Origin of the sequence: Nocardia sp. NPDC050799, from assembly GCF_040654015.1 — a bacterium.
Lineage (GTDB): Bacteria > Actinomycetota > Actinomycetes > Mycobacteriales > Mycobacteriaceae > Nocardia.
In genome coordinates this window covers 55,501-111,862 of record NZ_JBFAHF010000014.1, presented here as the reverse complement: position 1 = coordinate 111,862, position 56,362 = coordinate 55,501, and the positions used below count along the sequence as shown (strand labels likewise).

At 67.5% G+C, this 56,362-nt stretch carries 59 protein-coding genes and 3 pseudogenes (1 of these 62 cut by a window edge); 45 read left to right on the top strand and 17 right to left on the bottom strand.

Translation table 11 applies throughout. The annotated features are described in order from the left end of the window. The 3 genes from AB0H42_RS16770 to AB0H42_RS16760 form a co-directional block, all read left to right on the top strand. Positions 1–283 carry the 3' portion of an MCE family protein gene (locus AB0H42_RS16770; RefSeq protein WP_357056334.1) on the top strand. It extends 962 nt beyond the left edge of the window, so the window shows 283 of its 1,245 coding nt (coding positions 963–1,245); its start codon lies off the left edge, out of view; its stop codon occupies positions 281–283. Positions 284–344: 61 nt separating this feature from the next. Further along, entirely contained in the window at positions 345–1,562 is a 1,218-nt protein-coding gene (locus AB0H42_RS16765; RefSeq protein ID WP_357056331.1) for an MCE family protein, read from the top strand. Between the two features lie 2 nt (positions 1,563–1,564). After that, the gene (locus tag AB0H42_RS16760) at positions 1,565–3,013 is read left to right on the top strand and encodes an MlaD family protein (RefSeq protein WP_357056509.1); all 1,449 of its coding nucleotides are present in this window, start codon (positions 1,565–1,567) and stop codon (positions 3,011–3,013) included. 53 nt (positions 3,014–3,066) lie between these two features. On the opposite strand, the gene AB0H42_RS16755 is transcribed toward AB0H42_RS16760, so the two are convergent. Continuing rightward, positions 3,067–4,242: an acyl-CoA dehydrogenase family protein gene (locus AB0H42_RS16755; RefSeq protein ID WP_357056328.1), complete on the bottom strand. Its 1,176-nt coding sequence runs from the start codon at positions 4,240–4,242 to the stop codon at positions 3,067–3,069. 133 nt (positions 4,243–4,375) lie between these two features. Between AB0H42_RS16755 and AB0H42_RS16750 the strand changes: the two genes are divergently transcribed. The 6 genes and pseudogenes from AB0H42_RS16750 (at position 4,376) to AB0H42_RS16725 (ending at position 8,825) form a co-directional block, all read left to right on the top strand. Beyond that, on the top strand, positions 4,376–5,050 hold the full coding sequence (locus AB0H42_RS16750) for a TetR/AcrR family transcriptional regulator (protein ID WP_357056325.1): 675 nt from the start codon (positions 4,376–4,378) through the stop codon (positions 5,048–5,050). Positions 5,051–5,182: 132 nt separating this feature from the next. Next, a complete protein-coding gene (locus AB0H42_RS16745) occupies positions 5,183–6,685 on the top strand; it encodes a fatty acid--CoA ligase family protein (RefSeq protein ID WP_357056322.1) in 1,503 nt (500 codons plus the stop codon). Positions 6,686–6,711: 26 nt separating this feature from the next. Beyond that, complete coding sequence (locus tag AB0H42_RS16740; protein WP_265807087.1) at positions 6,712–7,017, top strand: hypothetical protein; 306 nt, start codon at positions 6,712–6,714, stop codon at positions 7,015–7,017. Between the two features lie 88 nt (positions 7,018–7,105). Further along, the gene (locus tag AB0H42_RS16735; RefSeq protein ID WP_357056319.1) at positions 7,106–8,104 is read left to right on the top strand and encodes a hypothetical protein; all 999 of its coding nucleotides are present in this window, start codon (positions 7,106–7,108) and stop codon (positions 8,102–8,104) included. Positions 8,105–8,259: 155 nt separating this feature from the next. Further along, a pseudogene (locus AB0H42_RS16730) lies at positions 8,260–8,610 on the top strand (twin-arginine translocation pathway signal); the annotation flags it as partial. Continuing rightward, on the top strand, positions 8,580–8,825 hold the full coding sequence (locus tag AB0H42_RS16725; RefSeq protein ID WP_357056316.1) for a hypothetical protein: 246 nt from the start codon (positions 8,580–8,582) through the stop codon (positions 8,823–8,825). The pseudogene AB0H42_RS16730 and the gene AB0H42_RS16725, both read left to right, overlap by 31 nt. A 64-nt stretch (positions 8,826–8,889) precedes the next feature. On the opposite strand, the gene AB0H42_RS16720 is transcribed toward AB0H42_RS16725, so the two are convergent. Together AB0H42_RS16720 and AB0H42_RS16715 are read right to left on the bottom strand one after the other, a co-directional pair. Next, positions 8,890–9,147 (bottom strand): ferredoxin, encoded by a 258-nt coding sequence (locus AB0H42_RS16720; RefSeq protein WP_357056313.1) that lies wholly within the window; start codon positions 9,145–9,147, stop codon positions 8,890–8,892. Beyond that, positions 9,144–10,472, bottom strand: a complete 1,329-nt coding sequence (locus AB0H42_RS16715; protein WP_357056310.1) for an NADH-ubiquinone oxidoreductase-F iron-sulfur binding region domain-containing protein — start codon at positions 10,470–10,472, stop codon at positions 9,144–9,146. Before AB0H42_RS16715 ends, AB0H42_RS16720 begins: the two co-directional genes overlap by 4 nt. A gap of 103 nt (positions 10,473–10,575) precedes the next feature. Between AB0H42_RS16715 and AB0H42_RS16710 the strand changes: the two genes are divergently transcribed. Continuing rightward, complete coding sequence (locus AB0H42_RS16710; RefSeq protein WP_357056307.1) at positions 10,576–11,049, top strand: hypothetical protein; 474 nt, start codon at positions 10,576–10,578, stop codon at positions 11,047–11,049. Positions 11,050–11,066: 17 nt separating this feature from the next. Here AB0H42_RS16710 and AB0H42_RS16705 read toward each other — a convergent pair whose 3' ends face one another. The 6 genes from AB0H42_RS16705 to AB0H42_RS16680 form a co-directional block, all read right to left on the bottom strand. Beyond that, a complete protein-coding gene (locus tag AB0H42_RS16705) occupies positions 11,067–11,936 on the bottom strand; it encodes an alpha/beta hydrolase (protein ID WP_357056304.1) in 870 nt (289 codons plus the stop codon). Positions 11,937–12,038: 102 nt separating this feature from the next. Then, positions 12,039–12,383, bottom strand: coding sequence for a Rieske 2Fe-2S domain-containing protein (locus AB0H42_RS16700; RefSeq protein WP_357056507.1), 345 nt, complete (start codon positions 12,381–12,383; stop codon positions 12,039–12,041). A gap of 179 nt (positions 12,384–12,562) precedes the next feature. Beyond that, positions 12,563–13,708, bottom strand: a complete 1,146-nt coding sequence (locus AB0H42_RS16695) for an amidohydrolase family protein (protein WP_357056301.1) — start codon at positions 13,706–13,708, stop codon at positions 12,563–12,565. A gap of 49 nt (positions 13,709–13,757) precedes the next feature. Further along, positions 13,758–14,849 carry an amidohydrolase family protein gene (locus tag AB0H42_RS16690; protein WP_357056298.1) on the bottom strand — a complete coding sequence of 364 codons (1,092 nt, stop codon included), beginning with the start codon at positions 14,847–14,849 and terminating at the stop codon, positions 13,758–13,760. Positions 14,850–14,912: 63 nt separating this feature from the next. After that, positions 14,913–16,277, bottom strand: a complete 1,365-nt coding sequence (locus tag AB0H42_RS16685; protein ID WP_357056295.1) for a cytochrome P450 — start codon at positions 16,275–16,277, stop codon at positions 14,913–14,915. A gap of 163 nt (positions 16,278–16,440) precedes the next feature. After that, positions 16,441–17,301 carry a mycofactocin-coupled SDR family oxidoreductase gene (locus AB0H42_RS16680; RefSeq protein WP_357056293.1) on the bottom strand — a complete coding sequence of 287 codons (861 nt, stop codon included), beginning with the start codon at positions 17,299–17,301 and terminating at the stop codon, positions 16,441–16,443. A 493-nt stretch (positions 17,302–17,794) separates the two neighbouring features. Here AB0H42_RS16680 and AB0H42_RS16675 point away from each other — a divergent pair, with 493 nt between their 5' ends. The 17 genes from AB0H42_RS16675 (at position 17,795) to AB0H42_RS16595 (ending at position 36,502) form a co-directional block, all read left to right on the top strand. Beyond that, positions 17,795–19,342, top strand: coding sequence for an AMP-binding protein (locus AB0H42_RS16675; RefSeq protein ID WP_357056290.1), 1,548 nt, complete (start codon positions 17,795–17,797; stop codon positions 19,340–19,342). A 187-nt stretch (positions 19,343–19,529) separates the two neighbouring features. Beyond that, a complete protein-coding gene (locus AB0H42_RS16670; protein ID WP_357056504.1) occupies positions 19,530–21,107 on the top strand; it encodes an FAD-dependent oxidoreductase in 1,578 nt (525 codons plus the stop codon). A gap of 67 nt (positions 21,108–21,174) precedes the next feature. Further along, positions 21,175–22,038, top strand: coding sequence for an alpha/beta hydrolase (locus AB0H42_RS16665; RefSeq protein ID WP_357056287.1), 864 nt, complete (start codon positions 21,175–21,177; stop codon positions 22,036–22,038). Between the two features lies 1 nt (position 22,039). After that, entirely contained in the window at positions 22,040–23,710 is a 1,671-nt protein-coding gene (locus tag AB0H42_RS16660) for a bifunctional 3-(3-hydroxy-phenyl)propionate/3-hydroxycinnamic acid hydroxylase (protein WP_357056284.1), read from the top strand. Then, positions 23,667–24,632 (top strand): 3-carboxyethylcatechol 2,3-dioxygenase, encoded by a 966-nt coding sequence (locus AB0H42_RS16655; RefSeq protein WP_357056281.1) that lies wholly within the window; start codon positions 23,667–23,669, stop codon positions 24,630–24,632. The genes AB0H42_RS16660 and AB0H42_RS16655 overlap by 44 nt, the downstream gene beginning before the upstream one ends. Next, positions 24,633–26,408: an FAD-binding protein gene (locus AB0H42_RS16650; protein ID WP_357056278.1), complete on the top strand. Its 1,776-nt coding sequence runs from the start codon at positions 24,633–24,635 to the stop codon at positions 26,406–26,408. It begins immediately after the preceding gene. A gap of 71 nt (positions 26,409–26,479) precedes the next feature. Then, positions 26,480–26,887, top strand: a complete 408-nt coding sequence (locus AB0H42_RS16645; RefSeq protein ID WP_357056275.1) for a transposase — start codon at positions 26,480–26,482, stop codon at positions 26,885–26,887. A 9-nt stretch (positions 26,888–26,896) separates the two neighbouring features. Further along, positions 26,897–27,628 (top strand): transposase, encoded by a 732-nt coding sequence (locus AB0H42_RS16640; RefSeq protein WP_357056501.1) that lies wholly within the window; start codon positions 26,897–26,899, stop codon positions 27,626–27,628. A gap of 114 nt (positions 27,629–27,742) precedes the next feature. Further along, the gene (locus AB0H42_RS16635) at positions 27,743–29,050 is read left to right on the top strand and encodes an LLM class flavin-dependent oxidoreductase (protein ID WP_357056272.1); all 1,308 of its coding nucleotides are present in this window, start codon (positions 27,743–27,745) and stop codon (positions 29,048–29,050) included. Between the two features lie 42 nt (positions 29,051–29,092). Continuing rightward, complete coding sequence (locus AB0H42_RS16630; protein WP_357056269.1) at positions 29,093–29,923, top strand: coniferyl-alcohol dehydrogenase; 831 nt, start codon at positions 29,093–29,095, stop codon at positions 29,921–29,923. A gap of 42 nt (positions 29,924–29,965) precedes the next feature. Further along, on the top strand, positions 29,966–30,955 hold the full coding sequence (locus AB0H42_RS16625; protein ID WP_357056266.1) for a cyclase family protein: 990 nt from the start codon (positions 29,966–29,968) through the stop codon (positions 30,953–30,955). Between the two features lie 10 nt (positions 30,956–30,965). Further along, on the top strand, positions 30,966–31,580 hold the full coding sequence (locus AB0H42_RS16620; RefSeq protein WP_357056263.1) for an NADPH-dependent FMN reductase: 615 nt from the start codon (positions 30,966–30,968) through the stop codon (positions 31,578–31,580). A gap of 440 nt (positions 31,581–32,020) precedes the next feature. Continuing rightward, positions 32,021–32,860 (top strand): alpha/beta hydrolase, encoded by an 840-nt coding sequence (locus AB0H42_RS16615; protein ID WP_357056498.1) that lies wholly within the window; start codon positions 32,021–32,023, stop codon positions 32,858–32,860. 62 nt (positions 32,861–32,922) lie between these two features. Continuing rightward, positions 32,923–33,774, top strand: coding sequence for an SDR family oxidoreductase (locus tag AB0H42_RS16610; RefSeq protein WP_357056495.1), 852 nt, complete (start codon positions 32,923–32,925; stop codon positions 33,772–33,774). Positions 33,775–33,814: 40 nt separating this feature from the next. Beyond that, entirely contained in the window at positions 33,815–34,012 is a 198-nt protein-coding gene (locus tag AB0H42_RS16605) for a ferredoxin (RefSeq protein WP_030521171.1), read from the top strand. A 2-nt stretch (positions 34,013–34,014) separates the two neighbouring features. Beyond that, on the top strand, positions 34,015–35,268 hold the full coding sequence (locus AB0H42_RS16600) for a cytochrome P450 (RefSeq protein WP_357056260.1): 1,254 nt from the start codon (positions 34,015–34,017) through the stop codon (positions 35,266–35,268). Between the two features lie 34 nt (positions 35,269–35,302). Continuing rightward, entirely contained in the window at positions 35,303–36,502 is a 1,200-nt protein-coding gene (locus tag AB0H42_RS16595; RefSeq protein ID WP_357056257.1) for a cytochrome P450, read from the top strand. 92 nt (positions 36,503–36,594) lie between these two features. Here AB0H42_RS16595 and AB0H42_RS16590 read toward each other — a convergent pair whose 3' ends face one another. After that, positions 36,595–37,173: a TetR family transcriptional regulator C-terminal domain-containing protein gene (locus AB0H42_RS16590; protein ID WP_357056254.1), complete on the bottom strand. Its 579-nt coding sequence runs from the start codon at positions 37,171–37,173 to the stop codon at positions 36,595–36,597. Between the two features lie 90 nt (positions 37,174–37,263). Here AB0H42_RS16590 and AB0H42_RS16585 point away from each other — a divergent pair, with 90 nt between their 5' ends. Continuing rightward, positions 37,264–38,097, top strand: a complete 834-nt coding sequence (locus AB0H42_RS16585; RefSeq protein ID WP_357056492.1) for a class I SAM-dependent methyltransferase — start codon at positions 37,264–37,266, stop codon at positions 38,095–38,097. Between the two features lie 108 nt (positions 38,098–38,205). Here AB0H42_RS16585 and AB0H42_RS16580 read toward each other — a convergent pair. Next, a pseudogene (locus AB0H42_RS16580) lies at positions 38,206–38,763 on the bottom strand (sterol desaturase family protein); the annotation flags it as partial. Between AB0H42_RS16580 and AB0H42_RS16575 the strand changes: the two are divergent. Both AB0H42_RS16575 and AB0H42_RS16570 read left to right on the top strand, forming a co-directional pair. Beyond that, positions 38,756–38,866, top strand: a pseudogene (locus AB0H42_RS16575) (3-oxoacyl-ACP reductase); the annotation flags it as partial. The pseudogenes AB0H42_RS16580 and AB0H42_RS16575 sit on opposite strands and share 8 nt — an antisense overlap. A gap of 158 nt (positions 38,867–39,024) precedes the next feature. After that, complete coding sequence (locus tag AB0H42_RS16570; RefSeq protein ID WP_030521162.1) at positions 39,025–39,228, top strand: zinc-ribbon domain-containing protein; 204 nt, start codon at positions 39,025–39,027, stop codon at positions 39,226–39,228. A gap of 69 nt (positions 39,229–39,297) precedes the next feature. On the opposite strand, the gene AB0H42_RS16565 is transcribed toward AB0H42_RS16570, so the two are convergent. Further along, positions 39,298–40,128: an NAD(P)-dependent oxidoreductase gene (locus AB0H42_RS16565; RefSeq protein ID WP_357056251.1), complete on the bottom strand. Its 831-nt coding sequence runs from the start codon at positions 40,126–40,128 to the stop codon at positions 39,298–39,300. 75 nt (positions 40,129–40,203) lie between these two features. On the opposite strand from AB0H42_RS16565, the gene AB0H42_RS16560 reads away from it, so the two are divergent. From AB0H42_RS16560 to AB0H42_RS16545, 4 genes are all read left to right on the top strand, one after another. Beyond that, positions 40,204–41,781, top strand: coding sequence for a methylmalonyl-CoA mutase family protein (locus AB0H42_RS16560; RefSeq protein ID WP_357056248.1), 1,578 nt, complete (start codon positions 40,204–40,206; stop codon positions 41,779–41,781). After that, complete coding sequence (locus AB0H42_RS16555; RefSeq protein WP_357056246.1) at positions 41,781–42,188, top strand: cobalamin-dependent protein; 408 nt, start codon at positions 41,781–41,783, stop codon at positions 42,186–42,188. The genes AB0H42_RS16560 and AB0H42_RS16555 overlap by 1 nt, the downstream gene beginning before the upstream one ends. Before the next feature lie 86 nt (positions 42,189–42,274). Next, complete coding sequence (locus AB0H42_RS16550) at positions 42,275–43,231, top strand: LLM class F420-dependent oxidoreductase (RefSeq protein WP_357056243.1); 957 nt, start codon at positions 42,275–42,277, stop codon at positions 43,229–43,231. A gap of 200 nt (positions 43,232–43,431) precedes the next feature. Next, the gene (locus tag AB0H42_RS16545) at positions 43,432–44,481 is read left to right on the top strand and encodes a CoA transferase (RefSeq protein ID WP_357056240.1); all 1,050 of its coding nucleotides are present in this window, start codon (positions 43,432–43,434) and stop codon (positions 44,479–44,481) included. A 61-nt stretch (positions 44,482–44,542) separates the two neighbouring features. Here AB0H42_RS16545 and AB0H42_RS16540 read toward each other — a convergent pair whose 3' ends face one another. From AB0H42_RS16540 to AB0H42_RS16525, 4 genes are all read right to left on the bottom strand, one after another. Then, complete coding sequence (locus tag AB0H42_RS16540; RefSeq protein WP_357056237.1) at positions 44,543–44,935, bottom strand: type II toxin-antitoxin system VapC family toxin; 393 nt, start codon at positions 44,933–44,935, stop codon at positions 44,543–44,545. Beyond that, positions 44,935–45,234 (bottom strand): hypothetical protein, encoded by a 300-nt coding sequence (locus tag AB0H42_RS16535; protein WP_357056234.1) that lies wholly within the window; start codon positions 45,232–45,234, stop codon positions 44,935–44,937. The genes AB0H42_RS16540 and AB0H42_RS16535 overlap by 1 nt, the downstream gene beginning before the upstream one ends. A 168-nt stretch (positions 45,235–45,402) precedes the next feature. Continuing rightward, positions 45,403–45,534, bottom strand: coding sequence for a hypothetical protein (locus AB0H42_RS16530; protein WP_357056231.1), 132 nt, complete (start codon positions 45,532–45,534; stop codon positions 45,403–45,405). A 78-nt stretch (positions 45,535–45,612) separates the two neighbouring features. Further along, a complete protein-coding gene (locus AB0H42_RS16525) occupies positions 45,613–46,266 on the bottom strand; it encodes a Uma2 family endonuclease (protein ID WP_357056228.1) in 654 nt (217 codons plus the stop codon). A gap of 295 nt (positions 46,267–46,561) precedes the next feature. Here AB0H42_RS16525 and AB0H42_RS16520 point away from each other — a divergent pair, with 295 nt between their 5' ends. The 8 genes from AB0H42_RS16520 to AB0H42_RS16485 all read left to right on the top strand — a co-directional run bounded on the left by AB0H42_RS16520 (position 46,562) and on the right by AB0H42_RS16485 (position 52,997). Then, on the top strand, positions 46,562–47,371 hold the full coding sequence (locus tag AB0H42_RS16520) for a hypothetical protein (protein WP_357056225.1): 810 nt from the start codon (positions 46,562–46,564) through the stop codon (positions 47,369–47,371). A gap of 19 nt (positions 47,372–47,390) precedes the next feature. Further along, the gene (locus AB0H42_RS16515; RefSeq protein ID WP_357056222.1) at positions 47,391–48,632 is read left to right on the top strand and encodes a hypothetical protein; all 1,242 of its coding nucleotides are present in this window, start codon (positions 47,391–47,393) and stop codon (positions 48,630–48,632) included. Between the two features lie 42 nt (positions 48,633–48,674). Beyond that, complete coding sequence (locus AB0H42_RS16510) at positions 48,675–49,124, top strand: hypothetical protein (protein WP_357056219.1); 450 nt, start codon at positions 48,675–48,677, stop codon at positions 49,122–49,124. Positions 49,125–49,135: 11 nt separating this feature from the next. After that, positions 49,136–49,651, top strand: a complete 516-nt coding sequence (locus AB0H42_RS16505; protein ID WP_357056216.1) for a DUF3558 family protein — start codon at positions 49,136–49,138, stop codon at positions 49,649–49,651. A 163-nt stretch (positions 49,652–49,814) separates the two neighbouring features. After that, positions 49,815–50,384, top strand: coding sequence for a DUF3558 domain-containing protein (locus tag AB0H42_RS16500; RefSeq protein WP_357056213.1), 570 nt, complete (start codon positions 49,815–49,817; stop codon positions 50,382–50,384). Between the two features lie 300 nt (positions 50,385–50,684). Continuing rightward, on the top strand, positions 50,685–50,924 hold the full coding sequence (locus tag AB0H42_RS16495; protein ID WP_357056210.1) for a hypothetical protein: 240 nt from the start codon (positions 50,685–50,687) through the stop codon (positions 50,922–50,924). Positions 50,925–50,978: 54 nt separating this feature from the next. Continuing rightward, on the top strand, positions 50,979–52,151 hold the full coding sequence (locus tag AB0H42_RS16490) for a hypothetical protein (RefSeq protein ID WP_357056207.1): 1,173 nt from the start codon (positions 50,979–50,981) through the stop codon (positions 52,149–52,151). 84 nt (positions 52,152–52,235) lie between these two features. Next, entirely contained in the window at positions 52,236–52,997 is a 762-nt protein-coding gene (locus AB0H42_RS16485; RefSeq protein WP_357056204.1) for an ESX secretion-associated protein EspG, read from the top strand. A gap of 449 nt (positions 52,998–53,446) precedes the next feature. Here the strand turns inward: AB0H42_RS16485 and AB0H42_RS16480 are convergent, their stop codons facing one another. Beyond that, positions 53,447–53,635 carry a hypothetical protein gene (locus AB0H42_RS16480; protein WP_357056201.1) on the bottom strand — a complete coding sequence of 63 codons (189 nt, stop codon included), beginning with the start codon at positions 53,633–53,635 and terminating at the stop codon, positions 53,447–53,449. A 291-nt stretch (positions 53,636–53,926) separates the two neighbouring features. Here AB0H42_RS16480 and AB0H42_RS16475 point away from each other — a divergent pair, with 291 nt between their 5' ends. The 3 genes from AB0H42_RS16475 (at position 53,927) to AB0H42_RS16465 (ending at position 56,096) form a co-directional block, all read left to right on the top strand. Beyond that, the gene (locus tag AB0H42_RS16475) at positions 53,927–54,823 is read left to right on the top strand and encodes a helix-turn-helix transcriptional regulator (RefSeq protein WP_357056198.1); all 897 of its coding nucleotides are present in this window, start codon (positions 53,927–53,929) and stop codon (positions 54,821–54,823) included. Continuing rightward, a complete protein-coding gene (locus tag AB0H42_RS16470) occupies positions 54,820–55,020 on the top strand; it encodes a DUF397 domain-containing protein (protein ID WP_357056196.1) in 201 nt (66 codons plus the stop codon). The genes AB0H42_RS16475 and AB0H42_RS16470 overlap by 4 nt, the downstream gene beginning before the upstream one ends. A 566-nt stretch (positions 55,021–55,586) precedes the next feature. Beyond that, positions 55,587–56,096 carry an anthrone oxygenase family protein gene (locus tag AB0H42_RS16465; RefSeq protein ID WP_357056193.1) on the top strand — a complete coding sequence of 170 codons (510 nt, stop codon included), beginning with the start codon at positions 55,587–55,589 and terminating at the stop codon, positions 56,094–56,096. Positions 56,097–56,362 lie beyond the last annotated feature (266 nt).

Below are 56,362 nucleotides of genomic sequence, written 5' to 3'. Positions count from 1 at the left end.
TCCGATCGAGTTCGTCTGCGGCGGTATCGCCAGCGTGGAGAACATCGGCGCCGAAGAGGCCGCGCGCAAATGCCGCGACTACCTCGGGCCGGTGCTCGGGCTGATGAACTTCAACTATCTTCCGGTGCCGGTGAACCCCGGGCTCGGGCCCTCGCCCGCGCCGGACAACATCATCTACAGCGAACCCGATCTGGTTCCGGCGGCCGCGGCCGTGGACCCGGCGGCTCCACCACCTCCACCGGCGCCCACTCTCGCCGAGATCCTCTTCCCCGGTGGGCGGTGATCCCATGGCGAGACAGGGACGTGCGCGTAGGGTGCGCAGGGCTGTCATAGGGTGCGCGTGTGTGATCGCCACCGCCTCCGGATGCGCCTGGGACGGGGTGAACTCGCTGCCGCTACCCGGAGCCACGGGCCGCGGCCCCGACGCCACCACGCTCTACGTCGAAATGGCCGATGTCGGCACCCTGACCCCCAACTCACCGGTGCTGATCGACGATGTGGTGGTCGGCAGTATCGGCGATATCCGGGTCGAGAACTGGCACGCGCTGGTGGAGGTGTCCATCCAGCCGGGCGAGGTGGTCCCGGCGAACGCGCAGGCGCGGGTCGGGCAGACCAGTCTGCTCGGATCGATGCATCTGGCCCTGGACCCACCGCCCGGGCAAGCGCCGCAGGGCCGGCTGGATTCCGGCGCCCGGATCACCCTCGACGACACCGCCACCTACCCGTCGACCGAGCAGACCCTGGCCTCGCTGTCGGTGGTGGTCAACGGCGGCGGTCTGGGCCAGGTGGGCGATATCGTCAGCAGTCTGGGGGCGGCGTTCGAGGGGCGCGAGACGAATATCCGCGCACTGCTGGACCGGCTGGATGTCTTCCTGGGCGCGCTCGACGCCCAGCGCGCCGATATCGTCGCCACCATCGACGGGCTCAACCGGCTCGGCGGAACCTTCGCGGCCCAGCGCGACGTCCTCACCGAGGCCCTGCGCCGGATCCCCCCGGCCCTGGACATCCTGATCCGGGAGCGGCCGGACCTGGTGACCGCACTCGACCGTCTGCGCACCTTCAGCGATACGACCAACGGTGTGCTGACCGCGGTGCACGACGATCTGCTCACCAACCTGCGCAATCTGGAACCCACCCTGAAGGCGCTGGCCGATGTGGGCCCGGATATCAACAAGGCCATCGCGTTCGCGACCGTGTTTCCCTACGGGCAGTACCTCGTCGACAACGGGGTGCGCGGCGATTTCATCAACCTGTTCGCCACGGTCGACCTCACCATCCCGCGCCTGCGCCGGGAGCTGCTGCTGGGTACGCCGTGGGGCGACCCCACCGCCGTCATCCAGGCGGCGGTGGGCGATCCGGGTTACGCGGAGCAGACGAAGAATCCGCTCGGTTTCGGAGTGACCGCGCCCGCACCCGCACCCGCGCCGGCCCCCGCACCCGCACCGGAGCAGCCCCCGGCGCCGGAACCCGCGCCGGTCGCCCCCGCGCCCGCGCTGCCGTTCCCGCTACCGCAGCTACCGCTACCGCAGATACCCCTGCCGCCCGGGATCGGAGGCCGCTGATGCTGCTGTCCCGCTTGGTCCGTGCCCAGCTGATCATCTTCGGTATCGTCTCGGTGATCGGTCTGGTCGTGATGTCGGTGATCTATATGAAACTGCCGAGCCTGGCCGGGGTCGGCACCATCGAGGTGACGGTGAATCTGCCGGAGGCCGGTGGGCTCTACCGGTTCGGCAATGTGACGTACCGGGGTATCCCCGTGGGCAAGGTGACGCGGGTCGACCTGTCCGGTGACGGGGTGCGGGCCACGCTCGCGATCGACGGCTCACATCGCATCCCGGCCGATCTGATCGCCGAGGTGCGCAGCGTCTCGGCGGTGGGTGAACAGTACGTGGATCTGCTGCCGCGCACCGATTCTCCGCCGTTTCTGTACGACGGCGCCACCATCGCCCGCCGCGACACCGAGATCCCGCAACCCGTCGGCCCGATGCTGGACCGGCTCAGCGCGCTGGTCGGGACGATCCCGAAGGATGATCTGCGCCGGCTGCTCGACGAGATGTTCGCCGGTGTCAACGGCGCGAGCGAGGATCTCGACTCCCTGCTGGGTTCGGCCGAGAAACTGACCGCGACGATGAACGGTGTCGGCGACAACACCCGTACCCTGGTGGAAGACGCCGTACCGCTGCTGGATTCGCAGGTGCGGTCGGCGGACGCGATCCGCATCTGGACCCGCGCCACCGCCGATGTCACCGGGCAGTTGGTGGCGAACGATCCGCAGCTGCGTACCCTGCTGCACTCCGGGCCCGGTTTCGCCGACGAGGTGTCCGAACTGCTGGATTCGCTCCAGCTCACCCTGCCGGTGCTGCTGTCCAACCTGACCACGGTGGGGCAGCTGGCGGTCACCTACAACGCCGGTCTGGAACAGCTGCTGGTGCTGCTCCCGCCGGCGGTGTCCCTGGTCCAGGCGGTGCAGCCGACCAAGAACGCCTCCGGGCTCGGCATCGGCGATTTCCGGATCAGTGGTGTCTCCGATCCGCCGGCGTGTACGGTCGGGTTCCTCCCGCCGTCGGAGTGGCGGTCGCCCCAGGACGTCACCACCATCGACACCCCCGACAACCTCTACTGCAAACTGCCGCAGGATCATCCGATCGCGGTACGCGGCGCGCGCAATATCCCGTGTGCCGGCGATCCCGCGAAACGGGCCCCGACCGCGGCCATCTGCAACAGCGACCAGGATTTCCTCCCGGTCGCTCCGGAGCAGCCGGTGGTAGGGCCGTACCCGCGCGATCCGGAGCTGGAAGAACAGGGCATCCCACCGGATTCGCGATTCTCTCCGCCGCCGGGTAACGCACCGGCCGCGGAGACGACCGCACCGGGCGCCGCCGCGCCGGCCGTAGCGTTCGCCCAGTACGACCCGAATACGGGTGAATACCTGGGACCCGACGGGCAGCTCTACCGGCAGACCGATCTGGTGGCCGACAGCCACAGCAGCTGGGAGGAGATGCTCCCCCACTGAATATTTGGGGGGCGGGAGCAGCGATTCCGCTCCCGCCCGGGCTTTCCGCTCTGTCAGCTGCGGGGTAGCCCGAGTACGCGCTGCGCGATGATATTGCGCTGGATCTCGGAGGTGCCGCCCGCGATGGTGCCGGAGAAGCTGCGCAGATAGCGTTCGAACCAGCTCGGCGCGTGATCCTCGAGGTTCAGCAGATTGTGCCGGGAGGTGACCGAGGGGTGGGTCAGGCCGTCGGCGCCGGCCGCGTCGAGTGCGGCCTCCAGACCGTTCTGCACGGCCTCCGAACCCAGCAGTTTCAGTACCGACAGCGCCGCCACATCGGTTTCGCCGCGCGATTCCCGGGCCAGAGCCGCCGAGCCCAGCAGTTCCAGCGCCTGCAGATCCATCACCGAGGTCGCGAACCGGTCGGTGTCCAGTTCGGTGCGTGGCGTGAAATCCGCGACCAGCATCCGCAACCGCTGGGCGAAACTCATCCACAGCAGGGTGCGTTCGTGCCCGAGTGAGCCGTTGGCCACGGTCCAGCCCTTGTTCAGCTCACCCACCAGGTTCTCCGCCGGAACGCGGGCGTCCTCGAAGAAGACCTCGTTGAAATCGAGGTCGTCGGCGGCGCACGCCGAGGCGAACGGCCGGCGCCGCACCCCCGGGGTATCGGTGGGGATCAGCAGTACCGAGATACCGCGATGTTTGGGGGCCGCCGGATCGGTGCGGACGAAGGTCAGGATCACATCGGAATCGTGCGCGCCGGAGGTCCACACCTTCTGGCCGTTGACGACGAAATGGTCGCCGTCGCGTACCGCCCGGGTCCGCAACCCGGCCAGGTCCGAACCCGCTCCGGGTTCGCTCATGCCGAGCGCGGCCGGCATCTCGCCGCGCAGGATGGGCACGGCCCATTTCCGCTGCTGTTCGCGAGTGCCGAAGGTGATGAGGGAGGCGGCGATGATGCCCTGGCCCTGCGGATTGCAGCTCTCGTAGATCTTGCGCGCGGCCAGTTCCGCGCGGTGCACGTACTGCTGCAGGACGGTGGCATTGCGACCGCCGAACTCGGGCGGATAGCCCGGCACCAGCCAGCCGTGATCGAATTGGACCGACTGCCATTCGCGGGCCCACGACGGCACATGCGAGCTCGACCGCGGTCGTTCGACCGCGGTGGCCTCGGGCGGCAGGTACTCGTCGAGGAACGCGATGAACTCGGCGCGGAACCGTTCCACGTCCTCGTCGAAAGTCAGCTGCACGATGGACCTCCTTTTGCGAATTATGAGAATATCATTCTCTTGTAGGGATATTCTAGTTTCCAAAGATGGGGCGACCGGCCGGGACGACGGGTTCACTCCGGTGCGAGTCGCCGCGGTGACGGGAGGTACGGCCATGCGGAGTGCCGGCAGTGGGCTGACCCTGCAGCAGCGGATCGACGCGCGGTCGGTGCGCACCACCGAATTGTTCGGCAGCGCCGCGGTCCAGCGCTTCCTGGACGCCGCGCGGGCGCTGATCACCGAACGCGGCAGTACCGATTTCACCATGCACGAGGTGGTGGACAACGCGGGTCAGTCGCTGCGCAGTTTCTACCTGCTCTTCGACGGCAAACACGAACTGCTGCTGGCACTCTACGAAGAGGCGATCGCGAAAGTGGCCGGTCAGATCCGGGAGGCCACCGGTAACGACGACGATCCGCTGGACAAATTGCGGCTGGCGGTGGAGCTGCTGTTCGAGTTCTGCCGGCCGGACCCGGGCGCGCATCGTCCGCTGTTCACCGAGTACGCGCCGCAACTGCTGATGTCGGACCCCATCGAGATGCAGGTCGCGCACGCCTCGCTGTTCGAGTTGCTGGCCGATCTCATGCGCGACGCGGCCGCCGCGGGCCATCTCCGGCCGGATACGCGGCCGCGTCGGCTGGCCGCGATGACCCTGCAAACGGTGATGTTCGTGGCCCAGGGGGCTCGCACCGACGACGGGTCGAATGCGATCACCGCGGCCGAGGTGTGGAACCTCTGCGCCTTCGGGGTGCTCGGGGACGCGGAAGGTGCCGGTGAAAACCGCCGGTGAGCCGGCGTGAGTAGACCGCGCGGTCGGCGAATCGACGGCACAGTGCAGCGGATATGGTATTCTCGATTTTCGAGAATACCGATATCACCACGGACTGGGCGCGGGGACGCTCGGCGTTCAGGGAGTAGTCGTATGAGTATTTCGCTACTGCTGGATATGGCGGCCTCGACCGACCCGGATCGAGTGGCCGTCGTCTCCGGTGAATCGCGCTGGACGGGCGCGGAGCTGGACGCACTGGCACACGGCGGTGCGGGCGCGATCGCGGCTTCCGGGGCGCGCAGCGTGGCGTATGTGGGTACCGGGGGTGCGCTGCTGCCGCTACTGATCTTCGCCTCGGCCCGGGCCGGGGTGCCGTTCACCCCGTTGAACTATCGGCTCAGCGGCGACAAACTCGCCGAACTCGTGCGGCGCCTCGACGCGCCACTGGTCGTCCACGACGACGCCTACGCGCACGCGGTCACCGGTTCGGCCGACCTGCTGTGGACCTCGGCGGAATTTCTGGAGCGCGCCCGGACCGCGGACCCGGCCGGCGCCGAGCCCGAGCCCGATTCCGCGGCGGTCGTGCTGTTCACCTCCGGGACCACCTCGCAGCCGAAAGCCGTCGAGCTCTCGCACAACAATCTGGTCAGCTACATCACCGGCACGGTGGAGTTCGCCTCCGCCGCGCCCGACGACGTCTCGCTGATCTGCGTACCGCCCTACCATGTGGCCGGAGTCGGTGCGGCGCTGTCGAATCTGTACGCGGGCCGGAAGATGGTGTACCTGCGCAATTTCGCACCGCAGGAATGGATCCGGCTGGTGGAATCCGAACGGGTCACCACGGCGACCGTCGTACCGACCATGCTGGACCGGATCATCAGTGGCCTGAAAACGAGCGGTGCCCACCTGCCCACCCTGCGGACCCTGGCCTACGGTGGGTCCAAAGTCGGTCTGCCCCTGATACGGACCGCGCTCGAACTGCTGCCCGAGGTCGGCTTCGTCAACGCCTACGGGCTCACGGAGACCAGTTCCACCATCGCGGTCCTCGGCCCGGATGATCACCGGGCCGCCCTGGCCGCCACCGACGCGGCGGTCGCCGCCCGGCTCGGCTCGGTCGGGCAGCCGGTACCGGGGATCGAAGTACAAATCCGCGACGAGGGCGGCGCGGTCGTGCCCGCCGGTACGGTCGGCGAGCTGTTCGTCCGCGGGCCGCAGGTCTCCGGCCGGTACACCGGGATCGGCTCGGTACTCGACCCCGAAGGCTGGTTCCCGACCAGAGATCTCGCGGTACTGGACGCGGGCGGGTATCTGTTCATCCACGGTCGCAGCGACGACACCATCATCCGGGGCGGCGAGAACATCGCCCCGGCCGAGATCGAGGACTTCCTGGTCGAGCATCCGGCCGTGCACGAGGTCGCGGTGGTCGGCGTCGAGGATGCCGAATGGGGACAGATCATCGTCGCGGTAGTGGTGCCCGCGGATCCCGGCAGCATCCTCGATCCGGAGGAACTGCGCACCTACGCGCGGTCCGGATTGCGCGGCTCCCGGACCCCGGACCGCGTGGTGTTCCGAGCCGAACTCCCCGCCACCCCTACCGGGAAGATCCTGCGCCGCGAACTCGTCGCCGATCTCACCCGCGAGACCGCCGGCGCGTAGCGCAGCCGGAGAAAGGAACAACGCTCATGGTCAAAACCGGTACCCGGCTACGGAGCCAGGTGTGCAGTACCGAGGTCATCATCGTCCGGGCCGCCGACAGCCTCGACGATCTGCGGGCCGGCGGGGTGCCGATGGTGCCCATCGACGGTGGCGCGGCGGACTCGGCCGGAAGTCCGCAGGAAGGTTTCGCGGACGGCAATCTCATCGGCAAACGCTATGTCGACGACGGCGGCGCCGAAGTTCTCGTGACCAAGGCCGGCGCCGGGACGCTCAGTGTCGGCACCACGCCGCTGGCCATCAAGGAAGCGAAGCCGCTGCCCGCGAGCGACTAGACGTACCTCCGCATTCGCTCCGGCCGTGCGTGGGCCGCGGGCAGGGTGCAGCGATAGTGCCCTTCAGACGAGTGATCGAGGTGGGAACATGACACAGGCCACCACCGACCCGCTGATCTTGGCGGCGGAGGAAGCCGACGCCGAAGCGGCGGCCGCGGAAGCCGAAGCGGTCGCCGCGCAGGCGTCCGCGACGGCGGCTCGGGCCCGGGCCCGAGCGGCGCGGCTACGCCGGGAGGCCGGGACATCGGGCGAACCGCCCGGTTCCGGTGCCGGAGCGGAGAAACCGGGCGCTGCGGTGCCGGTGGCCGGAACCTCGACGGAGTTCGCGGACGATACTGCACCCGCCGCCGAACCGGACGAGGACGCGGCGCCGGTGGTGGCGGCCGGTACGGATTCGGAACGGGCCGGGTCCGGCGCCGAACCGGAGCACACGGAGTCCGGTGCCGATCCGGGCCGTCCCGCGGCCGACACCGAGCCCGAAACCTCCGGGGCGCATTCCGGCGATTCGGAAGACGCCGTACCCGTCGGGGAGAGGCCCGCGAAGCCGGACGAGACCCGGCGCGCCCGGGTGTTCCGGCGGTGGCCACGACCGGTGTTCCGCCTGCCGCCGGGCCGCGCGCTGGGCCGGGCCCTCGCCGGCATGGTGGTGGTGGCGGCGCTGGTGGTCAGTGGTTTCTCGATCTGGAACCACCATCGGATCGGCGTCGAGCAGGCCCGCGCCGACGAGTACCTCGCGGCCGCGCGGCAGGGCGTCCTGGCGCTCACCAGCATGGATTCCGGGCGGGCCGCCGACGACGTGCGGCGAGTGCTCGACAATTCCACCGGCGCCTTCCGCACCGATTTTCAGACCCGCTCGGAGGATTTCACCAAGGTCGTCGAACAGTCGAAGGTCGCCACGCAGGGCGAGATCACCGCCTCGGCGGTCGAATCCATGACCGACGAGTCGGCGGTGGTGCTCGTCTCCGCGGTGTCCCGGATCACCAATTCCGCGGGAGCGCAGCAGGAGCCGCGGGTGTGGCGGTTGAGTGTCACCGTAACCCGGGACGGCCCGGACCTGAAGATGTCGAAAGTGGAGTTCGTGCCGTGAGAATCCCCCGCTTCCTCCGTACCGTGCGCCGTTCCCCGGAACCGCTGCTGCTCACCCTGGTGTCCGTGGCCGCGGTGGTCGTGGCCGCGTCCCTGCTGGTCTTCCAGTACCGTCCGGACGATCACGGCGACGCCGTGCGCAACGAGGTCCTCACCGCGGCGACCGAGGGCACCGTCGCGCTGCTCTCGTATTCCCCCGAGTCGCTGGACACCGATTTCGCGGCGGCGAAATCCCGGATGACCGGCGATTTCCTGACCTACTACAACCAGTTCACCGAGAAGGTCATCGCACCCGCCGCCAAGGAGAAGTCGGTGCAGACGACGGCGACGATCGTGCGGTCGGCGGTGGCCGAACTCCACGCCGATTCGGCGGTCGCGCTGCTGTTCATCAACCAGACGACCACCAGCGCCGAGAAACCCGATCCCGCGCTGGCGGCCAGCAGCGTCCGCGTGACCCTGTCGAAGGTAGCGGACTCATGGCTGATCTCATCGTTCGATCCCGTCTGAACGCCACCTCCGGCGCGGCGCTGCCGCCGGGGATGCGTCCGGAAGAACCGGTCCTGGTCACGGTGTATCCGGTATTGGACTATTTCTCCACCTGTCCGCGGTGCGGGTACCCGGCCGAGGCGTCCACGACCGTACGCACCTACGCCGACGGCGGTACCACCAGCGAAACGCATACCACCTGCGGTATGCCCTGCGGCTGGGACGATTCCCGCTAGTACCCCGGCGATACCCGGACGCCGGCCGTGCCGATGCTCAGCTCGAGCACCGGCACGGTCGCGCTCATGCCGGTCGCGGTTTCGGAGCGCCGATGTCCGGGGTGGGTTCGCCGTTCACCCGGTTCGAGTCGGGCAGCATCGTGATGGCGTGCACCGGGCAGTCGAGCAGGGCGCGGGTCACCGCGGCCTCGTCGGCGGGCGCGATGGACGGGCCGCCGGCCAGCACGGCATAACCCCACTCGTCGAGAGGGAAATGGTCGGGGGCATGTTTGGCGCAGAGGCCGAATCCGTCGCACCGGGTGCGGTCCAGTTTGATCTTCACAGCACTACCTCCGTGGCCACCCGGTAGGGGGCGTGGTCGAGCGCGGGGCCCGCCGCGCAGTCCGGGCACCGGCCGTCGAGATGGGCGGCGACCTCCCGGGGGAATCGTTCCAGCAGGCTCGCCGCGGTATTGCAGGCGGCGTCGAGGGTGCCGCAGGCCCCGCGCCCGCGCAGCACGGTCGTCCAGCGGCGCAACCGGTGCAGATCCTCGGCGCCGGCCCGGCCCTCGGCCAGCGCGGTGGTCGCCGCGGCCATGGCCGCGGTGCCGTTGAAACAGGATCCGCACTGGCCGGCGTTCTCCCGGTCGAAATAGTTCAGGACTCCGGCGGCCACCGCCACCGGGCATTCCGCGGTGATCAGGGCGATCGCCCCGCAGCCCAGCCCGGCACCGGCGCGGCGCAGGGTTTCGTGATCCAGGGTGAGGTCCGCGACGGTGCGGTCCAGCAGGCCGGTGAAGTATCCGCCGATCAAGGCGCCGCGCAGCTCGGATTCCGCGACCCCGTGCAGGGCGAGCAGATCGGTGAACGGAAGGCCGTGCGGCAGTTCGTAGAGTGTGGGCGGGCATCCGGCGGCGGTGACCGTCGCCAGGAAGGTGCCAGGGGACAGCGCGGTGCCGGCGGCCCGATACGTATCGGCGCCCCAGCGGTCCAGGAACGGCAGATTGGCCAGCGTCTCCACATTGCTGACCAGCGTCGGAAGTCCGGCGACACCGGCCTCGAAGGGGCGCGGAGGTTTATCGGCGGGTTTGGCGGGGCCGCCGTCGATCGCCTGTACCGCCGCGGTCTCCTCCCCGGCGACGTACCCGGGATCGACCTGCACCACAGCGATATCCGGTCCGTCGGGCAGCGCGCCGCCGAGTTCCTCCAGGGCCGCGCCGACCGACCGCGCGGCTTCCGGGTCGGAGAGGTAGACATAACCCCGTCGCGAACCGACCAGCGCCGCCGCCAACCGTAGACCGTCCAACACCAGGTGCGGCCGATGGCGCAGCAGCCAGCGGTCCTTGAACGACGCGGGCTCGCCCTCTTCGCCGTTGGCCACGACCACCGTATCGGTCCAGCCGGTGGGTGCGCCCGCGCCCACCCGGCTGCCGCCGCGCACACCGGCGACCTTCACCGCGAACGGGAATCCCGCACCGCCCCGGCCACGCAATCCGCTGCGCTCGACCTCGTCGGCCAGGGCCGCGACCGACCCGACCGGGCGGTAGCCGCCCCGGTCCCGGTATTCGTAGGCGGTTTCGGTCCCGCCGCCGGTGCGGAGCAGGCGTGGGTCGCTACCGGGGTAGGGGACCACGGTGAGGCCCCCGGCCGACGAGAAGATGTGCTGCATCGTCCCTCCTGAGTGGGCGCGGCGTCCGGCCGCGGGTATCGGGCGCGGCTGCGCGTGCGCTGTGGAAGGGCCGAAGCCGGCCGCGCCCGTTAGGCTGGAACGCATGCGAACTGCGGTGTTGCGGGTGAACGTGGACCCGGCCGGTGAACTCCCCGCCGACTCGCTGGTCCGGGGTGCGGCCGAGCTGGCCGCGGGTCTGGCCGGGTCCGGCGCCCGGCTGCTGGACCGGGACCTGGCCGCGGCGCCGCGCGGTCGCCGGGAACTGCAGGTGCTGCTGGACACCGATGACGCCGCGGCCGATACCGAGCGAGTGGTCGCGGAATGCGCGCGGGTGTTCGGGACGGCGGCGGCGGCGGGCGTGATCACCTATGTGAGTCGCGGTACCGATGCGGACGCGTACGGGGTCCTGGCGGGATTCGGGCTCACCGGGGAGATCGTCCGGGTGCCGGGCACCGAAGGCTACGACATCTTGCAGGTGCTGCTGCGCGAATCCGATCTGGAGCGGGTCCCGGAGAGCCGGATCCACACCGCGCTGGAGGCCTCCACCAACTGCGAGGTGCGGATCCGGACGGTCTGAGGGCGCGGGCGGCCCGGTCATCGCTCGCCCAGGAACTTCAGGATCTGCGGTGCCGCCAGCACCCAGGTGTCGAACATGTTGTACTGCTGCACCCGGCCCCGGGCCCGATCCTCCATCGCCCGCTCCCAGGCGTCCTCGGGCCACGGCGGATCGATCAGGGTGGACCCCTCGATCAGGCAGCCGACCTCGAGTGAGGTTCGTTTGGGATGGTCCAGATCGTGCGCCCCGCCCCGGATGATGAGGGTGGGCACCCGAATCCGTTCGAACATCTCGTCGTCCACGCCCGGGATCGTTTGTCCCGGCTTCGGGACATAGGCGTTGAGCCAGCGCAGCGACAGCTTCACGAACTCTCCCGGGTCCAGCGACCGCAGCCGCTGCTCGTTGTCCGGGTTCTCCGCGATGCGTTCCCGCCACTCCCGCATCCGCAGCAGTCCCTCGATGCCCAGCCCTCGCACCGCCTGCAGGCCGGGCAGCACGTAGTAGGCACCGAGATTGAAGGTGCCGTAGACGCCGCCGACGATATTCCACAGCACGAGATCGGTGACCAGTTCCGGATACAGCATGGTGGTGAGCATCGAATCGCGGGCGCCGCCGGAACCGCCGGCCAGGATCGCCGGACCGGTGTCGAGTTCGGCGAGCAACCCGGCCAGGGTTTCGGCGCGCATATGCGATTCGGTCTGCCCGAAGAACTGGATATCGGAGGCGCCGCAGTTGGGCCGGTCCCACAGCAGTACCCGGTACCCGCCGGCGACCAGTGCCTCGGCCAGCGGCCGGAGCCCGGGAATATCCTTGCTGTAGCGGCCGCCGGGGGTGAGCACGAGGAGATCCCCGGTCACGCCGAGTATCTCGTAGACGACCTTGCCGCCGTTCACCGTTACCGCGGGCATCGCACACTCCTGGAGGGGTTCGGGGAGTAGACCGTGGCGGGCACTCCCGCGGCCGGCCGAATGGGCCGGCCGGGTCGTCGTAGGTTTTCCGGCGGTGCCGGATCAGGCGGTGACCAGCACGTCGTCGCCGACCACCCGCACCGGATAGGTGCGGATACTCCATTCGGGTTTCACCGCGGTGGTGCCGGTGGCCAGTTCGAAGCCCCACTGGTGCCACGGGCAGTAGATGAATTCGTTGTCGCGCACCATCACCGAATCGCCGGGGACCGATTCGTCGACCACCGTGCGCCCGCGGGCCCGGCCCGCGCACAGCGGGCCGCCCTCGTGCGGACAGTAGTTCGCGATGGCGTAGAAGGTGCCGTCGACGTTGTAGACACCGACCCCGTGCCGGCCGATCGGCACCACCTTGGAGTATCCGGGCGGGATCTCGTCCACGGTGGCCACCACGTGTTCGCGGCCCTGGGCGAGCCGGACCCGTTCGCCTTCGGCCGCCCCGGTGCCCGTCGGCTGTGCGCCTGCGGGCGCCCCGGGCTGTCCCGTGCTCGCCGACTGTGCACCTTCGCCACTCATCGTGGCCTGCTCGCCCGGTACGGGAGCCGCACCGGGCGTCTCGATCTCGTCCGCCATCAATGCACCCGCATCTGTCCGGGCAGCGCCGGTACGGTCTCCGGCAGATGGTAGGTCTCGATACCGTTGCGGAACATGACGTTCTCCCGGGCCGCGCGCGGCAGGTGTTTCACCAGCCAGCGCGGGTCGTCGAAGGTCCAGTGCGGATAGTCCGAGGAGTACAGCAGGATCTTGTCCGCTTCCATCCATTCGAAGGCCCGGGTGAGCTCGGTCTTGTCCTCCGGGTAGTCCAGCGGCTGGGTGGTGAACCTGATGTGTTCCTTCACGTATTCGGAGGGCTTCCGCGTGATCGACATGAACGATCCGCGCGCCGCGTAGATCGCGTCCATCCGCCACATGAGCGGCAGGATCCAGGTGAACGCGTGCTCCACGAAGACGACGCGCAGCGTCGGGAACCGATCGAAGACCCCGTCGAAGATCAGGCTCATGACCTGGTTCGCCGCCAGCAGCGAGTAGGTGACCATGAAATCGTGGTTGTAGCTGGGGAAACCGACCGGCGGCATGGGCATGGTCTCGTAGGCGCCGCGACTGAGATGGCAGCTCACCGGAATATCGTGTTTCACCGCGGTCGCCCAGATCGGGTCGTAGCGGGTGTCGCCCCACGACGGGCGGGGTTCGGCCTTGATGAGGATCTGCGCCATGTATTCGTGCCCGGCCCAGTGCTCGATCTCGGCGACCGCGGCCCGCGGATCGTCGATGGCCACACAGATCGAACCGCGCCAGCGCCGATGCCAGTTGTTGTGCGCGTCCAGCCATTGCGCGTCCAGCCACCGGTTCACGGCGGTGGCCATCGCGGCCGTCGCCTCGGGCAACCGGGTCGCCTTCACCGTCGGTTCGAGGATGACGATATCCGAGCCGGCCTCCATGATGAGCTGGCGGAACGCCATATCGGGGTCGCTACCGGGGAACTCACCGTTCGCGGGAAAGGTGTCCACCCGCATGGCCTTGGAATGGGCGTAGTCGGGCGCGTCGTAGATGATGGTGTCGCCGACGCGGTGACTGAGGAAGAACGAGGTGCGCCACGGTTCCGGAATGTGGTCCACCAGGTCACCCCGCCGGGGGACCGGATGGACATCGGAATCGACGACGCGTACCGGAACCAACTCCGTAGCGGGGACCCGCGTCAGGTTCTGTGCGGTGGTCATAGCACCTCCTCGGGCACTGTCGCGGAATCGGCCGCCCGCAGTAGCAGCATCAGCCGACCGCGGTGACCGCGTCGATATCGATGCTGTACAAGGCGGCGGCATTGCGCCAGTACAGTTTTTCGCGCTGCCGCGGGGTCAGCGCGGCGGGCAGGGTGTCGGTATCGCCGCTGTGCCAGTGCGGGTAACTGGACCCGAACATCACCATGTCGTCCTTACCGGTGAAGTCCAGCCATTCGGCAGCGTAGGGGGCATCGCCGGGGCCGTCGATCGTGGCGTGCACGAAGTACACGTGGCCGGGCAGATAGTCGCTGGGCATCCGCGGCGCCCAGGGGGTCTGTTCGAGGTGGGGCCGGCCGAAGGTGTCCATCCGCCAGGTGAACGGGGTCAGCAGATCGGCGCCGCCGTCGGCCCAGACGAATTTCAGGCCCGGATACCGTTCGAACACGCCCTCCGCGATCATGTTCATGAGGTGGTAGAGGTAGTTCAGCCCCATGAACCCGTAGTACTGCTCGTAGGTGCGCGCATGCCCGGAGGGGGTCGGTGGCAGACCGATACTCTCCCCGGTCTCGATATGCGCGGCGACCGGCAGGTTCGCCGCTGCCGCCGCCTCCCACAGCGGCCAGAACTGCGGTTTCCCGTACACTTCCCGCGATTGCAGGGGGACCCCGAGCTGAACGATCTGTGGATGGTCGCCGAGGCGATCGATCTCGCGCAGCGCTCCGCCGATATCGTCGGGATTCACCCGCAGGGTGCCGCGGAAGCGATCACGGTAGGTGCCGCTGTCGAGCCAGCGCGACACCATCATGTCGTTGTGGGCGGACAAGACCGCGGTGGTGAGATGGCGGTCGGGCAGGCTGCCGCGGGTCATCGGATGCAGCACGGCCACATCCACGCCCCGTTCTTCGAAGAGGTGCTGTCCGACGAATTCCGGGTCGGAACCCGGATACCCCCTGTGGGGCCCGCGGGCACCCTTGACGTACTCGCCACCCGGTGCGCCGTACCAGTCCATTTCCGCGTCCGGGATACCGCGGCTCTTGAACGGTTCGTTCAGGTAGGAGCGCATATCGTCGTTGGAGCGGAAGAAGATGTGCACGCTGGTATCGATCACCGGAGTGCGGGTGCCGTCGGGCAGGTCCTGCATCGCGATCACCTCGTCGGAGAGAGATACCGGCCGAACCCCGCGGTATCGGCCGGTACCGTGCGGTCAGTAGTCGAAGTCGATCACCGCGGCGTCGGGGCGTTCGGTTACCGGTGCGGCCAGGCCCTGCTCGTCGCAGATACGCTGCAGATGCGCCAGAGTTTCGTCCAGACCGGGACCCAGCCGTTTGCCCGGGGTGAAGGTGGCCGGCAGATGGCGCATGCCCTGGATGACGCCGATGGTGTCGTAGTGGACCGTGCCCTCGGGGTCGCACCGGTAGTCCGGCATCCGATCGAGCACCGCCAGCAACATCGACTTGAACACGGTGCGGGCCACATTGGACCCGATGCACCGATGCACGCCGAGCCCGAAACTGAAGTGCCGGTTGCCCTTGCGGTCGAGCACGATATCGTCGGGGTCCGGGAAGATGGATTCGTCGCGGTTGGCCATCGCCCAGGACAACCACAGCCGGTCGCCCTCGCGGAACTCGGTGTTCTGGTAGGTGCAGTCGTCGGCGATGGTGCGGCCGTCACCGGGCGCGGGAGTGAAGTAGCGCAGGAATTCCTCGGTGGCCGAGTCGAGCAGTTCGTCGCGGTCCCGGCTGAGCTCCTCGCGCTGAGCCGGGTTCTCCGACAGCCATTCCAGTGAATGCGCGGTGAGCGCGGTGGTGGTGTCGAAACCGCCGCCGATGAGCAGTCCCATCATGCCCAGAAGTTCCATATCGGGCGCGGGCTCACCGTCGATGCGCAGTTCGGTGAGTGCTTTGATCAGACCCGGCCGGGGGGCCGTTTTCGCCTCATGAAGGCTGGTGAGGATGTCGATACCCATCGTCCGATGCATTTCGGCGACTCGCGGGGCATCGGGCGAATCCTCCGGTGTGTACACCGAGGCGTGCACCGGATCGCTGTACACCGACCATTTCACGAGCGGAATGCCCAGCATGGCCAGAGTCAGGACCGCCGGAACGATATTGGCCAGATCGTCCACGAAATCGATGCGGCCGGTCTCGATCTTCTCGTCCAGGCCGGCCCGCACGATTTCGTCGATGAAAGGCTGCCAGCGTTTGACGGCGGCGGGGGACAGATACGGATTGAGCACGGAGCGGTAGGTGCGGTGTTCCGGGTCGTCCATCTCCAGCATGCCACCGCGGACCAGCGCGGCCCGCTGCGCCTTGGGAATGGAAATACCCTGGTATCCACGACGTTCGTTGTGCACATCGTGATCAACCGAGACCTCGGGGCAGCGCGCCAGCTCGAAGACCGCGTTACCGCCGGCGGCGACCCAGTGCCCGTCGTAGGTGTCGGTCCACGCCACCGGGCATTTCGCGTGCATCTCGTGGGTGATCTCGGTGAACTGCTCGCGGTATTCGGGGGTGTGCCGATCGAAGTGGTACCGGTTCTGTTTGCGCTGGTCGTTATCCGTAGAAGTCACGGTCTGTAGTCCCTCTGCTGATCACTGGGTGCGGCGAACCTTCGCCGGGGCCCGGAACTCTGCGCCGCTCCGGGAGTCGGGTGCCGACTCGCCACCGGTGTGGCGGCGCGCGCAACGATCGCCTGCGTGCGCGCGCCGCCGGCACCGGCGTGGCCGGGCGGGGTCAGAGTTTGTGGTCGTACCACTTCAGGTAGCCGCCGGCGTCGACACGCAACTGCATACCGGTGACAAAGCGGGCTTCGTCGGAGACGAGGAACAGGATGGCGTTGGAGATGTCGACCGGTTCGATCCACGGTGTCTTCATGGCCTGCTGGACATAGAAGGCCGGTTCCGCGTCGGCGCGGGTCGGGTTCTCCAGGTCCGGCCGGAACGAGCGGTACATGGGCTCGCTCTGCAACATATCGGTATTGCAGTTGGTGGGGTGGACCACGTTGGCGCGGATACCGCGGGTGGACAGGTGCCGGGCGATATCGAAGACGTAGTACGACAGGGCGCGCTTGGAATGCACATAGGCCATACCGCCGAGATCCGAGCCGGGATTGTCGACCTTGCTGGTGTCCACCATCGCCGCGGTGGAGCCGGTGGCCACGATGGAGGCGCCCTCGCCGAGATGGGGGAGCGCGGCCTGGATGGCATTGATGGTGCCGACCAGGTTCGTGTTGATGACATCGGTCCACGCCTGGATATCCGGTTTGCCCTTCATGCCCGCGACCCCCGCCTGGGCGATCACGATATCGAGCTTGCCCAATTCCGCGACGCCTGCGTCCAGCGCCGCTTTCAGGGCGACGGCGTCCCGGACATCGGTCTGGGACGCGATGATTCGGCGGCCGGTCTTCTCGACCAAGCGCACGGTTTCCTCGAGATCCTCGGGCGAGGCCAGCGGGTAACCGATGGTCGACATGTTCTGGCAGAGGTCGACCGCGATGATGTCGGCGCCTTCCTCGGCCAGTCGTACGGCGTGGCTACGGCCCTGACCGCGCGCGGCGCCCGTGATGAATGCGACTTTGCCCTCAACACGTCCCACAGCATTCCCTTTCGATCTGTTTTCGGGAGTCACCTGCCCGGTGTGCCGGACCGCCGTAAACGGCAGCGGGCACGGGGCAGGGTGCGCGGCGAGCGCCGCGCGTCGATCCGGCCGCGGCCCCGATGCGGTGTCGACCCAGCACCGCCGGGTTGCGGACATACGGCTGTTCTCGTATGCGAAAAGAACTTCGTTTTCGCATACGAGAACGGTACTCTACCTGTGGGCTCGGCGGCAAGGTTTCGCAAGAAGCCTGGTCGATGGACCGATTCCGGCCGGCGCGGCAATTCGGCTGCGGAGAGTCGGTAATGGTCGCGGCCCGCTGGAGGCCTGAGGCGATTTTATCGTTTGCCTCGATAGAGAATTCCATTTTCACCAGTCGGCGGATACGACTCCGACGCGCTCGCGCGGGTGCCTCGTACGGGGCGCTGAGCATCCCGCCGGCGCGGAAGGGGTGAGCCGTTATGTCCGGACGGAATATACGAGGTGGGGTCCGGTGACCCGGGTGGTGGCCGACGAGCTACGCGCCCGGTATATCGCCGAGGGCTGGTGGACCGGCGACACCATGGGCGATCTGCTGAGCCGCGGCCTGGCCGTCGCGCCGGAGACCGAATTCCGGGTGCATTCCGAGGTGCGGCCCTGGCGGGGAACGTTCGCCGAGGTCGAACGGGTGGCCCGGCGGCTGGCCGCGGGTCTGCGGGCCCGGGGTGTCGGCCCCGGCGATGTCCTGGCGTTCCAGCTGCCGAACTGGATGGAAGCCGCGGCGACCTTCTGGGCGGCGTCGTTCCTGGGTGCCGCGGTGGTGCCGATCGTGCACTTCTACGGGCGCAGCGAACTGGGCCATATCCTGCGGGTCGCCCGGCCGAAGGTTTTCATCACCATGGCCGAGTTCGGTCGTACCGTGCACGATCCGGAGGTCTGTGCCGAGGTGCCCGTCGTGGGTGTGGTGGGGCGCGATTTCGACGATCTGCTCGCCGACGACCCCATGCCGGGCGTGCTGCCCGCAGACCCGGCCGGCCCGGCGCTCATCGCCTTCACCTCCGGGACGACGAGCGCGCCCAAGGGCGTCGTGCACAGCCATCAGACCCTCGGCTGTGAATCGGTGCAGCTCGCCGAAAGGAACAAGGAGGACCGTGGCGACCAGCTGACCGCCACCCCGGTGGGTCACTTCATCGGAATGGTGGGCGCCTGTCTGCTTCCGGTGCTGCACGGCCGGCCGGTGAACCTGCTCGACGTCTGGGATCCGGGCCGGGCGCTGGCGCTCATGCGATCCGACGGGCTCGTGGTGGGCGGTGGCCCACCGTATTTCGTCACCAGTATGGTCGAGCACCCCGACTACACCCCGGAGCATCTCGCGCATATGCGCTATGTGGGGCTGGGTGGTTCGGCTGTGCCGGCCGCCGTGACGCGGACGCTCACCGATCTGGGCGTGATCGCCTTCCGCGCCTACGGCAGTACCGAGCATCCGTCCATCACCGCCTCCGCGCTCGACGCCCCCGCGCGCGAGCGGCTCACCACCGACGGCCGGCCCATGCCGGGTGTGGAGATCAGGATCGCCGCGGACGGCGAGATCCTCAGTCGCGGACCGGATCTGTGCCTCGGCTACACCGATCCGGAGCTGACCGCGCGGGCGTTCGACGCCGACGGCTGGTATCACACCGGCGATATCGGGGTGCTGGATGCCGACGGCTGCCTGACCATCACCGATCGCAAAGCCGATGTGGTGATCCGCGGCGGCGAGAACGTGGGGGCGCGGGAGGTCGAGGATGTGCTCGACGCCATGCCGCAGGTCGCGGAGTCGGTGGTGATCGCCCTGCCCGACGAACGGTTCGGGGAGGTGGTGGGGGCGGTGCTGCGGCTGCAGCCGGGATACGAGCTCCCGTCCCGGGCGGAGGTACGGGCCTTCTTCGAGCGTACGGGAGTGGCACGGCAGAAGTTTCCGGAGCGGTTGTTCGAGGCCACGGACTTCCCCCGCACCCCCAGCGGCAAGATCCAGAAACATTTGATCCGAGAGGGTATTGCGGCATCCATCCAGCGAGAATAGTATTCTCGCAAAGGGAGATTATCGTTTTACTCACGCCGCGGCCCGGCCCGTGCTCCGCACGGCAGCCCGCCGGGCCGGCGCCTCTCCGCCTGCTCGCCGAAAGGACAGCGCAGTGCCATCGCATCAGCCATCGGCTGCCGGATCTGATCCGTCGAACACCTGGGACGAGGAGGCCGACGTAGTCGTTCTGGGCAGCGGAGCTGCCGGGCTCACCGCGGCGCTCGCCGCGGCCGTCGAAGGTGCGTCGGTGGCACTGTTCGAGAAGGCGGCCACGGTCGGCGGAACGAGCGCGGTATCCGGCGGACTGGCCTGGATTCCCGCGCACGCCCGGGCGGCCCGGGAACTCACCGTCGCCGACGCACTGGCCTATCTGAACGCGCAGTCCCTGGATTCCATGGACGACGAACTGGTCGAGGTGTTCGTCCGCACGGGTGCGCGCATGCTCGACTTCGTCGAAGAACACAGCGCCGTGAAATTCGAGGTGGCCGACGGATTTCCGGACTACAAGCCGGAGCTGCCCGGCGGTCAGCCCGCGGGCGGCCGGTCACTGGGCCCCGCGGCCTACGATCTGGCCCGCCTCGGCGAGTGGCGGGACCGGATCACGACCTTCCCGCTCGACTGGAGCAATGTCGGCTTCGACGCCGAGACCCGGGCCCGGTTGCGGGCCGTACTCGGTGACGCCTCGGCCGATGTCTGTGTGGCGGGACAGGCGCTGGTCGCCGGGCTGCTCGACGGCGTACTCGCCGCCGGGATCACCCCGCGCACCGGAGCCCGGGCGGTGGAGCTGCTCGCCGCGGACGGCGCGGTCACCGGGGTCCGGGTCGAGATCGGGGGCAGCCGGCACACGGTTCGGGCCCGCCGCGGCGTGGTCCTGGCCACCGGCGGGTTCGAATGGGATCCCGGCCTGGTCAAAGCCTTTCTCCGGGGACCGATGACCGGTCCGGTGTCACCGCCGAACAACACCGGTGACGGACTGCGGATGGCCATGGCGCACGGCGCCGACCTCGGGAACATGGGTGAGGCCTGGTGGGTCCCAGTGGTCCAGCTGCCCGGCGACACCATCGACGGCCGGCAGCGCAGCCGCAGTGTCCGGCTGGAACGGACCCGGCCGCGCAGCATCATCGTGAATCGGGCCGGTGCGCGGTTCGTCAACGAAGCGGCCGAGTACAACTCCATGGCGGGCGCCTTCCACTACCTGGACCCGCGCGGCGGCTACGTGAACAACCCGGGCTGGATGGTGTTCGACGCCGGACATCTGCGCCGCTACGGATTCCTGGGCGTCGAACCCGGTGGTGCGGCACCCGACTGGTTCTGCGAATCCGCCGATCTCGCCGAACTCGGCGCCCGGACCGGTATCGATCCCGAAGGGCTGCGGCACACCGTCGCCGCCTGGAATCTGGCCGTCGCGGAGGGGTCCGACCCCGATTTCGGCCGGGGTGCCAGCGAATACGACGGCTACTGGGGCGACCCGGACGCGGAAACGGTCGCCGGGCGCACGCTCGGACCGATCGATACCGGCCCCTACTACGCGGTCCCGGTGACCGTGGGTGCCATGGGCACCAAGGGCGGGCCGCGCACCGATCGCGACGCGCGGGTCCGGCACGTCGGCGGTGCGGTGATCCCCGGGTTGTACGCGGTCGGCAATGCGATGGCCGGCGTGACCGGGCGCGCCTACGGCGGTGCCGGCGGGACCCTCGGGCCCGGCATGGTCTGGGGTCTGCGCGCGGGCCATCACGCGGCCACCGGCGAATCGGTGAAGTACTGAGCGAACACGGTGACCGTACGGCGTGATCGCCGCGGTGCCGGGGCAGTGGACAGAGCGGAAGGTAGCAGTGTCGGAATACGAGAGTGTGTGGTGCGACCTGCAGGGAGTCGCGTTCAGTCAGGGATACCTGGATGTGGCGGGGGTGCGGACGCGCTACCTGCACGCCGGCGACCGGAACAGACCCGCGCTGGTGTTCCTGCACGGGTCGGGCGGGCACGCCGAGGCCTACGTCCGGAATCTGGCGGCGCATGCCGAGCATTTCTCCACCTGGTCGATCGATATGCTCGGCCACGGGTACACCGATAAACCCGGGCATCCCCTGGAAATCGAACACTATGTACGGCACCTGATCTCGTTCCTCGATACCATCGGCGCCGCCCGCGCCCATATCAGCGGTGAATCGCTCGGCGGCTGGGTCGCCGCGCGGGCCGCCTACGACCATCCCGGCCGGGTCGACAAGTTGGTGCTCAACACCGCGGGCGGCTCACAGGCGGATCCGGAGGTCATGCAGCGGATCATCACCCTGTCCATGGCGGCGGCCGCCGACCCCACCTGGGAAACGGTGCAGGCCCGGATCAAATGGCTGATGGCGGACAAGTCCAAGGATTACGCCGATATCGTCGCCAGCCGCCAGCGCGTCTACCGGCAGCCCGGTTTCGTCGACGCCATGCGCGACATCATGGCGCTGCAGGATCCGGCGATCCGGGCCCGCAATCTGCTCGGGCCCCAGGAGTACGGCGGTATCACCGCACCGACGCTCGTGGTGTGGACCAGCGATGATCCCACCGCCGATGTCGCCGAGGGCAAGCGGATCGCGTCCATGATCCCCGGTGCCCGCTTCGTGGTGCTCCCGGAGTGCGGGCACTGGCCGCAGTACGAGGCGCCCGCGGCGTTCGACGCACTGCATCTCGAGTTTCTGCTGGGAGGTTGAGATGAGTACCGGAAACGGCAGCGGATCAGAGTTCTTCGACGTGCTGATCGTCGGTGCGGGACCGGTCGGGCTGACCATCGCCAATACCCTCGGCCGCTACGGCGTACACACCCTGCTGGTGGAGGAACGCCCCGACCTGATCGACTACCCACGCGGTGTCGGCATCGACGACGAGTCATTGCGCACCCTGCAGTCCACCGGCCTGGTGGAGCGGATCCTGCCGCACACCAACCCGAACCAGATCATGCGATTCGTCGACGGACAGCGGCGGCTGCTGGCCGAGATCGCGCCGACCGACCAGCAATTCGGCTGGCCCAAGCGCAGCGGATTCATCCAGCCGCTGGTGGACGCCGAACTGCTGGCCGGCCTCGACCGCTTCGACTGTGTGCAGGTCCGCTGGGCGACCGCGCTACGCGAATGCGACGACACCGGTGCCGAGGTGCGGGCCCTGCTCGACACCGCCGACGGCCCACAGCAGGTTCGCGCCCGCTATGTGGTGGGCTGCGACGGCGGGCGCAGTACCACCCGGCACGCGATGGGCGTGAGTTTCGACGGCACCACTTCGCCGACCCGCTGGCTGGTGGTCGATCTCGACGGTGATCCGCTCGGACATCCGAATGTGGAGGTCGGGGCGGATCCGGCGCGGCCGAATGTGTCGATCTCGCTGGCCCACGGCATCCGGCGATTCGAATTCCTCCTGCACGCCGACGAATCCGATGCCGACGCCGAAACACCCGATTTTCTGGCCCGGCTGCTCGCGCCGTTCGTGCCGCATCCGGAGCGCCTCGACGTGATCCGGCGCCGGGTCTACACCCACCATTCCCGGATCGCCGGCGAATTCCGGAAGGGCCGCCTGCTGCTGGCCGGTGACGCCGCGCATCTCATGCCGGTCTGGCAGGGCCAGGGCTACAACAGCGGCATCCGGGACGCGGCGAACCTCGGCTGGAAGCTGGCGGCGGTGGTGTCGGGAGTCGCCGGTGACGGGCTGCTCGACACCTACGACCAGGAGCGGCGCACACACGCCCGCGCCATGATCGATCTGTCCACCATGGTCGGGCGGGTCATCTCACCGACGAACCACCGGGTCGCCGCGGCGCGGGATGTGCTGGTGCGCGGGCTGGCGCTGGTGCCGCCGCTGAAACGGTATGTGCTCGGCATGCGGTTCAAACCCATGCCGCGCTACGACCGCGGCGCGGTGGTCCACGGTTGGTCGCGCTCGCCGCAGTCCGCCGTCGGCACCCTGTTCATCCAACCGCGGGTCGCGACCCGCGCGCAGCCCGCGGTACTGCTCGACGACACGCTGGGTCCGTGGTTCGCGGTGCTGTGCTGGAACAACCATCCTCGAAAAGTGCTAAGCGACAAGGAGTTCGAACTCTGGAAGGCGCTCGGGGCGCGTTTCGTGGAGGCCCGGCCCGCGACCCAGCTGCAGTGGACCGGCCACGACGACCCGGATGTGGTGGTCGTCGGGGACAGCACCGGTGCCTTGAAGAAATGGTTCGACGCCCAACTCGATTCGGTGCTCTTCCTGCGCCCGGACCGCTGTATCGCGGGCGCCTCCATCGCCCAGCACGCCCCCGAACTCGGGGCGGCGCTGCGCAGCACCCTCGAACTCACTCCGGGAGGTACCGATGCCGCTGGCCGTGTGCTGCGTCTCGCACAGCCCGCTCCTTGAGCTCCCCGGGCCGGGCCCCGGCCTGCGTGCGGAGGTCGGGGCCGCACTGGACCGGGCCCGGGATTTCGTGCGTGACTTCGACCCGGAGCTGGTGGTGCTGTTCGCCCCGGACCACTACAACGGGTTCTTCTACAAGCTCATGCCCCCCTTCTGTGTCGGTACGGCAGCGACCGCGGTGGGGGACTACGGAACCCACGCCGGCCCGCTGAACGTCCCGGCGGATCCCGCGCTACGACTGGCCGAAGCGCTGCTCGACGCCGATATCGATATCGCCACGTCGGCGGAGATGTCGGTCGACCACGGCACCGTGCAGCCGCTACAGCGATTGTTCGGCGACGCCACGGCGCGGCCGGTGATCCCGATCTTCGTCAATTCCGTGGCGACACCGCTCGGCCCGCTGCGCCGGGTGCGGGCGCTGGGTACCGCGGCCGGCCGCCATCTCGCGACCCTGGGCAAACGGGTTCTCGTCATCGGCTCGGGTGGTCTGTCCCACGACCCGCCGGTGCCGCAGCGGGCGACCGCCCCCGAACCGGTGCTGGAGCGGATAGTGCACGGCCGCCCGATGACCACCGAACAGCGGGCCGCCCGGCAGACCGCGGTGATCGCGGCCGCCCGTGATTTCGCCGCCGGCGACAGTCCGCTGCAGCCGCTCAACCCGAAATGGGACCGGGCGTTCCTCGATCTGGTGGACACCGGCCGCCTGGCGGCCGTCGACGACTGGGACAACGGCGAGATCACTCGAGTGGCTGGCAATTCCGCGCACGAGGTCCGCACCTGGGTGGCCGCGTTCGCGGCCTTGGCCGCGCAGGGGTCGTATCGGACCGAGGTGCGCTACTACCGGCCCGCGCCCGAGCTCATCGCCGGTTTCGCCGTGCGCACGGCCCGGCCCGCGGATGAGCCGGCCGACGACAGGAGGCGATGAGTGAGCACCGACGAGACGGAATTCGACGAAACCGTCGATCTGCTGGTGGTGGGGTCCGGCGGCGGCGGAATGAGCGCGGCGCTGCGCGCCGACGCGCTCGGACTGGACACGCTGGTGGTGGAGAAGGCCGACTACTACGGGGGGTCCACCGCACTGTCCGGCGGCGGTATCTGGGTACCCAACGCGCCGGCGCAGCAGCGGGACGGGTTCGCGCTCGACCCCGACGCGGTGGTCGGATATCTGCGGACCATCACCGGTGGACTGGTCACCGACCGGCGGTTGCGTGCCTACGTCGAGAAATCGCCGGAGATGATGGCGTTTCTCGAAGAGCGCAGCCGGTGGCTGGAATTCGTGTGGAAGCCCGGCTATGCCGACTACTACCCCGAGCTCGAGGGCGGCTCGCCGCAGGGCAGCACCATCAACGTACCGCCGATCGATCTGCGCGCGCTCGGTGACGAGGAAGAGAAGCTGCTGAAGCCGCTCGCCCTCGCGCCGAAGGGGATCTGGCTGGGTCCCAAGGATCTGCGGATGTTCTATCAGGTCCGGCAGAACTGGCGCGGTAAGGCGGTGCTGCTGAAGCTGATCTGGCGGATGTTCCGGGCCCAGGTGTTCGGCGACCGGATCGCCGCCATCGGGCAGTCCCTGATCGCCCGGCTGCGTCTGGCCATGCGGGAGCGCGAGATCCCGCTGTGGCTCGGTGCGCCGATGACCTCGCTGATCACCGGGACGGACGGGCAGGTGACCGGCGCGGTCGTGACCCGGGACGGGAAACCGGTACGGATCCGGGCGCGCCGCGGCGTGATCCTGGCGACCGGCGGTTTCGACCACGATATGGCCTGGCGTAAAGCGGAACTGCCGGAGGTCGAGCAGGACTGGAGCTTCGGCAACCCGGTGGCCGTGGGCGACGGTATCCGGGCCGGGGAGCAGGCCGGCGCGGCCACCGACCTGATGGACGAGGCCTGGTGGTTCCCGGCCATCCACTGGCCGGACGGCCGGATGCAGTTCATGCTCAACGAGCGGATGATGCCGGCCCAGTTCATCGTCAACGGCGCGGGCAAGCGGTTCATCAACGAGGCCGCGCCCTATATGGATTTCGGGCACGCCATGATCGCGGGCCAGCGCACCGGAGTGACCCATATTCCGTGCTGGCTGATCACCGACCACCGGTCCTGGCACAAATATGTGATCGGCGGACATCTGCCGATTCCGAAGCTGCCGTTCGCGCCGGTGCCGACCGGATTCGCGATGGTGCCGGCCTGGCTGGAATCCGGTGTGGTGAAAGCCGCGGACAGTTTCGCCGAGCTCGCCGGGAAGATCGGCCTACCCGCCACCGAACTCGAGGCCACCGCGACCCGGTTCAACGAACTCGCCCTGGCCGGTCACGACGACGATTTCCAGCGCGGTGACAGCGTGTACGACAACTACTACGGCGACCCCACGCTGCCCAACCCGAATCTGTTCCCGCTCGGGAAACCGCCCTACTACGCGTTCCGGATCGTGCTCGGCGACCTCGGCACCTCCGGCGGGCTGCGCACCGACGAGCACGCCCGGGTACTGCGCGCCGACGGGTCGGTGATCGACGGGCTGTACGCGGTCGGCAATACCTCGGCCGCGGTCATGGGCCGCAGTTACGCGGGCGCCGGCGCCACCATCGGCCCGGCCATGACCTTCGGATACATCGCCGCCGAGCACTGCGCCGGGCGGGCACTGTCCGGAGCGGGGGATACCGGCGAAGGGGTGGTCCGCCCGGCCGAAGGAAATGACCATGAAACGTAGCGCGCAAGCCCCATCCTTCAGGGTCAGGTCAGCGCATCACAGTTGTCGGATGCTCGGGATAGTGTGCGTGCGTGCAGCTTCGGTACAACTACCGCGTCTACCCGACGCCCGGCCAACAGATCGCGTTGGCTCGGGCGTTCGGGTGCGCGCGGGTGGTGTACAACGACGGACTGCGTATCAGGCAACAAGCACACGCGGCCGGCCAGCAGTACATCAAAGACTCCGCGCTGCAAACCCGTGTGATCACCGAGGCGAAGAAAACCCCGGAACGGGCATGGCTGGCCGAGGTTTCCTCGGTGGCGCTGGTGCAGGCACTCGGCGATCTGCACACCGCGTACCGGAACTTCTTCGCCTCGGTCACCGGGAAACGCAAAGGCGCGAAACTCGCCTCGCCTCGCTTCCGGTCACGCAAGGACAACAGGCAGGCGATCCGGTTCACCCGCAATGGCTTCTTGTTGCGTCCGAATCGGCGACTGTAGGGGGCCAAGATCGGCGAACTGAATGTGCGCTGGTCGCGGGAACTGCCGTCGGATCCCTCCTCGGTGTCGATCATCCGGGATGCCTGCGGCCGGTATTTCGCGTCGTTCGTCGTGCACACCGACTGCTCCCCGTTGTCGCCTGCCGAAGCCGAGGTGGGTATCGATCTCGGCTTGTCGACGTTCGCGGTGCTGTCGAACGGGAAAACGATCGACTCGCCGCGGTTCCTGCGGCAGGCAGAGCGGCGGTTGAGGAAAGCCCAGCAGAATCTTTCCCGAAAGGACAAGGGCTCGAAGAACCGAGCCAAAGCCCGGCTGCAGGTGGCGAGGGCTCATGCCCGGGTCGCGGATACGCGGCGGGACTGGGCGCACAAGCATTCCACGGCGATCATCCGCGAGAACCAAGCGGTGTTCGTCGAGGATCTGTGTGTGAGGGGTCTTGCCCGTACGCGGTTGGCGAAGTCGGTGCACGATGCGGGGTGGGGCATGTTCACCCGCATGGTGGAGGAGAAAGCCGCCCGGTTCGGGCGGGTCTTCGGCAGGGTGGATCGCTGGTTTCCGTCCACCCGGATGTGCTCGGTGTGCGGGGTTGTGAGCGAGAAGAAGCCTCTGCATATCCGGGAATGGGTGTGCACGTGCGGAACCGTTCACGACCGCGACCTGAACGCGGCCGAGAACATACTCGCGGCGGGACGCGCCGAGAGGTTAAACGCCTGCGGAGGGACGGTAAGTCCTGCCGCTTAGCGGGAGGCGCGTCCCTGTGAAACAGGAACCCACCGGAGAACCGCAAGGTTCAGGAGGGATCCCGGTCGTTCACGGCCGGGAGGACGTCAAGATCGATTCCACTGGAGGTAACCGATGAAAATATCCCTCTTCTACGAGTTCGCCCTGCCGCGGCCCTGGAGCGACGACGACGAATTCGAGATGTTCTCCGATGGGCTGACCGAGGTAGAAGCTGCGGATAAGGCCGGTTTCTCCACCGTATGGCTCACCGAACACCATTTCCTCGAGGAGTACTGCCACTCCACCGCGCCGGAGATGTTCCTCGCCGCCGCCAGCCAGCGGACGAAGAACATCCGCCTCGGTTTCGGCGTCATGCACCTGCCGCCGGGCATCAACCATCCCGCCCGCGTCGCCGAACGGGTCGCGACACTCGATCATCTGTCCGGCGGTCGGGTCGAATTCGGCACCGGCGAATCGTCGTCGGTGGGTGAGCTCGGCGGCTTCAATATCGACCCCGCCGATAAACGCGGCCAGTGGGAAGAAGCGCTCGACGTCACCCTCCGCTGTATGACCGAGACCCCGTTCACCGGGTTCAAGGGCCAGCACATCGAGATGCCGCCGCGCAATGTCATCCCCAAACCCCGCCAGACCCCGCATCCGCCGCTGTGGGTCGCCTGTACCCGGCCCTCCTCGGTGCAGATGGCGGCGCAGAAGGGGATCGGCGCACTCAGCTTCGCCTATACCGGCCCGGGTCCGCTCGGGGAACGGGTGCGCGGCTACTACCAGGAGTTCGAGGAGAAAGCAGCCCCCACGGTCCCGCAGATCAATCCGAATATCCTCGCCATCGGCGGCGACCTGTCGATGATGGTGGCCCGCACCGACGACGAAGCCGTGAAACGGCTCGGGGTGGGCGGCGGCTTCTTCTCGTTCGGGATCATGCACTACTACATGACCGGTATGCACACCCCCGGCCGGACCGGGGTGTGGGAGCGCTACCTGGACGCGGTGAAAGAGGACGAAACCCTCGCCTACGGTCCTGGCCGCGGCGCGATCGGGTCGCCGGACACGGTCCGCGAGTTCCTGCGCGGCTACGAGGAGAGCGGGGTCGACGAAATCATCCTGCTGCTCAATCCGCGCAGCCACGAGGGCACCATGGAGTCCATCGAGATCATGGGCAAGGAGATCCTGCCCGAATTCATCGAGCGCGACGAGAAAGCCGTGGCCGCGAAGGCCGAGCGGCTCGAACCGGTCATCGAGAAGGTCGAGCAGCGGCGACGTCCGCTCGCCGCACCGGATTTCGACGAGGAGTACTCGTTCGGCGGTCTGCCCACCGGCCGCGGCGGCAAGTTCACCGCCAGCGAGATCCCCGAGGCGATGGCCGAGATCAACGAGGGCCGGGTGCAGGCCGCCCAGCGGCTCAAGGACGAACAGCAGCAGGGCTGAGCCGCCGCACGCGGCCGCAGGACAGAGAGCGAGGTGCCGGAGGTGGAGACGATCGACGGGCGGTGGCGTTTCGACGGGAAACGCGTGGTGGTGACCGGTTGTGCCTCCGGTATCGGCGCCTGTGTGGTGCATCAGCTGCGGCATCTGGGCGCCGAGATCGTCGGGCTGGATCTGCTCCGCCCCGGGACCGAACTCGACGAGTTCTACGCAATGGACCAGGCCGACCCCGACTCCATCGACCGGGCTGTGCGCGCGGTCGGTACGGATGTCGACGCGCTGTTCAATATCGCCGGCGTCTCGTCCGGAATCGGTGACCCGCTGCGCGTGGCCACCATCAATTTCCTCGGTCTCCGGCATTTCACCGAAGCCCTGGTGCCGCATATGGCACCCGGCTCGGCAGTGGTCAGCGTCTCCTCGCTGGCCGCCGCCGGCTATCTGGACAACCGGTGGGCGGTCAACGGACTCCTGGACACCGAGTCGATGGCCGCGGGGATCGCCTGGTGCGAGAACCATCCGGAGGCGCTCGCCGACGGTGGATACCGGCTCTCCAAAGAGTCCATCATCCTCTACACCGTGCGGCGGTCGGTGGAACTGGCCGCCCGCGGTATCCGGATGAACTGCACCGGACCCGGCGTCACCGAAACACCCATCCTGGACCAGCTGCGTAACGCCTACGGCCAGGACTACCTCGACGGCATCCCCAAACCCCTGGGCCGGGCCGCTGATCCGGTCGAACAGGCGTCGGCGCTGCTGTTCCTCAACAGCCGGGCCGCCGGCTACATCACCGGCCAGGTGCTGTGGGTCGACGGCGGCAATATCGCCGCACGCCTGGCGAACGAATTGGCCGGATCCGCGCCCACGGACGCGCAGTGAGAACGGCGCCGAACGAATGAGAACTGTGGAAGGAGGAGCACCGTGGCGACTTTGACCGATTTCCGGAAACTCGGCGACAGTGTTCGCAACTGGGGGCGCTGGGGCGCGGCCGACGAGCTCGGCACCCTGAATTTCATCACCCCCGCCAAAGTCGCCGCCGCCGCGCGACTCGTGCGGCACGGGAAGGTGTTCCCCCTCGGTATCGATTTCGGCTCCTCCGGTCCGCAGGGCGCGTTCCAGTTCCGGCAGAACCCGACGCATCTCATGACGGTCGACGGCGGCGACGCCGAAACCCTCGTCCAGTACGGCCCGAAATGGCTGCGCAATTCGGTGGCTGGTCAGCTGAGCGGATTCTTCGAGGACAATCCGTTCCGTTTCAACGACGATATGGTCGTCATGCCGTTACAGGCGGCGACGCAGTGGGACGCGTTCTCCCACGTCTATTACGACGACAAGCTCTACAACGGTTTCCCCGCGAACTCGGTGACCAGCCTGGGCGCGTTCCACTGCGGTATCGACAAGGTCGACAGCAAAGGGATCACCAGCCGCGGTGTGTTGCTGGATCTGGTGAAACATCGTGGTGCGGAGACATTTCTGACCCCCGGTGAACCGATCACGCCGGATGAACTGGACGAGGTGGCGTCACGTCAGGGCGTAACCATCGATTCCGGCGATATCGTGCTGGTCCGCACCGGCTGGTGGAACCGTTTCCTGGAAGCCGGCGACGGCACCGAACCCTATTCCGGCCTGGACTGGCGCTGCGCGCAGTGGCTGCACGAACACGAGATCGCGGCGGTGGCGGCGGACAATCTGATGGTCGAGGATCCGGTCTCCGGTGTCACGGGCACCTTCCTGCCGATGCATATGCTCTGCCTCCGCGATATGGGACTCATGCTCGGCGAATACTGGGATTTCACCGCGCTGGCCGCCGATTGCGCCGCCGACGGTGTCTACGAATTCCAGTTGATCGCACCGCCGTTGCGCGTCGTCGGGGCCGTGGGTTCGCCGATCAACCCGATCGCCATCAAATAGGAGGCCGGTCATGTCCGTGGGAAGCACAATGGTGGATCGCACAGAACTCGGCGCCGCGACGCGGCCGTTCGTGGTGGGACTCGGCGGGACGCTGCGAGCGAACTCCTCGACCGAGCGCGCCCTCCGGCACTGCCTGGACGAGGTCGAGCGCCGCGGCGGCCGCACGGCGCTGTTCAGCGGCGCGGAAATCAATCTGCCCATGTACAACCCGCACGATCCCGCCCGCACCCCGCAGGCGATCGCGCTGGTCGAGGCACTGCGCGCCGCCGACGCGGTGATCGTCGGATCCCCCGGCTACCACGGCGCCATCTCCGGTCTGGTGAAGAACGCGCTGGACTACGTGGAGGATATGCGGACCGATCCCACGGTCTACCTGGACAACAAACCCTGGGGTTGCATCACCTGCGCCTACGGCTGGCAGGCCGCGGTCGGCACCCTGGGCCAGTTGCGCGGGATCGGTCACGCGCTGCGCGCCTGGCCCACTCCCATCGGGGTGGCGATCAATTCGGCGGACAAGATCTGGGACGACACCGGGGCCGTGGCCGACCCCGGAGTACGTGGTCAGCTCGAGCTGCTGGCCGCGCAGGTGCTCACCAGTGCCAAGGCAATCGGCGGCACCGTATGAGCGACTCGGGTCGGGAGGAGGCCGGAGAGCGCGACCACGGAGGGACCCGGGTCGTGCCGGAAGGCCGCAGCACAAGCGGGTCGGATAGGGAGGCGCCCGTGGCGCGTGGCCGTGGCGAATCCTCGGCGGTACGGGATGAGAGCACGAGAGAGCCGGCAAAGCGAAACCACGGAGAGTCCTCGGCCGGATTCGATGGCCACAGGGCGAGCGGGTCGGATTCAGCGCCGGCCGCGGAGCGTGCTCATACAGGGCCCGCGGCCGGGATCGAGGGACACAGCACGAGCGAGCTCGGTCCGGGTGCGGTGACGAGGCGGAACCATCGAGAGTCCTCGGTCGGCCTCGGTGGACACAGCACAAGCGAATCGGGTCAGGGGCCGGAAGCGGAGCGTGGCGGTGCAGGGCGCGCGGGCGTCCTGGATCGGCACAGCACGAGCGGTTACCTGCACCGCACACTCGTGGTGGACGGACTACACACACATTTCCTGGAGGCGGGCGCGGGCGAACCGGTCGTCCTGCTGCACGGGGGCGAGTTCGGGGCGAGCGCCGAAATCTCCTGGGAAAAAACTATTTCGGTGCTCGCCCAGCATTACCACGTCTTCGCGCCCGATATGCTCGGCTTCGGTGAATCGGCCAAGGTCGTCGATTTCACCGACGGCCGGGGGCTGCGTATCCGCCACATCGCCCGGTTCTGCGCGCTGCTCGGCATCGAATCCGCTTTTTTCGTGGGCAATTCGATGGGCGCGGTGAATCTGCTGGCCGATACCACCGCCGATCACCCGGCGTTGCCGGTACGCGCCATGGTGACCCTCTGCGGCGGCGGGCAGATCCGGGCCGGCGAGCATATGCAGGCCCTCTACGATTTCGACGCCACCTTGCCCGCCATGCGCCGGATCGTCACCGCGCTGTTCGCCTCGCCCGCCTATCCGGCCGACGGGGACTATGTGCGCCGCCGGTTCGACTCGGCGACCGCACCCGGCGCCTGGGAGGCGATCGCGGCCGCGCGGTTCCGGCGTCCCGACGCCCCGCCACCGCCCGGCCCGGGTGACCGCCCGTTCGAGCGGATCCGGGTCCCGACCCTGGTGGTCGAGGGCGGCGCCGACAAACTCCTGCCCCCGGGCTGGGCCGCCGGACTCGCGGCCCGTATCCCGGACGCCCGTTCGGCCGTCGTCGACGGGGCCGGGCACTGCCCGCAGCTGGAACGACCCGAAGCGGTCAACGCGCTGCTCCTGGACTTCCTGGACCGGCATTCCCCGGCCTCCGGCTACGCGCGGAGCGGATGAACCGCAGGCTCCGCGCGGGACCCACGGGACTACGGAAAGTCGTGACGAGAGGAATTCAGGGCATGGGCAACGAGTTGGCGGGCAAGGTCGCGGTGGTGACCGGCGGCGCGACCGGGCTGGGCAGCGCCATGGTCGAGCGGTTCGTGGCCGAAGGGGCCCGGGTGGTGGTGGGTGATCTCGACGCCGAACGCGGCGCCGTTGTGGCCCGGCGCTGTGGCGCGGGCGCGCTGTTCCGGACCACCGATGTCGCCGACCCCGACCAGATCGCCGCACTCGTCGAGTGCGCGGTGGAACGCTTCGGCGGCCTGGACATCATGTGCAACAACGCCGGGATCTCCGGGACGATGCACCGCAGCATTCTGCACGACGATTTCGCCGACTTCCACCGGGTGATGTCGGTCAATGTGCTCGGCGTCATGGCGGGAACCCGGCTGGCCGCCCGGCATATGTCCGAGCACGGCGGCGGCTCGATCATCAATCTGTCCTCGGTGGGCGGAGTGCAGGCAGGCGGCGGGGTGATGACCTACCGCGCTTCCAAAGCGGCGGTCATCCATTTCACGAAATCCGCGGCGATCGAACTGGCGCAGTACGACATCCGGGTCAACTGCCTCGCCCCCGGCAATATCCCCACCGATCTGCTCGCCAAGGCGTCCACCACCATGTCGCCGGAGAAGGCGGAGCGGATGACGCGAGCCATGCGGGAAATGATGAACCAGGACCGCCCCCTGCCCCGTGAGGGCACACCGGAGGATGTCGCCGAAGCGGCCGTCTACTTCGCCGGCGACCGGTCCCGCTATCTCACCGGGACGGTCCTGACCGTCGACGGCGGCACCACCGCGGGTAAACCGCTGCGCACTCGCCGACCAGATTCGGCGGCCAACGGTTCCGCCTCCGCCCCGGCGGGATCGTCATGAGCCGGCCGAGTCGCGATCATCACACCAGAAAGAGGACGTCATGAAAGTGACTGTCGAACAAGGGAAATGCATTGCCGCCGGGCATTGCGTGATGGCGGCGGACGCGGTGTTCGATCAGCGCGAGGACGACGGCATCGTCGTTCTGCTGGACGAGAACCCGCCGGACGAGCTCGCCGATGAGGTGCGCGAGGCCGCCGCCGTGTGCCCCGCCATGGCCATTCACGTCCACGAGGAGTAGCAGTGTCGAATTCTTCCGGAGCCGAGACACCCACCCAGGCCGCACCGGACCCTGCCGAAATCCTGGCCTATCCGCAGGACCGGGCGCCCGGCTGCCCGTTCGCGCCGCCACCCGAGGTGCTCGGCCTGATCACCGAACGTCCGCTGAGCCGCGTGCGCATCTGGGACGGCAGTACCCCGTGGCTGGTCACCGGCTACGCCGAACTCAAATCGCTCATGTCCGATCCGCGGATCAGCGTCGACGATTCCCAGCCGGGTTTCCCGCACTGGAACGAGGGCATGCTCGACCTGGTCAGCCACCGCGCCAAATCGGTGTTCAACACCGACGGTGCGGAGCACAGCCGGTTCCGCCGGATGATGACCAAACCGTTCACCGTCAAACGCGTCGATGCCCTGCGTCCGGCCATCCAGCAGATCACCGACGACCATATCGACGCCATCCTGGCCGGCCCGCGGCCCGCCGACCTGGTGGAAGCGCTGGCGCTGCCGGTGCCGTCGCTGGTGATCAGCGAAATGCTCGGCGTGCCCTACGAAGACCACGAGTTCTTCCAGCAGCATGCGACCACCGGTGTCTCCCGCTACGCCACCAAGGAGGAATCGGCCAAAGGCCGGGTCGGCCTGGCCCGGTACCTGATCGACCTGATCAAGGCCAAGATGGAGAACCCGGCCGAGGATATGGTCACCGAACTCGCCGAACGGGTCACCGCGGGCGAGATCTCCATGAAGGAGGCCGCCCAGATCGGCACCGGGGTACTCATCGCCGGGCACGAGACCAGCGCGAACATGATCGCGCTCGGCACCCTCGCCCTGCTCGAGAACCCTGACCAGCTCGCCCTGCTGCGCGATACCGACGATCCCAAGGTCGTGGCGAATGCGGTCGAGGAACTGCTGCGCTATCTGAGCATCATCCAGAACGGCCAGCGCCGGGTCGCGCGCGACGATATCGAGATCGGCGGGCAGACGATCAGGGCCGGCGACGGTGTGATCATCGACCTCGCCCCGGCCAACTGGGATCCCGCCCAGTTCCCGGAGCCCGGCAAACTCGATCTGACCCGCCCGGCCCGCCTGCACGTCGGATTCGGTTTCGGACCGCACCAGTGCGTCGGTCAGCAGCTGGCCCGGGTGGAACTGCAGATCGTCTTCACCACGCTGCTGCGCCGGATTCCCACCATGCGCCTGGCGATTGCGGTCGAAGACGTCGAATTCAAACACGACAAACTCGCCTTCGGCGTGTACCGCCTACCCGTCGCGTGGTGACCACGCCGCACAACTCCCGGAGAGGAGACGACCTGTGACGACCAGCGCGCCCAGCGACGTCTACTACGACCCCTACGATGTCGAGCTGAACGCCGACCCGTATCCCATGTTCAAACGGCTTCGCGACGAGCGACCGCTCTACTACAACGAAACCCACGATTTCTACGCGCTGAGCCGGTTCGCCGATGTCAATGCCGCGCTGATCGACAAGGACACCTTCAGTTCGGCGCGCGGCGCCATCATCGAACTCATCAAGGCGAATATCGAGATCCCGCCGGGTGTGCTCATCTTCGAGGATCCGCCCGTCCACACCATGCACCGCAAGTTGCTGTCGCGCATGTTCACCCCGCGCAAGATCGCCGCGCTGGAGGAGAAGGTGCGCGAGTTCTGCCGGCGCAGCCTCGACCCGCTCGTCGGCACCGGCCGCATCGATTTCATCGCCGACCTGGGCGCGCAGATGCCGATGCGGACCATCGGCATGCTGCTCGGCATTCCCGAAGAAGACCAGGAGGCGGCCCGGGATCTCGCCAACGACAGGATGCGTACCGAAGAGGGTAAGCCGATGGAGGTCTCGACGGAGGCCCTGGCCAACGGTGAACTCTTCGAGAAGTACATCGACTGGCGGGCCGAGAACCCCTCCGACGACATCATCTCCGAGCTGCTGAATGTCGAGTTCGAGGACGAGACCGGTACCCTGCGCCACCTGACCCGCGCCGAAGTGCTCACCTACGTCAATGTGGTGTCCGGGGCCGGTAACGAGACCACCACCAGGCTGATCGGCTGGGCGGGCAAGGTCCTCTCCGAACATCCCGACCAGCGCCGCGAGCTCGTCGAGAACCCATCCCTCATCCCCGCCGCCATCGAGGAACTGCTGCGCTATGAACCCCCCGCGCCGCACGTGGCACGCTATGTGACCCGGGATATCGAATTCCACGGCACGACGGTGCCCGCGGGCAGCGCCATGATGATGCTCATCGGCGCCGCCAATCGCGACCACCGGCAATTCGCTCCCGACGGCGACGTGTTCGATATCCATCGGGAAGCCAAGCCGCATCTGGCGTTCAGTGTGGGCACCCACTTCTGCATGGGTTCGGCCCTGGCGCGATTGGAAGGCCAAATCGCGCTGGAGGAGATACTGAAACGCTTCCCGGAGTGGGAGGCCGACGCGTCGAACGCCAAACTCTCACCGACCTCCACAGTGCGCGGCTGGGAGAGTATGCCGGCCACGTTCTGAGGGGAGCCGACTGCCGGGGCGGGCGTGATAGCGCTGGGTTGGTCGAGCGCTTCCTCTTGCCCGGGACGCTGCCGGGTTCGGGCTCGGCGGCCTCAGAGGGTCGATACGTGGCGTTCCAGCACGGTGAGAATCGTCGCGCGGCCGACGGACCCGTGCGGCGTGACCGCGTCCAGCAAGAGACCGGAGACCAGCGCGGCGAGATGCGCGGCGGCAGCGGCCGGGTCGGCGGTCCCGGTCGCGGCCACCGCGTCGGTGAGTACCTGCCGCAGATCCGCGCCCATCTGCCGGACCACCGGCCCGAACGCCGGGTCGAGCCGGGAGGCGGCGATGATCTCCAACAGGACGACCGCTTCGCGATGGCGCTCCTCGTCCAGCGGCACCAGTTCCGCGAGCACGGCGAGCAGGTGTCGGCCGGCCGCCCCGCGGTCCCCTTTCTCGGGTGCGGGATGGCGGGTGAGCCGCCGCCCCATCCGGTCGCCGACTTCGGTCGCCACGGCCACGACCAGCGATTCGTGGTCGGCGAAGTAGTGCCGCACCGACCCCACGTTCAGATCGGCCTCCACTGCGACCTTCCGGAAAGTCGCGGCGGCGATACCGCCGCGCACGATCAGGCGCAGCGCGGCGTCGACGATATGGCGGCGGCGCGCCTCGGCATCTACTCGGACCGGCACCGCCACAGTCTAGAAAATCGGTTCAGGTTTCTATCACAGGTGTGATAGAAAACGGTCGCTTGCGATACCGACTTGTGGAAGGGACCGATGATGGACGAGGCCGCGGCGATCGCCGCCAACCGGGCGAACTGGGACGACCGCGCCGAGGTCCACCGGCGTTCGCGGATGTATGACGTCGATGCCTTTGTGGCCGATACCGGGCGAATCTCCCCGGTGGTGCGCAACGATCTGGCGGCGCTGTCCGCGCATCTGCCGGAATCCGGGGTACGGGATCGGTCCCTGTTGCATCTGCAGTGTCATATCGGCATCGACACACTCTCCTGGTCCCGCCTGGGCGCGATCGACGTGTACGGGCTCGACTTCTCGCCCAACTCGCTGAGCCACGCCGCGCGGATCGCGCAGACCGCCGGCCACGAGATCACCTTCGTGGAAGGTGACGCACGATTCGCCTCGGTGGTGCTGGACCGCCGGTTCGATCTCGTAGTCACCAGTGCCGGAACCATCGTGTGGCTACCCGAATTGGACGACTGGGCGCGATCGATCCACGACCTCCTCGAACCCGGTGGAGTGTTTCTCATCCGCGACGACCATCCGATCCTCGGATCCATGGAATTCGAACCCTGGCAGATCACCGACGACTATCTGGGCGGCGGCGGTCACCACACCTACATCGAATCGGGCAGCTATACCGAGGATTCGGCCGGGCAGATCGCGCACGACGCCGTGTCCGAGTGGCGGCACGGATTGGGCGAGGTGGTCGGCGCGCTGCTGCGGGCGGGGCTGCGGATCGTCGCGGTCGAGGAACTGCCCATCATGGACTGGCCCGCCTTCCCCGACCTCGTGCCGTGCCCGCAGGGGTGGACGTTGCCGCCCGGGGCGCCACGGATCCCGCTGAACTTCGCCGTCGTGGCGACCCGGGCGTGATGTCTCCGAAGTCAGCTGGTCGGCGACCCGGCGAGGGTGCCCCGGACGGTTGCCGTCGTCTCCGAGGTCTTTGCGCGCGTAGCGTCGGCAGTGACCTCGCAACCCCGCGCCGATCCCCGCCCATTTCAGGTGGTGGAAGCGATGGCCCGCGTTGAGCGCGAGTACATGGGTCAACGGGCCGACGCGATAGTCCGCGTTGGAGTGTTGCAGAAGTAGTTGCACCGCCACGGCCAGCGACAGTGCCGCCGCGACCGGCACCGGGACTCCGGCCAGCAACAGGGGGGCGACGCCGGCGACCGTTTCGACGGTCTGGTGCAGGGGGTGTTTCATCAGTCCGTTGAGGCCGTAGAAGCGGGTGACGCTGTGGTGTACGGCATGGAACCGCCACAGCAGCCCGACCTTGTGGCTGGCGTAGTGGGTGAGGGTGATCCCCAGGTCGGCGACCGGGATCGCGATCAGCACCTGAACGACGAACGGCCGGTGCGTGGGCCAGATCCCGTCGCCGGGGACGAGGGCGGCCAGTGCCGGCACGGCGAGAACACCGGCCAGGACCAGGGTTTCGTTGACGGGCAGTGTTGCGCGGTACGGCGGCCGGCCCGACCTCCATCGCCTGACCGGGGCAGCCACACCGACGGCCGGACTCTCCCCGAACTCCACTGTCCGCGGCCGGACCAACTACTCGGCCGCCGAGGCCGGGATCGTGGGGCTCACCGAGGCGGCGGCCAAGGAGATGGTTCACCGCGGGGTGCGGATCAACGCGCGGCCGGGCGAACATCACCGCCCGCACGTCCTGGCGGTCGGTGACGGGTCTCGGCCCCCGGTACACACGCACTTCCCGGATCGGAGCCCGATAAGACAATGGGTGGTGGGGCGGCGCACCCGCTGATATCTGGCGGTAGTCATCGCTCGGGGCTCTACGCTGGGCTGATGTTCTTCATCTTCGGTTTCGGCACCAAGCGGCGCAACCTCGGCCCCGGCGGAACCCGGACGTGCCCACGCTGCCACAACACGACGCAATGGATGCGGGTACGCGAGTTCAAGCAGTTCACGGTGTTCTTCGTTCCGGTCGCGCGCTGGAAGCGCCGCACGCTCGAGGTGTGCGGCATCTGCGGCACCGCGGTCGAAGCCTGAGTCGAGGCGCCGGCCGTGATCGGCGCAACGCCGTGCGGTGAGCTCCGGTCGATCGCCGCCCGGGGCGGCTCAGTCGAGGAACATATCCGGGATCGGGTTGGTGCCGCCGCCGTATTCCGACAGGTCGGTCCGGCCGGATTCGATGAGGGCGGCGGCGTCGATATAGCAGTTGCCGGTGTTGTACCGCGCCTCGCGGGACAGGATTTCCGCAGCGGCGTCACCCATGATCCGCGGATCCCGCGACCGCTCCAGCAGGTCCGAACCGTAGGGCAGATTCGCCACTGCCGAGGTCGCGATATAGGTCTGCGGCCACAGGCAGTTCGCCGCGATCCCGGCGTCGGCGTACTCCGCCGCCCAGCCGAGGGTCAGCAGGGTCATACCGTATTTCGAGAGGGTGTAGGAGGGGTGTGCGCCGAGCCAGCGTGGGCTGGTGTTGAACGGCGGCGCGACGGTCAGGATGTGCGGGTTCGGTGCCTGCCGGAGGTGGGGTAGGCAGGCGCGGGTCAGCAGAAAGGTGCCGCGCAGGTTGATCTGCTGCATCAGGTCGAACTTCTTGGCCGAGAGCTGCTCGGTGGGGTCGGTGGCGATGGCGCTGGCATTGTTCACGCAGTAGTCGATGCGGCCGAACCGTTCGAGCGCGGTCTCGACGACCCGCTGGACATCGGCTTCCGCCCGCACATCGCCGACCACCGCGGCCGCTTTGCCGCCGGCCGCCTCGATCTCCGCGACCGCGGTGTGCACGGTGCCCGGCAGCTTCGGATGCGGCTCGGCCGTTTTGGCCAACAGGACCACGTTGGCGCCGCGGCGGGCGGCCGACAGGGCGACGGCGAGGCCGATGCCGCGGCTGGCGCCGGATATCACCAGGGTCCGGTCGGTGAAGATCTGCTGTTCGGTCGGCATGTCACTCCTGGTCGATTATGCGTTCGCGTGAAGCGGTATTGGCATTCTCATTTTCTGCAAGTATCGTATTCAACGATGAACGACGCAGTCCATACCTCCTCGGGTATCCCGCTCGATCCGGTCTACGGACCGGCCGACCGGCATACCGAACCGCCCGCGCCCGGCGCGTTTCCGTTCACCCGGGGCAACTACGCCACCGGATACCGGGGCCGGCTGTGGACCTTCCGGCAGTACTCGGGATTCGGCACGGCCGAAGAGTCCAACCGGCGCTATCGCTACCTGCTGGACCAGGGCGGCACCGGCCTGTCGGTCGCGCTGGACCTGCCGACGCAATGCGGTTACGACTCCGACGATCCCGAAGTGGGGGAGGAGGTCGGCCGGGTCGGTGTCGCGGTCGACACCCTCGCCGACGCCGAGATCCTGTTCGACGGCATCCCGCTGGACAAGATCAGCACCAGTTTCACCATCAACGGCACGGCCGCGATCCTGCTCGCTTTCTACGTCGCCGCGGCGGAGAAGAAAGGCGTCCCCCGGGAGAAGCTCACCGGCACCATCCAGAACGACATCCTGAAGGAATACGCTTCACGCGGCACCTGGATCTGGCCCCCGCAACCCTCGCTGCGGCTCATCGCCGACACCATCGAGTTCTGCGCCGCCGAGGTCCCGCGGTTCAACGCGATCTCGGTGGCCGGCGCGCATTTCCGTGATGCCGGGGCGACCGCGGTCCAGGAGATGGCCTTCACGCTGGCCGACGGGGTGACCTACTGCGATACCGTCGTCGAACGCGGCCGGATGAGTATCGAGAAGTTCGCCCCGCAGATCTCGTTCTTCTTCTACACCCACGGCGATTTCTTCGAGGAGATCGCCAAATACCGGGCCGGGCGCCGCCGCTGGGCGACCATCGTGCGCGAACGCTACGGTGCCACCTCGGACAAGGCCTCGATGTTCCGTTTCGGCTGTGTGGCCGGCGGCGCATCCCTCTATGCGCCGCAAGCGCAGAACAATCTCGTCCGGATCGCCTACGAGGCGATGGCGGCGGTGCTCGGCGGTGTGCAGTCGATGTTCACCGCGGCCTGGGACGAACCGTTCGCACTGCCCAGCGAGGAATCGGCGACCATGGCGCTGCGCACCCAACAGATCCTCGCCTACGAGACCGGGGTGACCCGGGTGGCCGATCCGCTCGGCGGCTCGTATTTCGTGGAAGCGCTCACCGATAAGACGGAAGCGGCGATCCAGGAGATCATGGCCGACCTGGAGAACCGCGGCGGGATGGTCCGGGCCATCGAGGACGGTTATCTACAGGGTCTGATCGCCGACGAAGCCTACAAGCTGCACCAGGAGATCGAATCCGGCGCCAAACCGGTGGTCGGGGTGAACAAGTTCGTCTCCGACGAACCGGCCCCCGAGATCTCCACCTACGAACTGGATTCCGACGGCCGCGAAACCCAGTTGAAACGGCTGGCCAAGGTGAAGGCCGAACGCGACACCGCCGCCGTCCGCGAGACCCTGGCAGCGCTGTCGCGGGGCGCCGAAGGAGACGACAACCTCATGCACCGCTTGATCGACTGCGCGAACGCCTACTGCACCGTGGGTGAGATGACCGCCGCCCTGAAATCGGTCTGGGGCGAATTCCAGCAGCCGGTGGTGTTCTGATGACCGCGCGGGTACTGGTCGCCAAACCCGGTCTCGACGGCCACGATCGCGGCGCCAAGATCGTCGCCCGCACCCTGCGCGACGCCGGATTCGAGGTGGTCTACACCGGGATTCGGCAGCGTATCGAGGACATCGTGTCCATCGCCGTCCAGGAGGACGTGGCAGTGGTGGGCCTGAGCATCCTGTCCGGCGCGCACGTCGCCCTGACCCAGCGCGTGGTCGACGCCTTGCGCGCGGCCGACGCCGCCGATATCGCGGTCGTGGTCGGCGGCACCATCCCGCAGGGCGATATAGCGAAATTGCGGGCCGCCGGCGCCGCGGCGGTTTTCCCGACCGGTACCCCGCTGGACGTACTGGTCACCGAGATGCGTGCGCTCACCGGGACACCGGCGCCGCCCCCGACCTGACCCCCGGACGCCGCGTCGTCCGGGCCCGGAGCCGCCGCCGTGACGGTGGGCGGCGGCTCCACCCGAATCATGAGAGTGGAGGAATCGTGCGGATCGGCGTGATGATCGGACCCGAGCGCGGCGACACCGCGCGCAAGGCCGCCCGGATGATCGACGACATCGAATGGGCCGAAGCGGCCGGTATGGACACCGCTTGGATTCCCCAGATCCCCACCGATTTCGACGCACTGGTCACCGTGGCCCTACTCGGCGCGGTGACCGAACGGATCGAACTCGGCACCGCGGTGGTCCCGCTCCAGGCCCAGCACCCCATCGCCCTGGCCCGCCAAGCCCTGTCCGCGCACGCGGTCGCCGGCGGCCGGCTCGCCCTCGGGGTGGGGCCGTCGCACCACTGGATCGTGCAGGACATGCTCGGCCTGCCGTACGAGAAACCGGCCGCCTACACCCGCGACTACCTCGAGGTCCTGAACCCCGCCCTGACCGGCCCCGGCACCATCGAGGTGTCCAACGGCAGCTTCACCGTGCACAACCCCCTCGACCTCGGCCCGGTGGCGCCCCTGCCGGTCCTGGTCGCGGCGCTGGGCCCGGTCATGCTGCGCATCGCGGGCGAACACGCCGACGGAACCATCCTGTGGATGGCCGACGAACGCGCCATCGCCGACCATATCGCCCCCCGCATCACCAAAGCCGCCGCCGACGCAGGCCGCGGCGCACCGAGAATTGTTGCCGGACTACCTATCTGCCTGTGCGCGTCCGGCGATATCGCCACTGCTCGCGAGCGCGCCAACCGCATCCTGGGTGAAGCCGAGGTCTCCCCGAACTACCAGCGCCTGCTGGAACAGGGCGACGCCCGCGATATCGGCGATATCTGCCTCGCCGGCGACGAGGACGCCATCGCCGCCGGCCTACGCCGCTACGCCGAGGCCGGCGCCACCGACCTGTCCGTCCGCCTGCTCCCCATCGGCGACACCCGCGACGAACTGATCGCCTCCAAACGGCGCACCCGCGAGATGATCGCGGAGATCGCTAAGGACCTGCGATGATGCGATACCTCCGCCTTGGTCGGGGCCGCCGCGGATCGTATGAACCCACTCCGAGGGAGCTCCGATGATGCGATACCTCCGCCTTCGCTGCGGCCTCCGCGGGCCGTATGAACCCAGTGCAGGGGAGCTTCGATGATGGGGTGGGTTCGCATTCGCTCTGGTCTCCGTAGGCCGTATGAATCCGCTTCGAAGGGGTTGCTGTGAGTACCGGGCCGCTGGCCGGTATCCGGGTGCTCGAGGTGGGGACCATGCTGGCCGGCCCCTACGCCACCATGATGCTCGCCGACCTGGGCGCCGACGTGGTGAAACTCGAACCGCCGGGCGGCGATATCTCGCGCAAGGTCGGTGATTCCTATTTCGCCAGCCTCAACCGCGGCAAACGCAGCGTCTGCCTGGATCTGACCGCCGAGGCCGGGCAGCGCCGCCTCGGCGAACTGGCCGCGGATGCCCACGCGCTGCTGGTGAACCTGAAACCCTCCGCCATCCGCAAACTCGGACTCACCTACGAGGCGCTGCGCCGATACAACGACCGGATCGTCTGTGTTGCACTCACCGGTTTTGGTCTCGACAACGGCGACGATCCCGCATTCGACTACGTCGTCCAGGCGGCCACCGGTGTCGCCGCGCTCACCGGCGATCCCGCCGGACCGCCCACGCTGCCCGGGTATTCCTCCGCCGACAATTCCACCGGCCTGACCGCCGCGCTGGGGTTGCTCGCCCAGATCGTGTCGGGGCGGGGTGGGCAGATCGATGTCTCCTTGCGCGATGTGATGCTGTCCCAGCTGAACTATCACGCCGCCGCCTACCTCGACAACGGTGTGGAACCCCAGCGTCGCCCTTTCGGCGCCCATTCGTATTACGTCCCGGCCCAGCTTTTCCCGACCGCCCAGGGGTACCTCGCGCTGTTCATCACCCACGACGGGTTCTGGAAGCTCTTCGCGGATGAGGCCGGGCTGGCCGGCTTCGAGACCATGGCCGAACGGGTGAGCAGCCGGGAATCCGTTCTCGGCATGGTGACCGCCGTCCTGGCCACCGATACCGCGGCGTCCTGGGAGGCGCGGTTACGGCCGCTCGGCGTCCCCGCCGCGGCGGTACGCACGCTGCCGGAGGCACTGGAGGCGACTCCGGACATGGTCGTGGAGGCCGGGGAACACCGTCTCATCGGCTCGTCGATACATGTGGCGGGGTGGACCCCGGACTACCGGCCACCACCCGGCCTGGGCGAACACGACGCGGCCGCTGACAACTGAACAGCGGCGTAGTACCGCGGCGACCCGACCTCGGTGCGGTGGTGGATCGGCAGCCGGACTCTTACTGCGGAGCCGTCCACGTCAATCCTGCTGCGATGGCGGCCTCGCCGAGTCGTTTGTCGTAGGTGACCAATGCGGTCAGGTCAGCGGCGAATTCGAGAGCGGTGGCCAGGTGGATCGCGTCCAAGCTGCGGATCGTGGTCGGCGCCACCGCTGCCGCGTTCGCGCGGACTATCCCGTCGATTTCCACCATGTCCACTCGCGCGAGGACCCCGGGCACATGGACCAGGTCGGTCGGTGCGGCAGCCCTTACCGCGCGGACCAGTTCGACCTCGACCAGGGCAGATGCGACCCAGGGGCTGTCGGTCTGCTGGTCGAGCCAGCGGACTAGTGCATCCGTCTCGGCTTCCGGGTGGGCCAGTTTGACCAGCGCGCTGGTGTCGAGATACAGCATCAGTACCGCTCGCCGTCGCGCAGATCCTGTAGCGCCGCGCTGCCGCGGCCCTCGAGATCGGCGGGTTCTCCGGCAAGGCGGCGCCGAAGCTCGGTCAGCAGGTCCGACCGGCCACGCGACGCGGGCCGCATCCGGCCTTCGGCAGTCATGCGGGCCCGCGCGTCGTGGACCGGATCGACCGGGACGATCCGGCCGATGATTCTGCCGCGTTCGGTGATATCGACTGTCTCGCCCGCCTTGACCAATGCCAGTGTCCGCGCGGTGTGATGGGACAGTTCACGAATCGGAATAGCGCTCATACCCGGATTGTGTCACAAAAATGTGTCACAAGTTGTCCTGTCTGGTTGCATGGCCGAAATGGATCACAGAAATATCTGCGCCGCGGGCAGCGGTGAGCCATTCGTGCACCTCGCGGTTCCGTCGCACCGCTTCGGCGAGACCCGCACAGTCGAGAACGAGGGCGCCGCTCACGCGGTTGTTCCGGCCTGCGGATCGCCGGTGTCGGTCAGCTCGGCGCGTTTGGCGGCCACTGCGGCGGTGTCGGCCGGTCCGTTGTGCTCGTCGAAGTCGGCGATCAATTCCTCGAGGTCAGTATCCACCGGCTCAATATGGCATTCGAAATGCTGAAACGAGCAGTGCTTGGGTGGAAAAGTTCAGATAGAGGTAGATCGCGAGGGTCAGAAGGCCAGTTCGGGCCAGCCGATATGGATGGGGAACGGGAAGTCGATCAGAACTCCATTCTCATCGGCGGGCGTCCATTCCCCCGCCAGCAGGTAATTGGTGGGGTGTAGGGGATGAACCCCATCCGGCAGCTGGGCCGCACCGGTTTGAAGTGCGTAGGCGCGAATGGTGGCGATTGTGCTGTCGTCGGCTGCCAGCGCCACCTCCCAGTACCAGGGGATCCCGGCGCCCGCGTAGCGGCTCTTCTTGGCCTCGACGTCGGATTGGGTGTTCGACGGGGAGAGCACCTCGCCCACCAGCAGGGTATCCGCAGCCCGAATGTCCTGGTACGGCGACTCCAGGCATCGGTACACGAGGAAATCGGGCGTGAGGAAATCCGATTTACCCTGCTCCCCGAGGAACACGTTGTTTTCGAAATCCACCTGCCAGCAGGTTTCCGGCCTCTCCGCCATACCCTTGCGCGCACACGATTCGAGGGCGTTGGTCAGGCGGCGGGTGAAGCGCTGATGCTCGGCGGGCCCGCGCCGCAGCCACACCACGCGCCCGGCCCAGAGTTCGATCTGATCGGCCACATCATCGGGTAGACGCTCCAGCTCCTCCCAGGTCATGTACTCGGGGAGGTCGGGCTTCTCGATCCGGGTCGAGGACATGCTCCCATGCTATGGCGAAGGGGGTAGGTGAGCGCTACCCCCGGCGCGCAGTAACCGCCGCCCACCGCCCCACCTCGGAGAACACGGCGGCATCGCAGGCCGAGTTCGCGCTCGGTGATCGTCGGCGCTGGCGATGTGCTGGAGCAACTCCTCGAATAATCCGGAGAAGGGGAACCGATCCGCTTCCGGCGACGTCTGATCTACTGGATCGCTGATCAATCTGTGCGAGGACGGGCATGAAAAGCAGAGTCAGAGCCTTCCACGGTGCGGATAAACCGGGGTAGGGAACAGAGAATTGCGTAGTTTTCTCACCGCACTCGTTCGATCGGGTGTGATCGGCCCGCTGGCCAAGGTCGTCGGCTGGATGGGCGTCGCCGCAGCGGTGATGCTGGTTATCGCGTGGGTCGGCAACCCCTACGCCGACAAGGCGCCCGAAGTGGAGCAGGCTGCTCCCTCGTGGCGGCCCCCGGCGCCGGTGGAGTCACCAACGGATCCGCCGCTACCGCCCGGATTTCCCTCCATGGCCTTTCCGCCGCCGCTACCCGAGGTGGCCGAGGGACAACCCAGGACTGTGCCGACGAGGTACGGGCTCGACTATTCCGTACCCGCGGCGAACGGCTGGCGCCCGTCGAACGGCCGGACCGTGAGCTGGTCCGAGGGCGATAGGACGATCGCGTCCTACGGTGCCGTGAGTGACTACGGATATGGCTATTGTCCGGAGACCGAAGGGTCGGCCCTGGCGAGAGTCGGTGTCCATGGTCGCAACGGCATCGATATCGACACCGCGGCGCGCGATGCGGCCGGCCGAGCCGGTGCGATCTTCTCCGACGCCGCGGGCGCTCGGCCCGACGTGGAGATCCGAGGCCCGGTGCAGGCCGAAGTCTCCGGGCGACCGGCCATCCGATACACGGCGGTCGTCACCGGGATCGCTCGCGAGTCTTCATGCGACCCGAGCACCGCGCAATTCGATGTCGTGGCCACTTCCGCGTACGCCTCTGCCGAGGTGATGGTGCTGTTCCTGCAGCGTCACACCGGTCTGCCGGACGTGCTGAGCGAAGGCGATGCCGAAGCGATTCTGACTTCTCTGCACACTACGAACCGATAACGGAAGGAAGGTCGGACAGGTGGCGGAAACACTGGTAGCCGAGTCCGCGCAGATCGCGGGGCTGGGAAACGCGCTGGATGTCATCGGCGCCGATGCAAAGGCCATCGCCGATTTCGTCGGCGCGCACTGCGTGGTCAGCCCAGAGGGACTCGGCGGGGCCATACTCGAGCCGCTGACAGCACCGTTCACGCACGCGGCAGGGGTGTTCGAAACCCGGATGGCCGGTATCGGCAATACCACCGCGAACAGCGGCGACGAGCTGAACCGCACCGCGTGGATGTATCACGACCAAGACAAGAAAACCTACGAGGCGCTCAACGCGGCCACCACGAACCTGATCACTGGGCAGGGGGTGGCCGTCGACGCCGATCGGGAGAACACCGGTCTGGTCATGGACTATCCCGACCCTGTCGCATATCCGAAACCGAATGAGATCAAGCTGGACCCGCCTTCGGCCGCGCCGCCGGAACTCGCGGATCTGATCGCGGAGACCACCGGCGTCGTCGGCGATGTCAACGAGGCGGTCAAGAACGTCACCAGGATGGCGGGCAATGAGGTGAACATCCTGGAGATGGTCGTCTCCCGCATCACCGCGAACTGGAATGAGCTCCGCCGGATCGGTGAAACGTACAAGGTCGCCGGTAATGCGATGGAGAGCTCCGCCGCGAATCTCGAAGACGCGGTGCGCCGTGTGGGCCCGCACTGGGACGGCAGAGCGGCCATCGCCTTCGAGACGTGGGCGGGAAGCCAGATCTCGGCCATGAAGTGGGAGGGGCCCGTGGGGCGGGTCATCTGCGACCTGCTCACCATCGTCGCGGACAAGATCCGCGACGGTGTCCGCCGGGCCTGCGAGAAACTCCGCGACTTCGTGACATCCTTCGTCGACTTCCGCAGTACCAAACAAATCTTCAAGGCCCTCGTCAAGAAGATCCCCGGAATCGGTACGGCCATCGAGATCGTCGATATGGCCAGGAAGATCTGGAACATAGTCGATCTCGTCAATACGATCATCAACGAGATCGAAGATGTGCGTAATCGCACCAAGGAATTCCTGGAGTGGCTCGGTAACCCGGTCGGCAAAGGTAAGGACTGGGTCACCCAGAAGCTCGAGCCGATCACCAGCCGTGTCGACGATGCCGCTCGCCGGGCGGCTCTGGTGAACGATGTCGCGAAGGTGGCCCAGGCCGAGGACACCCTGAACCGGCCGAAAGAAGCCTATGAGGTGGGCTCCGGGCGTGCGCCGTGGGAGGACGCGGTATGACGGTAGTTCGGTGGAGTTCGGCGGCTGAACCAGGCGGTATAGATGTTCGATGAGCCGAACCTGGATCCCGGTGTGGAATCCATGGCCCGTCGCGTCCTCGCCGCGGCGGAACGTCTGGAGACGGCGAGCTTGCGAGTAGAGCGCACCGTCCTCGAGGACCTGTGGAGCGATCCGGTCCCGGTCACCGAGGAGCTCATGGCGTCGGTGGCGGCGATGCCGAATGCCTCGCCGGAGTTGCGGCACTACAGTGCGCGCGTCGAGGCGGGCGAATGCCGCTGGCAGGATATCGAACAGTTCGCGCGACCGGTACCGCCGGAGGTGGCGGAACTGAAGAATTCGCCTTCTTACATCTGGACCTGGGATGCGCCGGCTTTCACACCGGAGACACCGATGCCGCCGCCGACGTCACGCCGTGACGACAACGTAGTAGGGCCGAGTGATTGGCCCGACGATTTCGACGACTACCCGGAACAGAGGACTTGGCTGCGATGAGAAGAACGCTGGTGAAGATAGTACTCGCCGGAGTCGTCGCGGCGACGACTACCTCATGCGGGGATACCGGTGACACGGCCGAACCGCAGTCGGTCGCCCACCCTTGCGATATCCCCGCGGCCGGCCTGACCGAAGCAGGAATCGCGCCGCAACCGTTGATGACGGAGCCTTTCGGGACCGAATTCTCGGGCTGGGAAGGCTGTATCTGGAAATCCATCGCCGGGTGGTACGACGCGGCAGTGTACTTCGGGCCGACTTCGCTGGACGAGTTCCAGCAGGATCCGCGCTATCGGGATTACCAGGTGGCCGGGCCCGCCACTGTCGGTGACCGGACAGCACTCGAATTCGGTGACGCACTCGACCCGGACCGGAAGGAGCGCTGCTACTTCGGTGTGGAACTCCAGCAGGGTATGGCACTCATCTGGTCGCGTCTGCCGGTCGGTCCGGGTGGAGGCGCGGCGGGTGGCGATATTTGTGCGGAAGGGGAGCGGGTGGCCGGGGAGTTGAGCCCTTACCTGCCCGAATGACGGTTTGCGGCTCCGCTTGTCCTGCTCAGCGCCGGATCGGTCCGGCGCAGCGCGACGTCGGTCGCAGGTTGAGCGGGGGTTACGGGGTGGGTAGGGTCGGCTGGACGCGGGGGGCCGGCCGGTTCCCGGTTCGATATGGAATGCCGGTGTCGGGAGGTTTGTGATGGCCGCTATTCGGTCGGTCCGGGGGATTCTGTGCGGTGTGGGGGTTGCACTGCTGGTGGCGGGGTGTGGCTCCGAGACCGGGGGGACGGCGTCGCCGGTGACCACGACGGCCGGGTTGCCGATTGCTGCGGAGGCGCCGTCGTCGTTCGACCCGTGTACCGATATTCCGCAGGAAGTGCTGGCGTCGGAGGATTTGCGGCGGGGGGTGACGGATGCGAATGTCGATGGGTCGGGGGGGATCAAATGGCGGGGATGCAGCTACGTGGCTCCGGACAGTTATGCGGTGGGGATCACTACCACGAACCTAACCGTGGATATGGTTCGGGCCAACACGGATTACAGAGTTCAGGGCGAGTACACCGTCGATGGCCGGACCGCTCTTGCGGTGAACAGCGTCGATCATCCCGAGCCCCGCAGACGCTGCCTGTTCTACGTGGCGATGGAGGCTGGAAGCCTCGAACTGTCGATGAGTAATCCGTCGTCGAATGACAAGACTGGGCACCTGGATACCTGCGAGCTGGCGCTTGGTCTGGCGGAAAAGGTCGTCCCATTCGTCCCGGATGCGTGAGCTATGAAATCGGAGGCCGAATCGTTCGAAGCGGAGGAACACTACTGTGAGTGAGGATAGTTCGTCGCGGCCGTTGCAGGATCTGCTTACAGAGGTGCGGGAGGGTCGGCTTTCGGTGAATCTCGGTGCTGGGTCACCCGATGCGATCCGAGTCAACGCCGAAGAGTTCGTGTATATAGAGCGTGACTGTGAAGGATTCAAGCTCCTTATCCGAGAACTGCAGCGCATAGCAGAGGAGATCGCGGACCGGGATAAATGGGACATCGGAGAGAAGAATTCAAATCTGCCTTCGGCGGGGTCATGGTCGGTCGGTTCCGCTCCAAGGCCAAGGGTTCGGCCGATTCCAACGATGTCTTTGCGATTCTGGAGCAGCATCACCGCATCGTCGAGGATATTCAGGAACTGCACCGGGTGATCGCGCAGCAGTACATGGAAACCGATGAAAACTTCGCCGCACGGTACAACGAGTTGATGGCCGGGGCGCCGCCCGTCGTGCCGTTGGCGCTGCCGCCGGCCTTCCCGGTAACCCCGGGCCAGTAGGAGACCCGTGGTGCGGTCGCGCTGTACGCCAGTGAGTTCGATACAGGGGGCACGATGACTTTTCAGAACGAGAACCCGAAGATCGGCGATCCCGAGCAACCCAACGGTTTCTCCCATACTCAGATCAACGAGGCGTTCAAACCGTTGAGTCCCGGGGACCACGGAATGACAGCGTCCGACCAGTACGCGCAGATCGCCGCGCAGTGGGAGAGCGGGGTGCAGGTGTTCGCCGCGCGCATCCGGCGGTCCAGCGCGGCGGCCTGGGAGGGGCCGGCGGCCGAACAGTCGCGGCAGGCGATCGACAACTACGCCGCCCGAGCCGAAGATCTGGTTCCCGCACTGAACGCGCTGGCAGTGCAGGTCTACGACTCGGTGGTGTCGATCATGCGCACTCAGAACAACTTGCCCGATGTTCCGGCCGAGAAGTCGCCATGGAATCCCAGCGGATGGTCGTGGCTGCCGTTCTACGAGGACACTGATCGCAGCGACGCGGAGGAAGTGGCGCGCCAGGTGATGGGCGACAACTATGTGACCGGTTTCGTCGCGGCCGATACGAAGATCCCGGTCCTGCCCGTCCCCGTGAACCCGACCCAGCCCCTGCACACCGATTTGCCCACCGACACCAGCGACCAGCCCGGCCCGGGTGGCATCTCCACCGACCAGAGCGGCAACCCCAACGGCGCGGACACCGGCGGACCGCAGGGTGAGAACCCCACCGGAGAGGAACCCGGGACGGAACCCGGCGAGGAACAACCGGGCACCACGGAGTCGAAGGACCCGGACACCGAGCAGCCCGGTACGACGCCCGCGGGGACGACACCGTCCACTACCGAGAGTCCGATATCCACCACACCCAGCACCACCACCGTGCCGAGTACCACCTCGACCACACCCGGCCCGGGCACCCCGGGCTATCCGAGCGGCAGCCCGGTGACCACCGGCGACCCCGGCCGCAGTGTCCCCGGCACCCCGAACACCACCGGGACTCCCGCGGTGGCCTCCACCGGCACCACCAGTTCCGGCGCAGCACGTAGCGGTATGCCGGGAATGATGTCGCCGGGGGCCGGTCGTGGCCAACAGACGGCGGACGACGACAAGCACCAAATTCCGGACTATCTCGTCAACGCCGAAAACACCGACGAACTGCTCGGGGAGCTGCCACCCACGATTCCTGGCGGGGTGCTGGGCGCCGACATACCGTCTGCGCGACCGGCGGAACGCGACTGATCGATCGTCTGCCCACCCCAGTGCACCGACCGGCGGCTCCGGGGTACCGGCAGCCGTCACATAATCGAGGAAACACCACCGACAATGAGCACATGGATCTGGGAGCCGGACGATTTCGCCGCACTCTGGTATCGCGACGGGATCGACCGGTTCCCACGCCCGCTGCACTATCTGAGCCGCTACAAGACCCGCAACCCGTTCGAGGCCCACGCGGCGGCCGTGCGCGCGCGATACGACCGGGACGAGCGCGAACTGATCCGGCGAGCCCTGCACACCGTGGCAGACGGTGACCTGCGGATCGAGATCCTGGGTGCCTCGACCGCGACCACCAAGGGCCGGGCGCGGGAGTACCGGGTGGTCGGCGCACGTACGACCCACTACGGGGTGGTGCTGGCGCAGTCGGTGGTCGACGGTGTCGATGGTTCGATCCATGCCCAACTGTTCGCCGCCGAACAGCTGCCGAAACGCCTCGCCGGCCTGGTGTCACCGTGCGATCCCGGCCGGGAACCGGCGGGCACGTTCCATATCGACGATCTCGCGCCCGGCCGCGACCAGCAGCGATCCCTGCGGCGCGGTCTTGGCGAGCAGTACCGGCGTCTCGTGCGGCGTCCCGCGGACGGTGGCGGTATGGCGGCCCTGCGGGTCGGGTCGATTCTGGATCGCCCCGAACCCTGGTACCGAACCCAGTGGTACGACCTCACCGCCGACGGCCGCTACCTGGAGAAACGGACGCGCGAACACGTCACGGTTCGGCCGGCCGGTGCTGCCGACCTCACAGCCGGGTTCGCCGACTGGATCGACCGCGCACTGCGCCGACTGCGCGAGGATGAACCGGATATCTGGTAGCGCGGCCCCCAGTGGCCGGGCCGCTCGCGGCAGCTCCGGGAGACCCGTGCGGGTGCCCGAGCGCGGGGCCGCCGACTCGCCGCTATTCATCGAGATACCGCGCGATATCGGTGAGAGTGGCTGCCCCGTAGAGGCGTTCGCCGTCCACGGCGTCCAGCAATGCCCATCCGGCCGGTGTGCCCGGTTCGCGGACGAGCCGGTACCGAGGCTCCCGGCATGGGTGGCGACCATATCGAACGGTGTGGGGGGATCGTCACGCTCCGGAGGTCCGTTCATCGTGTCTTCCCGGTTTCCTGCGGCGGCCACCGACGCAGCGCGTTCGATACTCGCACCAAAGTGGCGATATCGGTCGGCGGATTCCATTTTCCACCTACCGGTATGAAATTCGCACCGGGAATGCGATGCGGTAGTTCTTCTTTCACGAGCGCAATTTCCTTCGTGTCGACGGATCAGTAGCCCGAGAATTCCTGGTTGCCGGGAACCATTTTGCGGGCCTCGATCAGACGCGCCCGGGCCTGCCTTTTGAGCGGGCATGCCGTCGTGGGGCACTCGATGTGGGCCTGCATTACCTGGTGTGCGTAGTCGATGGTCATCACCGGTACGGGCCGGTGATCGGTCACCGGTAGTCCGAACAGCATGGTTCACCTCGCAACGTCGGGGATGGTCTGGTTCGTGCCGGCCCGGTGGACACTGCGCGGTGTATCCGGTTCCGCCGAGCCGGTGCGGGCGATATGGAGAATTCCGCCACGGAATTTTCCACGTCTGCGGCCGCGTGCTCAGTCAACCATCCCCTTTCCCGATTGTGAATCGCTACGTAAGATTCAGTCGCACAAAGGAATTGCTTCGGGTGGATTGGTAATTCCGAACTGTTCGAATGTTCCATTTGGGTTGGAATAACCGCGAGTAACGCTAACGAAGGGGAGAGACCTGTGTCGATCGAACCGAACACCCCGAACCCACCGACCCTGCCCCGCCGGGTACTGGGCCGCCGCCTCCGCGAACTGCGTGAGGAGGCGGGGCTGAGCCGCGCGAACGCGGCCCGCCGGTGCGAGATGGGGGCGCAAACTCTGTGGCGTTTGGAGTCCGGGCGCAATAGCGAGATTAAGAGAATGGTGGTCAACGCGCTGTGTGATGCGTACGAGGCCAGCGCCGAGGACCGCCGTGAACTGCTCTGGCTGGTTGAGGAATCTCGCAAAGACGGGTGGTGGCAGTCGTCATTTGCCGATGCAGTAGTCCCCGAAGCGGAGATGTTCCTCGGGCTCGAACAGGCAGCCCGTGAAGTCTTCACGTGGCAGACAACGACCTTGCCGGGATTGCTTCAAACTCACGACTACCGATACGCCATGTGGGAGATCGCGAAGCCGCTCGGAAGGTCGATCGAACTCGACCGGGAGATCACTTTGCTTCAGCGGCGTCAGGCGCGGCTGCACAGCTCGGCGGAGTTCACCTTCGAGGCCGCGCTGAGCGAGGCCGCACTTCGGCACCCGATCGGTGGCGCCGAAACCATGGCGGAGCAGTTGGATCATCTCTTGAAGATGACCGCGTTGCCGAGCGTTTCGCTACGAGTAGTACCGCTGGATGCTTCAGATCATCTCGGGTGGACCACGAAGCACTTCGTCTACCTGGAATTCCCGGATCACGTGAACCCAGCTCTGACCGAACCTCCTGTCGTGTACGTCGAGGGGTTCACCGGGTCGTTGTACTTGGATAAGCCGAGCGAGGTCGAGCAGTATCAGGCGGCTCGGGCTTCCATACTGCAAGTAGCATTGGATGAGTCGGAGACACAGCGCCTCATCGAGGTGACGGCGAAGGAGCATCGCGGATGAGCAACGACCTACCGGGAGCGGTTTGGTTCAAGAGCAGCCGCAGCGCCAGTGGCAATGACTGTGTCGAAGTAGCTCATCTGCGCAGCGGACTGGTGGGTGTGCGGGATTCCAAAAACCCCACCGGCCCGGCCTTGGTTTTCGGTCCGGAGGAGTGGGACGCATTCACCACTGAGGTGTGCACCGGCGGATTCGAGTAGGTGCGCCGAGCTTCGGACAGTGGTGTGGCGTAATGCCCTCCCGGCAGAGCACAACCCGTCGCAACCACCGGTATCCGAGCCGGTCAGTGGATACTCGGTAGGCGGGTCCGCGCGACCAAGGCGCGATGGTCCGTACCGCGGCCGGACCGTGGCCAGCACGGGGATCCGGAGCGCCTACCCGTTGTCGGAGACCGTCGAATACGACGGCTTCGTCCTGAACCGGCTCACGGCGACGGCGAGTTTTCCCGGCGTCGGGCCGGTCACGGTGTACGCATTCCATCCGTTGCGTCGGACTACCCGGGTGAGAGGTACCGGTACGGCGATACCTGGCCCGGCGGTCGACAATTCCGAGGGGGCGTACCGCCACGGGGACTTCCCTTCGGCAGCGCGTCTACCGGGATTCGAGCCCTTCCGCTGGGGGGTGGAGTGATGGCGAAGTCCTTACGGGAGGGCCCTCGTTTTCAGCACTGGTGGGTGCGGACGGCCGCCGGTACCGTTGCCCTGTTCAGGGCTGCCTCCGCGCGCCTCGAACGGGAATGGGCACTACTCGAACGAGGTGAGAAGAGATGGACGGACTCCGGACCGTCGTACTGATCGTGGCCACCGTGGCCACCGGCCTGATGGCGGGAGTGTTCGGCATCTACGCGGTGGCGATCATGCCCGGCCTGCGGACGACCGACGACCGCACCTTCATAGGTGCGTACCAGGCGATCGACCGCGCGATCATCAACCCGCTGTTCCTGGCCACCTTCCTGGGGGCCCTGATCCTGTCGATCGCGGCCGCGCTGCTGAACCTCGGCGGCGCCAGCCGGTCGGTGCTGTTCTGGGCGGCGGCCGCGGCAGTGCTCTACCTGGTGGCGGTGGTGATCACCTTTTCCGTGCATCTGCCGCTCAATGACGCGTTGAAGGCCGCGGGCGCGCCCGCCGACCTGGCCGATCCGGCAGCGGTACGGGAGGCGTTCGCCGAGTCGCGGTGGGTGGCCTGGAACATTGTGCGCACGGTGACGAGCACAGCGGCGTTCGTTTGCCTGAGCTGGGCGCTGGTCGTCTGGGGGAAGGCCCAGGCTGCGAGCTGACCGGTCGCGGGCCATAAGCCGGTTCTGCTCGGTCGATCCGGAAGCACCGGAACGTCGATCGAACGTGTAGTGCGGCAGCGGCTGTCGAAACCGGCAGGATCGACTGCTGTACCGACGGCGACGGCGTGCAGGAGGTTCGCCGGCGTTTCCGGGTCTCCGACCGGTGGCAGTCCGGTCGCCTCGTGGACCTGCCGCCCCACAAGGTAGTGAAGGTGCCGGGTGATTCGGCCGGCCGGGTCGGGGGTCGGGCAGTGTTCCGCGAAGAC

What these genes read in the sequence shown, in the direction of transcription:
- AB0H42_RS16750 (WP_357056325.1), top strand. Translation starts at nt 4,376, where the DNA reads ATGCGGAGTGCCGGCAGTGGGCTGACCCTGCAGCAGCGGATCGACGCG.
- AB0H42_RS16745 (WP_357056322.1), top strand. Translation starts at nt 5,183, where the DNA reads ATGAGTATTTCGCTACTGCTGGATATGGCGGCCTCGACCGACCCGGAT.
- AB0H42_RS16740 (WP_265807087.1), top strand. Translation starts at nt 6,712, where the DNA reads ATGGTCAAAACCGGTACCCGGCTACGGAGCCAGGTGTGCAGTACCGAG.
- AB0H42_RS16735 (WP_357056319.1), top strand. Translation starts at nt 7,106, where the DNA reads ATGACACAGGCCACCACCGACCCGCTGATCTTGGCGGCGGAGGAAGCC.
- AB0H42_RS16725 (WP_357056316.1), top strand. Translation starts at nt 8,580, where the DNA reads ATGGCTGATCTCATCGTTCGATCCCGTCTGAACGCCACCTCCGGCGCG.
- AB0H42_RS16715 (WP_357056310.1), bottom strand. Translation starts at nt 10,472, where the DNA reads ATGCAGCACATCTTCTCGTCGGCCGGGGGCCTCACCGTGGTCCCCTAC.
- AB0H42_RS16710 (WP_357056307.1), top strand. Translation starts at nt 10,576, where the DNA reads ATGCGAACTGCGGTGTTGCGGGTGAACGTGGACCCGGCCGGTGAACTC.
- AB0H42_RS16705 (WP_357056304.1), bottom strand. Translation starts at nt 11,936, where the DNA reads ATGCCCGCGGTAACGGTGAACGGCGGCAAGGTCGTCTACGAGATACTC.
- AB0H42_RS16695 (WP_357056301.1), bottom strand. Translation starts at nt 13,708, where the DNA reads ATGACCACCGCACAGAACCTGACGCGGGTCCCCGCTACGGAGTTGGTT.
- AB0H42_RS16690 (WP_357056298.1), bottom strand. Translation starts at nt 14,849, where the DNA reads ATGCAGGACCTGCCCGACGGCACCCGCACTCCGGTGATCGATACCAGC.
- AB0H42_RS16660 (WP_357056284.1), top strand. Translation starts at nt 22,040, where the DNA reads ATGAGTACCGGAAACGGCAGCGGATCAGAGTTCTTCGACGTGCTGATC.
- AB0H42_RS16655 (WP_357056281.1), top strand. Translation starts at nt 23,667, where the DNA reads ATGCCGCTGGCCGTGTGCTGCGTCTCGCACAGCCCGCTCCTTGAGCTC.
- AB0H42_RS16635 (WP_357056272.1), top strand. Translation starts at nt 27,743, where the DNA reads ATGAAAATATCCCTCTTCTACGAGTTCGCCCTGCCGCGGCCCTGGAGC.
- AB0H42_RS16620 (WP_357056263.1), top strand. Translation starts at nt 30,966, where the DNA reads ATGTCCGTGGGAAGCACAATGGTGGATCGCACAGAACTCGGCGCCGCG.
- AB0H42_RS16610 (WP_357056495.1), top strand. Translation starts at nt 32,923, where the DNA reads ATGGGCAACGAGTTGGCGGGCAAGGTCGCGGTGGTGACCGGCGGCGCG.
- AB0H42_RS16605 (WP_030521171.1), top strand. Translation starts at nt 33,815, where the DNA reads ATGAAAGTGACTGTCGAACAAGGGAAATGCATTGCCGCCGGGCATTGC.
- AB0H42_RS16585 (WP_357056492.1), top strand. Translation starts at nt 37,264, where the DNA reads ATGGACGAGGCCGCGGCGATCGCCGCCAACCGGGCGAACTGGGACGAC.
- AB0H42_RS16570 (WP_030521162.1), top strand. Translation starts at nt 39,025, where the DNA reads ATGTTCTTCATCTTCGGTTTCGGCACCAAGCGGCGCAACCTCGGCCCC.
- AB0H42_RS16565 (WP_357056251.1), bottom strand. Translation starts at nt 40,128, where the DNA reads ATGCCGACCGAACAGCAGATCTTCACCGACCGGACCCTGGTGATATCC.
- AB0H42_RS16560 (WP_357056248.1), top strand. Translation starts at nt 40,204, where the DNA reads ATGAACGACGCAGTCCATACCTCCTCGGGTATCCCGCTCGATCCGGTC.
- AB0H42_RS16555 (WP_357056246.1), top strand. Translation starts at nt 41,781, where the DNA reads ATGACCGCGCGGGTACTGGTCGCCAAACCCGGTCTCGACGGCCACGAT.
- AB0H42_RS16540 (WP_357056237.1), bottom strand. Translation starts at nt 44,935, where the DNA reads ATGCTGTATCTCGACACCAGCGCGCTGGTCAAACTGGCCCACCCGGAA.
- AB0H42_RS16535 (WP_357056234.1), bottom strand. Translation starts at nt 45,234, where the DNA reads ATGAGCGCTATTCCGATTCGTGAACTGTCCCATCACACCGCGCGGACA.
- AB0H42_RS16525 (WP_357056228.1), bottom strand. Translation starts at nt 46,266, where the DNA reads ATGTCCTCGACCCGGATCGAGAAGCCCGACCTCCCCGAGTACATGACC.
- AB0H42_RS16510 (WP_357056219.1), top strand. Translation starts at nt 48,675, where the DNA reads ATGTTCGATGAGCCGAACCTGGATCCCGGTGTGGAATCCATGGCCCGT.
- AB0H42_RS16500 (WP_357056213.1), top strand. Translation starts at nt 49,815, where the DNA reads ATGGCCGCTATTCGGTCGGTCCGGGGGATTCTGTGCGGTGTGGGGGTT.
- AB0H42_RS16495 (WP_357056210.1), top strand. Translation starts at nt 50,685, where the DNA reads ATGGTCGGTCGGTTCCGCTCCAAGGCCAAGGGTTCGGCCGATTCCAAC.
- AB0H42_RS16490 (WP_357056207.1), top strand. Translation starts at nt 50,979, where the DNA reads ATGACTTTTCAGAACGAGAACCCGAAGATCGGCGATCCCGAGCAACCC.
- AB0H42_RS16485 (WP_357056204.1), top strand. Translation starts at nt 52,236, where the DNA reads ATGAGCACATGGATCTGGGAGCCGGACGATTTCGCCGCACTCTGGTAT.
- AB0H42_RS16480 (WP_357056201.1), bottom strand. Translation starts at nt 53,635, where the DNA reads ATGCTGTTCGGACTACCGGTGACCGATCACCGGCCCGTACCGGTGATG.
- AB0H42_RS16470 (WP_357056196.1), top strand. Translation starts at nt 54,820, where the DNA reads ATGAGCAACGACCTACCGGGAGCGGTTTGGTTCAAGAGCAGCCGCAGC.
- AB0H42_RS16465 (WP_357056193.1), top strand. Translation starts at nt 55,587, where the DNA reads ATGGACGGACTCCGGACCGTCGTACTGATCGTGGCCACCGTGGCCACC.